General features: G+C 61.4%; 54 protein-coding genes (2 of these 54 only partly in view). 39 read left to right on the top strand and 15 right to left on the bottom strand.

The window, feature by feature from the left end; all coding sequences use genetic code 11:
- On the top strand, positions 1–1,615 hold the 3' portion of the coding sequence (locus F0P96_RS20385; protein ID WP_151080844.1) for a M1 family metallopeptidase. Its footprint begins 755 nt before the window's first position; only the last 1,615 of its 2,370 coding nucleotides appear in the window; its start codon lies off the left edge, out of view; its stop codon occupies positions 1,613–1,615.
- Positions 1,616–1,760: 145 nt separating this feature from the next.
- Positions 1,761–2,507 (top strand): hypothetical protein, encoded by a 747-nt coding sequence (locus F0P96_RS20380; protein ID WP_151080843.1) that lies wholly within the window; start codon positions 1,761–1,763, stop codon positions 2,505–2,507.
- Here F0P96_RS20380 and F0P96_RS20375 read toward each other — a convergent pair.
- On the bottom strand, positions 2,480–2,746 hold the full coding sequence (locus F0P96_RS20375) for a hypothetical protein (protein ID WP_151080842.1): 267 nt from the start codon (positions 2,744–2,746) through the stop codon (positions 2,480–2,482). The two genes, F0P96_RS20380 and F0P96_RS20375, sit on opposite strands and share 28 nt — an antisense overlap.
- 490 nt (positions 2,747–3,236) lie before the next feature.
- Between F0P96_RS20375 and F0P96_RS20370 the strand changes: the two genes are divergently transcribed.
- From F0P96_RS20370 to F0P96_RS20355, 4 genes are all read left to right on the top strand, one after another.
- Positions 3,237–3,611, top strand: coding sequence for a PH domain-containing protein (locus tag F0P96_RS20370; RefSeq protein ID WP_151080841.1), 375 nt, complete (start codon positions 3,237–3,239; stop codon positions 3,609–3,611).
- Between the two features lie 116 nt (positions 3,612–3,727).
- Entirely contained in the window at positions 3,728–4,381 is a 654-nt protein-coding gene (locus F0P96_RS20365) for a beta/alpha barrel domain-containing protein (RefSeq protein ID WP_151080840.1), read from the top strand.
- Positions 4,382–4,608: 227 nt separating this feature from the next.
- A complete protein-coding gene (locus tag F0P96_RS20360) occupies positions 4,609–5,874 on the top strand; it encodes a carboxypeptidase-like regulatory domain-containing protein (protein WP_151080839.1) in 1,266 nt (421 codons plus the stop codon).
- Between the two features lie 193 nt (positions 5,875–6,067).
- Positions 6,068–6,493, top strand: coding sequence for a hypothetical protein (locus tag F0P96_RS20355; RefSeq protein WP_151080838.1), 426 nt, complete (start codon positions 6,068–6,070; stop codon positions 6,491–6,493).
- 78 nt (positions 6,494–6,571) lie between these two features.
- Here the strand turns inward: F0P96_RS20355 and F0P96_RS20350 are convergent, their stop codons facing one another.
- Positions 6,572–7,945, bottom strand: a complete 1,374-nt coding sequence (locus F0P96_RS20350; RefSeq protein ID WP_151080837.1) for an NAD(P)/FAD-dependent oxidoreductase — start codon at positions 7,943–7,945, stop codon at positions 6,572–6,574.
- Between the two features lie 237 nt (positions 7,946–8,182).
- Positions 8,183–8,857, bottom strand: coding sequence for a carboxypeptidase-like regulatory domain-containing protein (locus tag F0P96_RS20345; protein WP_160620142.1), 675 nt, complete (start codon positions 8,855–8,857; stop codon positions 8,183–8,185).
- A gap of 127 nt (positions 8,858–8,984) precedes the next feature.
- On the opposite strand from F0P96_RS20345, the gene F0P96_RS20340 reads away from it, so the two are divergent.
- The 17 genes from F0P96_RS20340 (at position 8,985) to F0P96_RS20260 (ending at position 22,474) form a co-directional block, all read left to right on the top strand.
- A complete protein-coding gene (locus tag F0P96_RS20340) occupies positions 8,985–9,380 on the top strand; it encodes an ArsR/SmtB family transcription factor (protein WP_151080835.1) in 396 nt (131 codons plus the stop codon).
- Positions 9,381–9,504: 124 nt separating this feature from the next.
- Complete coding sequence (locus F0P96_RS20335; protein ID WP_151080834.1) at positions 9,505–9,825, top strand: (2Fe-2S) ferredoxin domain-containing protein; 321 nt, start codon at positions 9,505–9,507, stop codon at positions 9,823–9,825.
- Between the two features lie 62 nt (positions 9,826–9,887).
- Complete coding sequence (locus F0P96_RS20330; protein ID WP_151080833.1) at positions 9,888–10,580, top strand: YjjG family noncanonical pyrimidine nucleotidase; 693 nt, start codon at positions 9,888–9,890, stop codon at positions 10,578–10,580.
- Entirely contained in the window at positions 10,577–11,002 is a 426-nt protein-coding gene (locus F0P96_RS20325; protein WP_160620145.1) for a hypothetical protein, read from the top strand. Before F0P96_RS20330 ends, F0P96_RS20325 begins: the two co-directional genes overlap by 4 nt.
- A 56-nt stretch (positions 11,003–11,058) precedes the next feature.
- Positions 11,059–12,726 carry an L-glutamate gamma-semialdehyde dehydrogenase gene (gene pruA, locus F0P96_RS20320; RefSeq protein WP_151080831.1) on the top strand — a complete coding sequence of 556 codons (1,668 nt, stop codon included), beginning with the start codon at positions 11,059–11,061 and terminating at the stop codon, positions 12,724–12,726.
- A gap of 234 nt (positions 12,727–12,960) precedes the next feature.
- Entirely contained in the window at positions 12,961–13,347 is a 387-nt protein-coding gene (locus tag F0P96_RS20315; protein ID WP_151080830.1) for an NADH-quinone oxidoreductase subunit A, read from the top strand.
- 87 nt (positions 13,348–13,434) lie between these two features.
- Positions 13,435–13,992: an NADH-quinone oxidoreductase subunit B gene (locus F0P96_RS20310; RefSeq protein WP_151080829.1), complete on the top strand. Its 558-nt coding sequence runs from the start codon at positions 13,435–13,437 to the stop codon at positions 13,990–13,992.
- Positions 13,993–14,066: 74 nt separating this feature from the next.
- A complete protein-coding gene (locus F0P96_RS20305) occupies positions 14,067–14,630 on the top strand; it encodes an NADH-quinone oxidoreductase subunit C (RefSeq protein WP_151080828.1) in 564 nt (187 codons plus the stop codon).
- 141 nt (positions 14,631–14,771) lie between these two features.
- On the top strand, positions 14,772–16,043 hold the full coding sequence (gene nuoD, locus F0P96_RS20300; protein WP_151080827.1) for an NADH dehydrogenase (quinone) subunit D: 1,272 nt from the start codon (positions 14,772–14,774) through the stop codon (positions 16,041–16,043).
- Between the two features lie 10 nt (positions 16,044–16,053).
- Positions 16,054–16,620 (top strand): NADH-quinone oxidoreductase subunit NuoE family protein, encoded by a 567-nt coding sequence (locus tag F0P96_RS20295; RefSeq protein ID WP_151080826.1) that lies wholly within the window; start codon positions 16,054–16,056, stop codon positions 16,618–16,620.
- Positions 16,621–16,637: 17 nt separating this feature from the next.
- The gene (gene nuoF / locus F0P96_RS20290) at positions 16,638–17,978 is read left to right on the top strand and encodes an NADH-quinone oxidoreductase subunit NuoF (RefSeq protein ID WP_151080825.1); all 1,341 of its coding nucleotides are present in this window, start codon (positions 16,638–16,640) and stop codon (positions 17,976–17,978) included.
- Between the two features lie 50 nt (positions 17,979–18,028).
- A complete protein-coding gene (locus F0P96_RS20285; protein ID WP_151080824.1) occupies positions 18,029–19,045 on the top strand; it encodes an NADH-quinone oxidoreductase subunit G in 1,017 nt (338 codons plus the stop codon).
- 72 nt (positions 19,046–19,117) lie between these two features.
- Entirely contained in the window at positions 19,118–20,245 is a 1,128-nt protein-coding gene (gene nuoH / locus F0P96_RS20280; protein ID WP_151080823.1) for an NADH-quinone oxidoreductase subunit NuoH, read from the top strand.
- A 12-nt stretch (positions 20,246–20,257) separates the two neighbouring features.
- Positions 20,258–20,830 carry a NuoI/complex I 23 kDa subunit family protein gene (locus F0P96_RS20275; protein WP_151080822.1) on the top strand — a complete coding sequence of 191 codons (573 nt, stop codon included), beginning with the start codon at positions 20,258–20,260 and terminating at the stop codon, positions 20,828–20,830.
- A 133-nt stretch (positions 20,831–20,963) separates the two neighbouring features.
- Positions 20,964–21,476 (top strand): NADH-quinone oxidoreductase subunit J family protein, encoded by a 513-nt coding sequence (locus F0P96_RS20270; RefSeq protein ID WP_201743908.1) that lies wholly within the window; start codon positions 20,964–20,966, stop codon positions 21,474–21,476.
- 1 nt (position 21,477) lies between these two features.
- Entirely contained in the window at positions 21,478–22,008 is a 531-nt protein-coding gene (locus F0P96_RS20265; RefSeq protein ID WP_151080820.1) for a YegJ family protein, read from the top strand.
- A gap of 154 nt (positions 22,009–22,162) precedes the next feature.
- Complete coding sequence (locus F0P96_RS20260) at positions 22,163–22,474, top strand: cupin domain-containing protein (RefSeq protein WP_151080819.1); 312 nt, start codon at positions 22,163–22,165, stop codon at positions 22,472–22,474.
- Positions 22,475–22,533: 59 nt separating this feature from the next.
- Here the strand turns inward: F0P96_RS20260 and F0P96_RS20255 are convergent, their stop codons facing one another.
- The gene (locus F0P96_RS20255) at positions 22,534–22,926 is read right to left on the bottom strand and encodes a hypothetical protein (protein WP_151080818.1); all 393 of its coding nucleotides are present in this window, start codon (positions 22,924–22,926) and stop codon (positions 22,534–22,536) included.
- Between the two features lie 64 nt (positions 22,927–22,990).
- Positions 22,991–23,590 (bottom strand): RNA polymerase sigma factor, encoded by a 600-nt coding sequence (locus F0P96_RS20250; RefSeq protein WP_201743909.1) that lies wholly within the window; start codon positions 23,588–23,590, stop codon positions 22,991–22,993.
- Positions 23,591–24,069: 479 nt separating this feature from the next.
- On the opposite strand from F0P96_RS20250, the gene nuoK reads away from it, so the two are divergent.
- From nuoK to F0P96_RS20225, 5 genes are all read left to right on the top strand, one after another.
- On the top strand, positions 24,070–24,402 hold the full coding sequence (gene nuoK / locus F0P96_RS20245) for an NADH-quinone oxidoreductase subunit NuoK (RefSeq protein ID WP_151080817.1): 333 nt from the start codon (positions 24,070–24,072) through the stop codon (positions 24,400–24,402).
- Positions 24,403–24,583: 181 nt separating this feature from the next.
- Positions 24,584–26,530, top strand: coding sequence for an NADH-quinone oxidoreductase subunit L (gene nuoL / locus F0P96_RS20240; protein ID WP_151080816.1), 1,947 nt, complete (start codon positions 24,584–24,586; stop codon positions 26,528–26,530).
- A 9-nt stretch (positions 26,531–26,539) separates the two neighbouring features.
- Positions 26,540–27,013, top strand: a complete 474-nt coding sequence (locus tag F0P96_RS20235) for a hypothetical protein (RefSeq protein WP_151080815.1) — start codon at positions 26,540–26,542, stop codon at positions 27,011–27,013.
- Positions 27,014–27,099: 86 nt separating this feature from the next.
- Positions 27,100–28,557, top strand: coding sequence for a complex I subunit 4 family protein (locus F0P96_RS20230; RefSeq protein ID WP_151080814.1), 1,458 nt, complete (start codon positions 27,100–27,102; stop codon positions 28,555–28,557).
- Positions 28,558–28,569: 12 nt separating this feature from the next.
- Positions 28,570–29,997, top strand: a complete 1,428-nt coding sequence (locus F0P96_RS20225; protein WP_151080813.1) for an NADH-quinone oxidoreductase subunit N — start codon at positions 28,570–28,572, stop codon at positions 29,995–29,997.
- Positions 29,998–30,087: 90 nt separating this feature from the next.
- On the opposite strand, the gene F0P96_RS20220 is transcribed toward F0P96_RS20225, so the two are convergent.
- The 5 genes from F0P96_RS20220 to F0P96_RS20200 all read right to left on the bottom strand — a co-directional run bounded on the left by F0P96_RS20220 (position 30,088) and on the right by F0P96_RS20200 (position 38,558).
- Positions 30,088–31,725 carry an amidohydrolase gene (locus F0P96_RS20220; protein ID WP_151080812.1) on the bottom strand — a complete coding sequence of 546 codons (1,638 nt, stop codon included), beginning with the start codon at positions 31,723–31,725 and terminating at the stop codon, positions 30,088–30,090.
- Between the two features lie 65 nt (positions 31,726–31,790).
- Complete coding sequence (locus tag F0P96_RS20215) at positions 31,791–33,146, bottom strand: OmpA family protein (protein ID WP_151080811.1); 1,356 nt, start codon at positions 33,144–33,146, stop codon at positions 31,791–31,793.
- 165 nt (positions 33,147–33,311) lie between these two features.
- On the bottom strand, positions 33,312–34,109 hold the full coding sequence (locus tag F0P96_RS20210; protein ID WP_201743910.1) for a 3'-5' exonuclease: 798 nt from the start codon (positions 34,107–34,109) through the stop codon (positions 33,312–33,314).
- A gap of 517 nt (positions 34,110–34,626) precedes the next feature.
- Positions 34,627–35,277 carry a response regulator gene (locus F0P96_RS20205; RefSeq protein WP_151080810.1) on the bottom strand — a complete coding sequence of 217 codons (651 nt, stop codon included), beginning with the start codon at positions 35,275–35,277 and terminating at the stop codon, positions 34,627–34,629.
- A 206-nt stretch (positions 35,278–35,483) separates the two neighbouring features.
- A complete protein-coding gene (locus tag F0P96_RS20200) occupies positions 35,484–38,558 on the bottom strand; it encodes a sensor histidine kinase (protein WP_167291264.1) in 3,075 nt (1,024 codons plus the stop codon).
- A gap of 198 nt (positions 38,559–38,756) precedes the next feature.
- On the opposite strand from F0P96_RS20200, the gene F0P96_RS21105 reads away from it, so the two are divergent.
- Positions 38,757–39,080, top strand: coding sequence for an antitoxin VbhA family protein (locus F0P96_RS21105; protein WP_160620149.1), 324 nt, complete (start codon positions 38,757–38,759; stop codon positions 39,078–39,080).
- An 84-nt stretch (positions 39,081–39,164) separates the two neighbouring features.
- Here the strand turns inward: F0P96_RS21105 and F0P96_RS20195 are convergent, their stop codons facing one another.
- Together F0P96_RS20195 and aspS are read right to left on the bottom strand one after the other, a co-directional pair.
- On the bottom strand, positions 39,165–39,560 hold the full coding sequence (locus F0P96_RS20195; RefSeq protein WP_151080808.1) for a hypothetical protein: 396 nt from the start codon (positions 39,558–39,560) through the stop codon (positions 39,165–39,167).
- A 69-nt stretch (positions 39,561–39,629) separates the two neighbouring features.
- The gene (aspS, locus tag F0P96_RS20190; RefSeq protein WP_151080807.1) at positions 39,630–41,390 is read right to left on the bottom strand and encodes an aspartate--tRNA ligase; all 1,761 of its coding nucleotides are present in this window, start codon (positions 41,388–41,390) and stop codon (positions 39,630–39,632) included.
- 243 nt (positions 41,391–41,633) lie between these two features.
- Here aspS and F0P96_RS20185 point away from each other — a divergent pair, with 243 nt between their 5' ends.
- Together F0P96_RS20185 and F0P96_RS20180 are read left to right on the top strand one after the other, a co-directional pair.
- Complete coding sequence (locus F0P96_RS20185) at positions 41,634–42,098, top strand: hypothetical protein (protein ID WP_151080806.1); 465 nt, start codon at positions 41,634–41,636, stop codon at positions 42,096–42,098.
- Positions 42,099–42,311: 213 nt separating this feature from the next.
- Positions 42,312–42,887, top strand: coding sequence for a hypothetical protein (locus tag F0P96_RS20180; protein WP_151080805.1), 576 nt, complete (start codon positions 42,312–42,314; stop codon positions 42,885–42,887).
- Positions 42,888–43,007: 120 nt separating this feature from the next.
- Here F0P96_RS20180 and F0P96_RS20175 read toward each other — a convergent pair whose 3' ends face one another.
- The gene (locus tag F0P96_RS20175) at positions 43,008–43,778 is read right to left on the bottom strand and encodes a LytR/AlgR family response regulator transcription factor (RefSeq protein ID WP_151080804.1); all 771 of its coding nucleotides are present in this window, start codon (positions 43,776–43,778) and stop codon (positions 43,008–43,010) included.
- 17 nt (positions 43,779–43,795) lie between these two features.
- Positions 43,796–44,989 carry a sensor histidine kinase gene (locus tag F0P96_RS20170; protein ID WP_151080803.1) on the bottom strand — a complete coding sequence of 398 codons (1,194 nt, stop codon included), beginning with the start codon at positions 44,987–44,989 and terminating at the stop codon, positions 43,796–43,798.
- A gap of 277 nt (positions 44,990–45,266) precedes the next feature.
- Between F0P96_RS20170 and F0P96_RS20165 the strand changes: the two genes are divergently transcribed.
- From F0P96_RS20165 to F0P96_RS20130, 8 genes are all read left to right on the top strand, one after another.
- Positions 45,267–47,882: a DUF5686 and carboxypeptidase regulatory-like domain-containing protein gene (locus tag F0P96_RS20165; RefSeq protein WP_151080802.1), complete on the top strand. Its 2,616-nt coding sequence runs from the start codon at positions 45,267–45,269 to the stop codon at positions 47,880–47,882.
- A gap of 128 nt (positions 47,883–48,010) precedes the next feature.
- Positions 48,011–48,913 (top strand): ABC transporter ATP-binding protein, encoded by a 903-nt coding sequence (locus tag F0P96_RS20160; RefSeq protein ID WP_151080801.1) that lies wholly within the window; start codon positions 48,011–48,013, stop codon positions 48,911–48,913.
- Positions 48,914–49,068: 155 nt separating this feature from the next.
- The gene (locus tag F0P96_RS20155; protein WP_151080800.1) at positions 49,069–52,689 is read left to right on the top strand and encodes an ABC transporter permease/M1 family aminopeptidase; all 3,621 of its coding nucleotides are present in this window, start codon (positions 49,069–49,071) and stop codon (positions 52,687–52,689) included.
- Positions 52,690–52,786: 97 nt separating this feature from the next.
- Positions 52,787–53,239: a nucleoside deaminase gene (locus F0P96_RS20150; protein ID WP_235917542.1), complete on the top strand. Its 453-nt coding sequence runs from the start codon at positions 52,787–52,789 to the stop codon at positions 53,237–53,239.
- A 101-nt stretch (positions 53,240–53,340) separates the two neighbouring features.
- Entirely contained in the window at positions 53,341–53,955 is a 615-nt protein-coding gene (locus tag F0P96_RS20145) for a superoxide dismutase (protein WP_151080799.1), read from the top strand.
- Positions 53,956–54,058: 103 nt separating this feature from the next.
- Positions 54,059–54,328, top strand: coding sequence for an ArsR/SmtB family transcription factor (locus tag F0P96_RS20140; RefSeq protein ID WP_151080798.1), 270 nt, complete (start codon positions 54,059–54,061; stop codon positions 54,326–54,328).
- Positions 54,329–54,410: 82 nt separating this feature from the next.
- The gene (locus tag F0P96_RS20135; RefSeq protein WP_151080797.1) at positions 54,411–55,520 is read left to right on the top strand and encodes an alkene reductase; all 1,110 of its coding nucleotides are present in this window, start codon (positions 54,411–54,413) and stop codon (positions 55,518–55,520) included.
- Between the two features lie 166 nt (positions 55,521–55,686).
- On the top strand, positions 55,687–56,508 hold the full coding sequence (locus F0P96_RS20130) for a hypothetical protein (RefSeq protein ID WP_151080796.1): 822 nt from the start codon (positions 55,687–55,689) through the stop codon (positions 56,506–56,508).
- Positions 56,509–56,525: 17 nt separating this feature from the next.
- On the opposite strand, the gene F0P96_RS20125 is transcribed toward F0P96_RS20130, so the two are convergent.
- Positions 56,526–56,736 carry the 3' end of a hypothetical protein gene (locus F0P96_RS20125; RefSeq protein ID WP_151080795.1) on the bottom strand. It continues 431 nt past the right edge of the window, so 211 of the gene's 642 nt are visible here — the last part of the coding sequence; the start codon falls outside the window, past its right edge; it ends in the stop codon at positions 56,526–56,528.

Here is a 56,736-nt window from a genome sequence, read left to right as displayed (position 1 = left end):
CGCCCCCGCCGACCACGTGGTGGGCGCTACCGGCACCCTGCAGAACCCCGACCAGGTGCTGACCGCCACCCAGCGTAAGCGCCTCGAAGAAGCCAAATCGGCCAAGAAGCCGGTGGTGATTGTGACGCAGGCCGAGGCTACGCAGGCCGAGAAGAACCACGCCAAAGCCACCAAAACGTGGGTGTACGCGGCCAAAAACGTGCGGGACTTCGCCTGGGCGTCGTCGCGCAAGTTCATTTGGGATGCCATGGGCACGCAGGTAGAAGGCAAGCCGGTGCTGGCCATGTCGTACTACCCCAAGGAGGCCAACCCGCTGTGGGGGCAGTACTCGACGGAGGCCGTGGCGCACACCATTCGCACCTATTCCAAGTACACCATTCCGTACCAGTACCCGGTGGCCATTTCGGTGCACGGCTCGATTGGCGGCATGGAATACCCCATGCTGTGCTTCAACGGCTACCGGCCCGAGAAAGACGGCACCTACTCGGCCGGCACCAAGTACGGGCTGATTTCGGTGGTGATTCACGAGGTGGGCCACAACTTCTTCCCCATGATCATCAACTCCGACGAGCGGCAGTGGACGTGGATGGACGAGGGCCTGAACACCTTCATGCAGTACCTCACCGAGCAGGAATGGGAGCGTAACTACCCCTCGCGCCGCGGCGAACCGCGCCAGATTGTGGACTACATGCGCGCCGACCGCAACGTGCAGAACCCCATCATGACCAACTCGGAGAGCGTGCTGCAGCTGGGCAACAACGCCTACGGCAAGCCCGCCACGGCCCTCAACATCCTGCGCGAAACCGTGATGGGCCGGCAGCTGTTCGACTTCGCCTTTAAGACCTATGCCCAGCGCTGGGCCTACAAGCACCCCAAGCCGGCCGACTTTTTCCGTACCATGGAAGACGCCTCGGGCGTGGACCTCGACTGGTTCTGGCGCGGCTGGTTCTACGGCACCGACCACACCGACCTCGCCATCGAGGGCGTGCAGTGGTACAAGGTCGACTCGAAGAACCCCGAGGTGGAAAACGCCCGCCGCCGCGAGGAGCTGAACGCCGCCCCGCAGAGCCTCTCGCAGCAGCGCAACCTGCAGGACATTCAGAAGACCCTCATCGACGACAAGCCCGAGCTGAAGGACTTCTACAACGGCTTCGACGCGCTGGCCGTGACCGACGCCGACAAGGCCGCCTACCAGAAATACGTGGCCACGCTCTCGCCCCAGCAGCAGGAAACGCTGAGCAAGGGCCTGAACTTCTACCAGGTGAACCTGAAGAACCTCGGCGGCCTGGTGATGCCCGTGATTGTGCAGATGACCTACGCCGACGGCAGCAAGGAAGTGGTGAACATTCCGGCCGAAATCTGGCGCCGCAACAACGCCGAGGTAACCAAGGTGTTCGTGACCGAGAAGCCGGTAGCCGCCTTCACCCTCGACCCCTTCCTGCAAACGGCCGACACCGACCTTTCCAACAACGCCTTCCCGCGCCAGCTGGCCCCGTCGCGCTTCGAGCTGTTTCAGCAGCAGCAACAGGCCGCGCCCAACCCCATGCAGCAGCGCAACGTGTCGTCGCAGCAGCCCCAGCGCGTGGGCGGCGGTAGCACGGGTGGAGGTAAATAGGCTCTTTCATCTACTTATTGACACCAACAGCCTTCTTGTCCTTACAAGGGGGCTGTTTTGCTTTCAAACACTACATTCGCTCAATAGCATTGCTGTCATTTCCTTCGACGAAGGTCTAATAAATACACACTACACACGCTCAAAAATGAAGAATTTATTCTCCTTCAATTACGATACATTTAATTATTGGCCTATATATGATGCAGTAAAAAAATACTACCCGTTAGGTATAGACGTGAATAGACAAGATGTTCGCATCACCAAAAGAAGTGAGACTTTTGTCGACAACTACCCTGCAAACAAGGATATACAGGAGCTAATACATGAGAATATATTTATTCAAAAAAACCATTCTACCAGATGGGGAAGCTTTCAAAAGGATTTACAGAACCAAACAGCAAAGCGTATAAGAAATACTTCCAATCTGATGTGGCCCTGTTTCAGTGGCAATGTGGTTTTAAGCAACAAGAAGAATGGCAATTGTATCTATAGTTCAGAGCTTCGTTTTGCGGTCAGCCTTCTTGGTCCATTTTACACCATATATGGGGCCGACTCAACAACGCTGGTACTACACTCAGGCATCCCGCATCCTGATGAGCCTACATACCCGGTCCGTTTTCCTTCCATAAATGCCATTACCGCATCACCTTATCAAGAATATGAATCCACATTCCAGATAGTGCAGGATAGTATTCGAAAATGCTTTCCAGGATACAGGTTAGTGCCATTTGTCATTAACACCATGCGTATTGAAGGACTGCACTTAGATCATTTTGAGGAGCAGGATCCAACCATCCACGATGCATTATTTTACAACCTTGAGAACTTCACGTATAGCATGCGAAGAGTTCGAGGAGACAAAAGTTACGGCTGTGATGAATGGCGAATTTGAAACAGTAGTTTTAAACTCATACGCATTCCTACAAAGCATTGAATCGTGCAAATTTCCTTTGATACATCATACTCATCGGGATGCAATGCCCGTTGCAAACGTGCAGAAGCCATTGCATCCCGATGAGTAGGCCGTTGCAAACAAAAAGAAGCCTCTGCATCGGGTTGCACTGGCAGTTGCAACGGCGCAGAAGCCATTGCAACCGGATGCAATGCCTCTTGCACGCGAGCAACGGCCATTGCAATCCGATGCAATGACCGTTGCAAACGCGCAGCCGCCGTTGCAACCGGTTGCAACAGCTGCTGCTGTGGCCCAAAGCACGCGCCGAACGGCCTCGATGGGTATCGTTAGAGGCAGCGGGCCTATCCTTCGCTTTGGACAGTGCAATTTTTCTTTGATACATCCTACTTGTCATGACACGACGGCTTCTGCACGTTTGCAACGGCTGTCTTGTCAAGGCACGATGGCATTTGCTCGCGTGCAGAAGCCGTCGTGTCCAGGCATAAAGGCCGTTGCTCCCGCGCAATGGGCATCGTGTCAAGGCAAGGAGGCCGTTGCAAACGTAAAGAAGCCGTCGTGGCTTAACACGATGCCCGTTGCAAACGCGCACAAGCCGTCGTGCCAAGGCAAGGCGCGGGCAGCGGCGCGTACCGCGCAGCCGTTTTTCGACGTACTTTCCGTTCGGCCTCACAGCCCCACACTGACATCTCGTAACTCGCAACTGACATCATGGGCCTCCTCGACGCATTACTCGGCAACGCTTCGGAAAGCGACATCAACGAAACCCAGCAGGAGCTGCTGCGCATCCTCGCCTCCGACGAGCGGGTGGAGCGCGCCTACGCCATCATCCGCGACCAGATTATCTTCACCAATAAGCGCCTGATTCTGGTGGATAAGCAGGGCGTGACGGGCAAGAAGCGCGAGCTGCTGAGCGTGCCCTACCGCAGCATCGAGCGGTTTTCGATGGAAACTACCGGCCACTTCGACCTCGAATCGGAGCTGCACATTTGGGTGCGCGGCATGGCCGCGCCCATCAGCAAAACCTTCCGCAACGACCAAACCATTCACGACGTGGCCCGCGCCCTGGCCGAATATGCGTTGTGAGTAAATAGCTGAATGGCCGGATGGCTAAATGGCTGGTCATTCTGGCGAATCGGAATAATCAACCAGTTAATCATCCAGCCATTTAACCATTCGGCCGTGCAGCCGTTCCACCGTCTATGGTCCGATTTACTGCCGCGCACGCCCTGGAACAGGCCCGCCGCACCCCGCTGATTCCGGTATTTTACCACGCCGCCGAACCTTACGCCCGTAAGGTGCTGGCGGCCTGCTACGCGGGCGGCGTGCGCCTCTTTGAGTTTACCAACCGCGGCCCCGACGCCTTCGACATCTTTGCCGACCTCCAGCAGTTTGTGGAAGCCGAGTACCCCGACCTGCTGTTGGGTGCGGGCACCATTTTCACGGCCGCCGAAGCCGAGCGGTTCATTGCCGCCGGTGCCGATTTCATCGTGCAGCCCGTCATGCGGGCCGAAGTGGCGGCCGTGTGCCAGCGCCACAACCTGGCTTGGCTACCCGGCGCCCAAACCCTGAACGAAGTATATGACGCCCTGCACCTGGGCGCCACGCTGGTGAAGCTGTTTCCGGGCAGCTACCTGGGGCCGGAGTACCTGCGCATTCTGCGCGGCCCGTTGCCGCTGGCGCCCATCATGGTCACGGGTGGCATTCAGCCTACCCCGGCCGTGCTTACCGAATGGGCCAGCGCCGGCGCCACCTGCGTCGGCATCGACTCGCGCCTGCTCGCCACCGATGAGCCCACCGCGCTAACCGCGCAGGTAGCCGAGCTGCTGCGCATTGTGCAGCAAAAACCGGCATAGCTACGAATAGAAGCCGGTTTTAACCAGTTTCAACGATAGTCGACCTCCGTGGCACACCGCCTTGGTGCACGCGCCGCCGTGGCTTTCCCTCACTTTGAGAGAGGAGGCCGAGAAATGAGGTTCTGAGCGTTCGGGAAATTTTACCGCCCGAAAAGCGTTGAGGCAGCACTACGCCCCGCGTAGTTTCGCCTTCCATTGCTCTACATCTGCCACTAGCCCACCCGCGCGTGCCTCTGCTTACCCACCTTCTTCGCTACCGCGCTGCCGCCCGACTCGGCGCGATGCTGCTTCTGCTGCTGCTTTCGGCCTCCGTGGCCCAGGCGCAGTACCTCATCCGCGGCGTCACCATCGACAAAGACACCAAGGAGCCGATTCCCTTCACCAGCATTGGCGTGAAGGGCACCACGGCCGGTACCACCAGCAATGCAACCGGCGAGTTTACGCTGCGCGTGCCCACGCTGCCGGCCACCCTCATGGTATCGGAGCTGAGCCACCAGCGCGACTCGGTGGTGGTGACGAGCGTGGATGCCCCGGTGCAGATTACGCTGGCCTCGGCCAACATTGTGCTGCCCGAGGTGGAAATCAAGAGCTACGCCGCTACGCTGGTCACGCGGGCCTACTCGCACCTGAAGGCCAACTACAACCGCCCCTTCTACGGCAAGGCCTACTACCGCCAGATTACCCGCCTCGACAACGACCCCACCGAGCTGCAGGAAATGATCTGGAACGTGAAGTCGAGCAACGCCCGCATCGAGGGCACTTCGTTGGCACAGGCACGCTACGCGGCCAAAGACGCCATCATTAATTTCCGGGACTTCTCGTTTTACACCCGCGCCTACGGCCTCTACGACGCCCGCGTGGACAGCCTGAAGTCCTTGGCGCTGCTCTCGCCCAACGCCGCCGACAACTACATTCTGGAGCTGGTAGGCGTGATTCAGCAGGGCGACCGGGACGTGGCCGAAATCAGCTTCGAAACCAGCCCCAAGCTCAAGAGCTACCGCGCCAAAGGCACCGTCTGGATCGACGTGGACAGCTACAAAGTGGCCCGCTTTCACATCACCACGCCCACGTTCACCGGCTCGGCTAACAACCCCACCTATACGCTCAAAAACACGAAGCTGGAGTTCGATATCGTGTTTCAGAACACGCCCGGCCCGGTGTCGCCGCTCGACCACATCAACACCTCCCTCACCTTCGACATCGACCGGCCCGGTGTGAAGCCCAAGCGCATGAACGTGTCGGCCTACACCTTCTTCTTCGACACCGGCGATGCGCCCACGCCCGGCGCGGCCTACCGCAAGCCGGCTTTGCAGGAAAAGGACCTCGACGAAATCCGCAAAACCACTTACGACCCCGAGTTCTGGGCCAACAACCCGGTGGTGAAGCGCACCCCCTTGGAGGACGAGGTAGCCGAGTCGTTCGAGAAGAAAGGGGCCTTTGGGACCATGGTGAAAAAGCCCGCAGTGAAGCCCACGCGCAAACTGCAGCGGTAGCACCCGCCGTAATTTGGCCTTTCGCAAAAGCTCTGCTTTTTTCCGAAAGCAGGGCTTTTGTATGGTAGTAGTACTTCTTTATCAAATTTACGAAGTAGCATCATCGGCGAAAAAAATAGCACCGGCTTGCAACCGATTGGAAGGCGTGCGGCTCCTCTACCCAAATCCGTACTTTTTCCTACCCATTTTCTGCATGAAAACTTCTTTGCTTCTCGCCTCCCTGGCCACCACGGCCGCCCTGGCTACCAGCTGCGACATGACCACCTGTGAAAAGCCGCCGCAGCCTGCCTGCACCACCGGCACCGTGCTCGGCCACACCTGCATGGCCGGCACGCTGGTGCAGTTGCGCGGCGCCAACGTTGGCGGCCAAACCATTCAGTACGACGCCGACGGCACGGGCCTGAAAACCTACCAAAACGTAATTGCCACCTACACCGACCTGGGTACGCTGAGCGAACGGGGCACCACCCTGCACTTTACCTACCGCGCCGGCGGCACCAAGCCGGAGGTCAATTGCCTGGCCGCCGACGCGCCGGCCGACATGAAGCCGTACACGCTCTGCAACATCTCGGCCGCCGCCTGCCCCGGCGACGAAGTCACGACGCAAAGCACGAAATAGCCCAGTGCCTGCTGCCATGAGGGCCGCAAAAAGCCCCGCCGACTCACGTTGGCGGGGCTTTTTCGTTAACTGAGAGGATTATGCAGCCGGTGTCTGAATGGCGGGCGGCGTGGGGTTGTACTGCGGCGTGGAAGCCTGATGCTCGGCGGTTTTCTTGCCTTTGTCGTCCTTCACGTCGCGGCGGCTGAAGGGGCGGATGATGAGGCGCAGGGCTTGGTCAGAGCTGAAGTAGCTAAAGGCCCAGTCGGTGAGGGCCACCACTTTGTTGCGGAAGCCCACGAGCGTCATCAGGTGCACAAACAGCCACGTGAGCCAGCCCAGGAACCCGCGGAAGTGTCCTTTCGGCAAATCGACCACGGCCTTGTTGCGGGCCACAATGGCCATTACGCCCTTGTTGTGGTACTTGAAATCGACGGGCGTTTGGCCTTTGGCCAGCCGGCGGAAGTTTTCGGCCAGGTGGTCGGCCTGCTGAATGGCTACCGGCGCCAGCATGGGCAGGCCCTTGGGCATGTCTTCGGTCACCATGTTGGCCACGTCGCCGATGGCAAACACGTTGGTGAAGCCCTCCACCTGGTTCCAGCGGTTGACGGTAATGCGCTTGTTGCGGGCCACCACCGCGTCGGGCAGGCCGGGCACGGCGGCCCCGTTCACGCCGGCCGCCCAAATCAGGTTTTCGGTCGGGATAAACTCGGTTTCGGAGTAGTAGGCCTTGCAGTCTTCGTAGCGCTTGATGCTGGTGTTGAGCCGGATGTTCACGCCCAGCTCCTTGAGGTACTCAAACGCGTCGCGCTGCGACTGCGGCGACATGGGCCCGAGCAGCTCGGCGCCGGCTTCCACGATGTAAATCTGCATCTGCTGCAAATCCAGCTCGGGGTAGTCTTTCGGCAGCACGTGCTTGCGCATTTCGGCCAGGGAGCCGCTGATTTCGACGCCGGTGGGACCACCGCCCACCACCACAATATTCATTAGGGCCTGCCGCTGCACGGGGTCTTCGGTGAGCAGGGCCTTCTCGAAGTTCTGGAAGATGTAGCTGCGCAGGTTCAACGCATTCGGAATGCTCTTGATCTGCATGGCATTCTTCTCGATGCTCTCGATGCCGAAAAAGTTGGTGAGCGACCCGGTGGCCAGCACCAGGTAATCGTAGTGGATGTCGCCGATGTTGGTGTGCACCGTGTTGGCGGCCGTGTCCACGCGCTGCACGTCGGCCATGCGGTAGAAGAAGTTCTTCTGGCCGGCGAAGATTTTGCGGATGGGGTAGGCAATGCTGTCGGCCTCCAGCGCGCCGGTGGCTACCTGGTAGAGCAGCGGCTGGAAGTTGTGGTAGTTGTTGCGGTCGATGACCACCACCTGCACGGGGTCGTGCTTAAGGGCCTTGGCCAGGCGCAGGCCGGCAAAGCCGCAGCCGATGATGACCAGGCGCGGGTGCGAGGATTTGGGAAGGTTCGTATCCATGGCAAACCAGAGAAAGTGCGGGGGAAGGTAGCCCGCCGCGGCACAATACGGCCGCACTTCAACTTTACCCCAAAACGGCACGGGTGGTTGCGCGCTAGCTCAATGTGCCAGGCCAAAAACAGACCTGTCATCCTGAGCAGCGCGAAGGACCTTCTTACCGCTGAACAATTGTGTTCTGGCGTGAGAAGGTCCTTCGCGCTGCTCAGGATGGCAGCTGTTTTTCCTGGTATTTCTCCCCTAGTCCTTCTTCTTGAAGTCGCCGTTTTTCACCTGCTGAATGAGCTGCAGCCAGCTGAAAGGATTCAGCAGCGGGTTGTTGGAATACGGGTTGGGCGCGGTGCCGTAGCGGCGCTGCTGGTCGAGCTGCTGCATCTGCATGGTTTGGCGGTAGTTGGCCATGCTGGTGACGGGCGCGTTCAGGAAAATGCGCCGCAGAATCTGCTCGTTGAGGTTTTCGGCCGTGCGGGAGCCGCGCTCCTTGGGCAGCTCCAGGGCCAGGAAAGCGCGCTTGAAGTCCTTCTCGGTGAGGTAGGGAAAGATGCGAACCTCGGGCAGCACGGTGGCGTCTTCCTTCAGTTGCACAATCACGGAGTAGCTCTGGCGCGGGTAGTCGGGCGGAATGACCACGTACTGGTTGCGGTAGCCCAGACTGCGAATCACGATGGAGTCGCCGGCCAGCACGGGCAGCGAGAAGTAGCCGTAGGCATTGGTGGCGGTGCCGCGGCCCGCTTTCGGCACAAACACCGCCGCGCCGGGCACGCCCAGCAGCGAGTCGCCGGTGGCCACGATGCCCGTGAACTGCACTACCTGCCGCTGGCCCTGGGCTTGTGTGTGCTGCGGCAAAGCCAGGAAAGCCGCCAGCACGAGCAGCAAGAAGCCAAGCGGGAAACGAAAACGGGCAATCAAGGGCATGTCAGGCGGTTGCAGATAACAAAGATACGGCTCTTTCACAGAGCCAGGGAAAGGTGCCAGACGCCGGCGGCTTACCTTTGAGCAAGGAGCCGCCCGGCGGCTACATAACCCGCAGTTCAGCCAAAAGATGCGTCTCAAACACTTTTCCGTTGCATTCGGGCTCGGTTTATTCAAGGCCCTCGGCGACGAGTCGCGGGTGCGCATCCTGCATTTGCTCTGGCGGAACCAGGAAATGTGCATCTCCGACCTCGAGCAAGTGCTGGATTTCACCCAAACCAAAGTTTCCCGGCAACTGGCGCAACTGAAAAATGCGGGTTTGGTGAATTTTCGGCGCCTCGACAACTGGATGTTCTACTTCATCAAGGACGAGTACGCCGAGCTGTTGCAGCAGCAGCTCGGCTACATGGAGCGCGACGCGCAGCTGGTGAAGGACCAGCAGATTTATAAAACGCTGTGGTCGAACCGCGAGTTGGCCGCGTACAAGCTGCAAAACCGCCACTGGACCGGCACGCCGCAATCTTGACCGAGCTGTCATCCTGAGGCGCAGTCGAAGGACCTTCTCGCAGGCTAACGACTTGCATTGAACAGATACTCCCAGGCTTGATAGGGTCCTTCGCTCTGCTCAGGATGACAGATGAACAAGCACCATGAATTACCAGCACCACTTATTTATTTGCACCAACCAGAAAAGCGAGGTTGGGAAAGACGTGGCCAAGGCCCTGAAGAAAGAGCTGAAAAAGCAGGACCTGAAAAGCCTGCTCATTGGTGGTAAAAAGCGCAAGAACAGGGTGCAGGCCGTGGGGTGCATGGATGTGTGCAAGCACTGCAAAAAAGGTCACGGCGCGGCCGTGGTGGTGTATCCCGAGGCCGTTTGGTACGGCGACGTACAGCCGCGCGACGTGGCCGACATCGTGCATGAGCACTTGGGCCAGGGGCGCCCGGTCAAACGCCTGCTCATCGAAAAATAACCGCCACTTGGTATCCGATTCGCCCCAAGTGTTGTTGCTTGCCTATTGATTCCACTGCTTCCGTGAAATACCGTCACCTCTTCTTCGACCTCGACCACACCCTCTGGGACTTCGAGAAAAACGCCGACGAAACGCTCCGCACGCTCTTCGTTCGCCACGACCTGGCCCGCCACGGCACCTTCACCGTCGACGCGTTTATTGAGCGGTACCGCGAGGTGAACAGCGGCCTCTGGCGCCTCTACCAAAGCAGCAAAATCGACCAGCAGCAACTGCGCAGCACCCGTTTCCCGCGCACCCTGGCCAAGTTCGGCGTGCCCGAGGAAGAAGTACCGGCCAGCATCAGCAAGGACTTCACCGACCTGCTGCCGCAGAAAACGGCCGTGTTTCCCTACACCCACGAGGTGCTCGACTACCTGCGCGGCAAGTACACGTTGCACCTCATCACCAACGGCTTCAAGGATATACAGTTCGTCAAGCTCGCCTCGTCGCAGCTCACCGACTACTTCCAGGAAGTGGTAACGAGCGAGTGCAGCGGCTGCCTGAAGCCCGACCGCCGCATCTTCGAGCACGCCCTGGAGCGCACTGGCGCCACCGCCCAGGAAAGCCTGATGATTGGCGACAACCTCGAATGCGACGTGCTGGGCGCCTACAACGCCGGCATCGACCAGGTGTATTTCAATCCCGATAAGCGCCGGCACAACGCCGAGGTGACGTACGAAATCAGCTGTTTGAGCGAGTTGAAATCGTTTTTATGACGCCTTCACGCGCTTTCGTGGTGCAGTCACTTATCATCGGCCTCGTGTTTGCTAGCTTTTCTACCGCCGAATTGTGGGCCTGGTATCAAGTAAGCCAACAACCGCTGACCGATGCCCAAATCATAGGTAATTATCAAACCTATGATAGAAGAGGGCAACGCTACTTTTTAAAACTACGGACTGCTTCAAACCGGGCAGTCAAGGATGAAGTATCATACAATCTTTACAAAGAAACTTTGGGTAGGAAATCGTTTCGAATCCGTGAGCTTGTTGGGTACGATACAATAGTCCACGAAGGAGAAACAGCTTCTTCCCTCTCAATTTTAGGCGCGCTCATGGGATTCCTCCTGCTGCTTTGCGGAGCAGTGGCGCAAGTTGCTCGCTACCAAAATCCAGAAGCAAAGGCCAACAAAACCATCTGATTCCGACCAGTGGTCTACCTTTGCCCGCTCCAACCCGAACCATCATTTCCCTTGTTATGGCCAACGGCTTTTTCAACGTCCCTGCTCCCAAAAACGAACCGGTAAAAGGCTACGCCCCCGGCTCCCATGAGCGCGCCGAACTCCAGGCGATGCTCAAAACGCTCAAAAAGCAGGAGCGCGACATTCCGATGTACATCGGCGGCAAAGAGGTGCGCACCGGCAATACTCAGCGCATCAGCCCGCCCCACGACCATAGCCATACCCTCGGCCAGTTCCACCTGGGCACCGCCGAGCACGTGCAACAGGCCATCGACGCGGCCCTGGCGGCCCGCCCCCTGTGGGCCGAGTTGCCCTGGCAGGAGCGCGCCGCCATCTTCTTGAAAGCCGCCGAGCTGCTGGCCGGCCCCTACCGCGCCAAGCTGAACGCGGCGACCATGCTGGGCCAGAGCAAGAACGCGTTCCAGGCCGAAATCGACGCGGCCTGCGAGCTGATCGACTTCTTCCGGTTCAACGTGCACTTTATGCAGCAGATCTACCAGCAGCAGCCCGAGTCGGCGCCCGGTATGTGGAACCGCCTGGAGCACCGCCCGCTGGAAGGCTTCCTGTTCGCGCTGACGCCGTTCAACTTTACTTCCATTGCCGCCAACCTGCCCGCCGCCCCGGCCATGATGGGCAACGTGGTGGTGTGGAAGCCCGCCAACACCCAGATCTACTCGGCCCAGGTGCTGATGGAGCTGTTCCAGGAAGCCGGCGTGCCCGACGGCGTCATCAACCTGGTGTTCGTGGACGGCCCCACCGCCGGGGAAGTCATTTTCAAGCACCGCGACTTTGCCGGCATCCACTTCACCGGCTCTACCGGGGTGTTCAACGGCATCTGGAAAACCATCGGGGAGAACGTGTCGAAGTACCGCTCCTACCCCCGCGTGGTGGGCGAAACCGGCGGCAAGGACTTTATCCTGGCCCACCACTCGGCCAACGCCAAAGAGGTAGCCACCGCCATTACCCGCGGCGCCTTCGAGTTCCAGGGCCAGAAGTGCTCGGCCGCCTCGCGCGCCTACATTCCCTCGAACCTGTGGGACGACGTGCGCCAGTACCTCGTGGAAGACCTGAAATCGTTCAAGATGGGCGACGTAGAGGACTTCTCGAACTTCATCAACGCCGTCATCGACGAGAAGTCGTTCGACAAGCTGGCCAAGTACCTCGACAACGCCAAGAACGACGCGGACGTGGAAATCCTGGCCGGCGGTGGCTACGACAAGTCGAAGGGCTACTTCATCGAGCCGACCGTGCTGGTAGCCAAGGACCCGCAGTACGTGACCATGTGCGAGGAGCTGTTCGGCCCGGTGCTGACCCTGCACGTGTACGACTCGCAGCAGTTCGAGAAGACGCTGGAACTGGTGGACGGCACCTCGCCCTACGCCCTCACCGGTGCCATCTTCGCCAAGGACCGCTACGCCGTGGACCTGGCCACCAAGAAGCTGGTGCACGCGGCCGGCAACTTCTACATCAACGACAAACCCACCGGCGCCGTGGTGGGCCAGCAGCCCTTCGGCGGGGCCCGCGCCTCCGGCACCAACGACAAAGCCGGGTCCATCCTGAATCTGCTGCGCTGGGTGTCGCCGCGCACCATCAAGGAAACCTTCGTGCCGCCCGTGGACTACCGCTACCCCTTCCTGGGTGTGGACAACCACGAGGATTTGAACCAGGCGAAGGGCGGCTTCTAAGCTGCGCCGGAACCCCGAGAAACAGCCGCTGCAGGAAACTGGAGCGGCTGTTTTGTGTTTATCAACGGCCGGCCCGGATAGCCGCTATTCTCCGTAGAACTTATCCAAGCCGCCCGCCAAAATCGGCAGCTGCACGCATCAAGCCCGCATTGGCCTTTGATTCGTTGCACCCCCCCGGTTTTCGTCCTACCTTTGCCCCCCAATGCCTTTTTTCAACAGCAACACCCTTTCGCCATGCTGTTAGCTACCACCGCCACCTACCAACCGGCCGATTACCTGCCGATTCTGATTCAACTGGGCCTCGCACTGGCCTTTGTCGCGTTTTCGATGGTGGTGTCGCACCTCGTCGGGCCCAAGCGCCACTCCAAAGTGAAGGATTCGTCCTTCGAGTGCGGCATCGAGTCGGTGGGCAATGCCCGTACCCCGATTTCGGTGAAATACTTCCTCACGGCCATTCTGTTCGTGCTCTTCGACGTGGAAGTCATCTTCATGTACCCCTGGGCCGTCAACTTCCGCGAGCTAGGCACCACCGGCTTCGTGGAGATGCTGCTGTTCATGGGCCTGCTGCTGGCCGGCTTCTACTACATCATCAAGAAGGGCATTCTGAAGTGGCAGAACTAAGCTAGACCCAGGTAAACCTTTGCTTTCCGGCTGGTGTTCGGAAGGGCAAGGTTGCCGCTTAGCTTATTCCTAACCAGACTTTTCACCATGAGTGATAACCGCGTTCCTGAAATCAAAACGGTAGCCGCCCCCGAAGGCCTCGAAGGCGCCGGTTTTTTTGCCACTTCGCTGGATAAAGTGGTGGGCATTGCCCGCGCCAACTCGCTGTGGCCGCTGCCGTTTGCTACCTCCTGCTGCGGCATCGAGTTCATGGCCACCATGGGCGCCCACTACGACATTTCGCGTTTCGGCTCGGAGCGGCCGTCGTTTTCGCCCCGTCAGGCCGACCTGCTGATGGTGATGGGCACTATTGCCAAGAAGATGGCTCCCATTGTGAAGCAGGTGTACGAGCAGATGGCCGAGCCCCGTTGGGTGCTGGCCATGGGCGCCTGCGCCTCCTCGGGCGGTATTTTCGACACCTACTCCGTGCTGCAAGGCATCGACCGCATCATTCCGGTCGACGTGTACGTGCCCGGCTGCCCGCCCCGCCCCGAGCAGGTGCTGGAAGGCCTGATGCGCGTGCAGGAGCTGGCCAAAAACGAGTCCCTCCGCCGCCGCAACACCCCCGAGTACCAGGCCCTGCTGGCGTCTTACAACATCAAGTAAGCTGTTAGCTATTGGCTGTTGGCTATAAGCTAGCACCCAATGGCCAACAGCCAATAGCTAACAGCTCACCCCCAATGGCTGAATCCAACGAATCCCCCGCCGCCCAGGAGCTGGCCGCCGAGCAAGATCCTACCGCAGCTGCCAACGCCCGCGTGCTGGCCCGCCTGCAGGAGCTGTTCGGCGCCGACGCGTTTACCGACGTGGAGGAGCCCTACGGCTTGCTTACGGTCACTACCACCCGCGAGCGGATTCACGACATCATTGACGTGCTGCACGGCGAAGAGCAGCTGCAGATGAACTTCCTGACCACCATGTGCGGCATGCACTGGCCCGAGCAGGAAGGCCGCGAGTTGGGCATGGTGTACCACCTGCACAGTCTCACCCAAAACATCCGGCTACGCCTGAAAATCTTCTTTCCCATTGCCGACCCTGTAGTACCCACCCTCACGGACATCTACGCCACGGCCAACTGGATGGAGCGGGAGGCCTACGACTTCTTCGGCATCATCTTCACCGGCCACCCCAACCTCATTCGCATCCTGAATGTGGAGGACATGGACTACCACCCCATGCGCCGGGAATACCCCCTCGAAGACGGCACCCGCGAAGACAAAACCGATTTGTTCTTCGGCCGATAAACCCATTTGTCATGCTGACGAAGGAACCGCAGGAAGGCGTAAGCCAAGCATCTTATCAAAGCCACTTTCGTCAGAAACAGTAAATCAGCAAAGCATGGACGTGATAAGGTCCTTCGCTTCGCTCAGGATGACAACTTCGACATGGCAACGAACGACACGCTCGACGCTACCCATAAAATCATCGAGGAAGCCCGCGAAACTGAACGTCGGTTGCGCGGCTCCCTGGTACCCCGCACCGAGGACTTCAGCCAGGAGCTGACGACTCTGAACCTGGGCCCTACGCACCCGGCCACGCACGGCATTTTCCAGAACATCCTGCAAATGGATGGCGAGAAAATCATTTCCGGCGTGCCCACCATCGGCTACATTCACCGGGCTTTTGAGAAGATTGCCGAACGCCGGCCCTTCTACCAGATTACGCCGCTGACGGACCGGATGAACTACTGTTCGTCGCCCATCAACAACATGGGCTGGCACATGACGGTGGAGAAGCTGCTCGGCGTGACGGTACCCAAGCGCGCCCAGTACATCCGCGTCATCATGATGGAACTGGCCCGCATTGCCGACCACCTGGTCTGCAACGGCATCCTGGGCGTGGACACCGGCGCGTTTTCGGGTTTCCTGTACCTGTTTGAGGAGCGCGAAAACATTTACGAAATCTACGAGGAGGTCTGCGGCTCGCGCCTGACCACCAACATGGGCCGCGTGGGCGGCATGGAGCGTGATTTGTCGCCGGTAGCCATCGAGAAGCTGCGGGTGTGGCTGAAACGCTTCCCGGCCGTGATGCGCGAGTTCCAGAACCTGTTCGACCGCAACCGCATCTTCATGGACCGCACCATCAACGTGGGTCCGATTTCGGCCGAGCGCGCCCTGAACTACGGCTTCACCGGCCCGAACCTGCGCGCCGCCGGCGTCGACTACGACGTGCGGGTGATGAACCCCTACTCTTCGTACCAGGACTTCGACTTCGAAATTCCGGTGGGCACCAACGGCGACACCTACGACCGGTACCTGGTGCGCAACGAGGAAATCTGGCAGAGCCTGCGCATCATCAACCAGGCCCTGGAAAACCTGCCCGAAGGCCCCTACCACGCCGACGCGCCGCACTACTACCTGCCGCCCAAAACGGAGGTGTACCGCAACATGGAGGCCCTCATCTACCACTTCAAAATCATCATGGGTGAGATTGAAGCGCCCGTGGGCGAAGTGTACCACTCGGTAGAGGGCGGCAACGGCGAGTTGGGCTTCTACCTGGTGTCGGACGGCGGGCGCACGCCCTACCGCCTGCACTTCCGCCGGCCCTGCTTCATCTACTACCAGGCATACCCCGAAATGGTCGTTGGCTCCACGCTGTCCGACGCCATTCTTACTCTGAGCTCCATGAACGTCATTGCCGGCGAGCTGGACGCTTAATCTGCTGCGAATGGAATCGACAACCGCGACCGTAAAGCCGCAATTTTCGCAAGCCGCCCAGGCTGAAATTGCCCGTCTGTTCACGCATTACCCCGCCGAGCGCCGCAAGTCGGCCCTGCTACCGCTGCTGCACATCGCGCAGGCCGAGTTTGGCGGCTGGGTGAGCCCCGAGGTGCAGGACTTGGTAGCCGAAACGATTGGCATCCTGCCCATCGAGGTGTACGAGGTGTCCTCGTTCTACACCATGTTCAACCTCAAGCCGGTGGGCAAGCACGTGCTGGAAATCTGCCGCACGGGCCCTTGCATGCTGCGCGGCTCCGACGAGCTGACCGCCAACCTGGAGCGCATCACCGGCGCCAAAGTCGGCGGCACCTCGCCCGACGGCCTGTTTACGCTGAAGGAAGTGGAGTGCTTGGCCGCCTGCGGCACGGCGCCCATCGTGCAGGTGCGCGAGAAGTACTACGAGCAGCTCGACACCCAAGAAGCCGTGGACGCTATGCTCAATGAGCTGCGCAACCTGGTGCACCGCCCCTTGCTTCCATGGGAAGAAACCGGCCTGCAGCACACCCAACAATAACCTGAGCCAATACCGTCATGGGCCGCAAGCTACTGACCGAACATATTAACGTCCCCGGCATCGACACCTTCGAGGTATACCGCAAACACGGCGGCTACCGCTCGGTGGAGAAGGCCCTGAAGACGATGACGCCCGACGAGGTGGTGGAAGAAGTGAAGAAGTCAGGCCTGCGCGGCCGCGGCGGCGCGGGCTTCCCCACGGGCATGAAGTGGAGCTTTCTGGCCAAGCCGGAGGGTATTCCGCGCCATTTGGTGTGCAACGCCGACGAATCGGAGCCGGGCACCTTCAAGGACCGGGAGCTGATGTCGAAGCTGCCGCACTTGCTGGTGGAAGGCATGATTACGAGCTCGTACGCGCTGGGCGCCAACACCTCCTACATCTACATCCGCGGGGAGCTGCTTTACGTGCTGCGCATCCTGGAAAAAGCCATTGCCGAAGCCTACGCCAACGGTTTCCTCGGCAAGAACATCCTCGGCTCGGGCTACGACCTTGATCTGCACGTGCACCCCGGCGGCGGCGCCTACATCTGCGGCGAGGAAACCGCGCTGCTGGAGTCGCTGGAAGGCAAGCGCGGCAACCCGCGCAACAAGCCCCCATTCCCCGCTGTGCAGGGCCTCTACGCCCGCCCCACGGTGGTCAACAACGTGGAATCCATTGCTGCCGTAGTGCCCATCATCAACGACGGCGGCGAGGAATACGCCAAAATTGGGGTGGGACGCAGCACGGGTACCAAGCTGATTTCGGCTTGCGGCCACGTGAAAAACCCCGGCATCTACGAAATCGAGCTGGGTGTACCCGTTGAGGAGTTTATCTACTCCGACGAGTACTGCGGTGGCATCTGGAAAGGCCGCGACTTGAAGGCTGTGGTAGCCGGCGGCTCGTCGGTGCCGATTCTGCCCAAGGACCTCATTCTGAAAACCGCGGCCGGTGAAAACCGCCTGATGACCTACGAATCATTGTCGGACGGCGGCTTTGTGACCGGTACCATGCTCGGCTCGGGTGGCTTCATTGCCATGGACGAGACGACCTGCATCGTGCGCAACACCTGGAACTTCTCCCGTTTCTACCACCACGAGTCGTGCGGGCAATGCTCGCCCTGCCGCGAGGGTACGGGCTGGCTGGAAAAGGTGCTGCACCGCCTCGAGCACGGCCACGGCCACATGCACGACATCGACCTGCTGGTGAGCGTGGCCAAGCAAATCGAGGGCAACACTATCTGTCCGCTCGGCGAAGCCGCCGCCTGGCCGGTAGCTGCCGCCGTGCGCCACTTCCGCCACGAGTTTGAGTGGCACGTAACCCACGCCAAGCAAGCCGCCCAACCCGGCGCGGTGTACCCGGCGCAAGGCGTGCTGGCGTAACTTTACCTGATTGAACTGACCTTTCGCTCCTCTCATCGGGAGTTCTGAAAATGGCTAAAATAACCTTCGACGGCGTTGAGGTGGAAGTACCGGACGGTACCACCATCCTGAATGCAGCCCGCAAGATTGGCGGCGGCATTGTGCCCCCGGCCATGTGCTACTATACCCCGCTGAAGGGCTCGGGCGGCAAGTGCCGCGCCTGCCTGGTGCGCGTGGCGGCCGGTTCGGCCAAGGACCCACGCCCCATGCCCAAACTGGTGGCCTCGTGCGTGACGCCGGTGCAGGACGGCATGGTGGTGGAAAACACCACTTCGCAGCAGGTACTGGACGTGCGCAAGGGCATTGTGGAAATGCTGCTCATCAACCACCCGCTGGACTGCCCTGTGTGCGACCAAGCCGGCGAGTGTGATTTGCAGAACTTCGCCTTCGAGCACGGCGTGGCCACCACCCGCTACGAAGAGGAGCGCCGCACCTTCGAGAAAATAGACATTGGCCCCTACATCCAGCTGCACATGACGCGCTGCATCCTGTGCTACCGCTGCGTGTACACCGCCGACCAGCTCACCGACAAGCGCGTGCACGGCGTGCTGGGCCGCGGCGACGCCGCCGAAATCGGCACCTACATCGAAAACGTCATCGACAACGAGTTCAGCGGAAACGTCATCGACGTGTGCCCGGTGGGCGCCTTGACCGATAAGACCTTCCGTTTCAAGCAGCGCGTGTGGTTTACCAAGCCCGTGAATGCCCACCGCAACTGCGAGCATGAGAAGTGCTCGGGGCGCGTGGTGCTCTGGTACAAGGGCAAGGACGTGCTGCGCGTAACGGCCCGCAAGGACGAGTACGGCGAGGTGAAGGAGTGGATTTGCAACACCTGCCGCTTCGAGAAAAAAGAAACCGCCGACTGGACCATCGAAGGGCCCGCGCACGTCGACCGCACCTCGGTTATTTCGGCCAACCACTACGAGCTGCCGGTGGTGAACCCCCAAGTCATTGCCGACCTGCCCGAAAGCTCCGTGCGCGACCTGGAAAACAACCCGCCGCTGAAACTCGGCGCCGGCCGCCAGTAACCCGTTAGCTCCGGCTCCGCTTACTTTTACCACGCTTCATCAGCTCATAGCTTACCGCGCAAGCTCGAACGAATGGAAATTCCCCTGTTGGCCTGGCAAGGTCTCGTTATTCTGGCGGTGTTCGGCATTACCCTGCTGATTGCCACGTATTCTACCTACGCCGAGCGCGTGGTGGCGGCCTTCCTGCAAGACCGCGTCGGGCCCGACCGCGCCGGGCCTTTCGGCTTGCTGCAGCCGCTGGCCGACGCCGTGAAGCTCTTCACCAAGGAAGAGTTCTTCCCGAGCGGCGCCAACCGTTGGCTGTTCGTGTTCGGCCCCTGCCTAGCCATGACCACGGCGCTGATGGCGTCGGCCGTTATTCCGTTCGGCAACACGCTCATCTTCGGCGACGGCACCGAAATCCGCCTGCAAGCCATTGAAGTCAACATCGGCATGCTCTACGTGTTCGGCGTGGTGTCGCTGGGTGTATATGGCATCATGATTGGCGGTTGGGCCTCGAACAACAAATTCTCCCTGCTGGGTGCCGTGCGCGCCGCCGCCCAGGCCGTGAGCTACGAGCTGGCCATGGGCATGGCCCTGATTGCCTTGTTGATGGTAACCGGCACGCTCAGCCTGCGCGAAATCACGCTGCAGCAGTACAACGGCCTTTGGAACATCGTGTACCAGCCGCTGGGCTTCATCATCTTCTGTGTGTGCGCCTTCGCCGAAACCAACCGCACGCCCTTCGACTTGCCGGAGTGCGAAACCGAGCTGGTGGGCGGCTACCACACCGAGTACTCGTCGATGAAGATGGGTTTGTACCTGTTTGCGGAGTACATCAACGTATTTGTGGCTTCGGCCGTGATGAGCACGCTCTACTTCGGCGGCTTCAGCTTCCCCGGCGAACATTGGGTATACAACACGCTCACCCAGTCGCAGGGCGAGCTGTTTGCCCACAACGTGGTGACCATCCTGGGCACCGTCACCATCTTCGCGAAGATATTCTTCTTCATTTTCTTCTTCATGTGGGTACGCTGGACGCTGCCGCGCTTCCGCTACGACCAACTGATGCGCCTGGGCTGGACGATGCTCTTCCCCATTGCTATCCTGAACATCCTCGTGACGGGCGCTTGCATCCTGTTCTTCGGCGCGAAAGACCCGAAGATTGAAGCGGCGAAAAAGCCCCAGACGACCGAAACGCGAACCGTAGTTCGCGGCTAACGCCGACCTCTCATGCAACTGACCAATAGATCCAAGCACTTAGAGAAGAAGCCCATGACGCTGGCCGAGCGGGCCTACTTGCCGGCTATTCTCACCGGCATGGGCATCACGCTCAAGCACTTCTTCTCTAAGAAAGCCACCATCCGCTACCCCGAGGAGCTGCGCCCCATGTCGCCCACGTTCCGCGGACTGCACGTGCTCAAGCGCGACGAGGTAGGCCGGGAGCGGTGCACCGCCTGCGGCCTGTGCGCCGTGGCCTGCCCCGCCGAAGCCATTACGATGGTAGCCGGCGAGCGGAAAAAAGGCGAAGAAGGCCTCTACCGCGAGGAGAAGTACGCCGTCAGCTACGAAATCAACATGCTGCGCTGCATCTTCTGCGGCCTGTGCGAGGAGGCGTGCCCCAAAGCCGCCATCTACCTGCAGGCCGACAAGATGGCCCCGCCCCGCTTCGAGCGCGACGAATTCACCTACGGCAAAGACCGGCTGGTGGAGCCCGTCGACCCGAGCGCCCGCAGCAAACGCGGCATCCAGCTCACGCCCGAACAAGCCGAAGCCCTGGCCCGCCGCATGGCCGGCATGGAATAATTGTTAAATGACTTTTGAATTGCTAAATGGCTGAATTGTCGAATTGTTAGCCGTATAACGACGGCAATTTGACCATTCGACAGTTTAACAATTTGGCCATTTAACCATTCAACAATTCGTCAACTCAACTCTAGTGGGTACTTCCCTGTTTTACTTCCTCGCGTTTGTAGCCCTGATTAGCGCCCTCGGCGTGGTGTTTGCCAAAAACCCCATTCACTCGGTGCTCTTCCTGATCCTGACGTTCTTCGCTATTTCGGGGCACTACCTGCTGCTGAACGCGCAGTTCCTGGCGGCCGTGAACATCATCGTGTATGCCGGTGCCATCATGGTGCTGTTCCTGTTCGTGATTATGTTCCTGAACCTGAACACCGACACCGAGCCCCACAAGCCGGCATTGGCCAAAGTAACCGCTGCCGTGGCCGGGGGCCTGCTGCTGCTGGTGCTCATTGCGGCTCTGCGCAACGTCACCCCCGTGGGCGCCGATGCCGCAACGTTTGATTCGCAGATTGGCATGGTAAACCGCCTCGGCTTGGTGCTCTACCAGCAATACCTGCTGCCCTTTGAGCTGGCTTCGGTGCTATTCCTGGTAGCCATGGTGGGCGCCGTGATGCTCGGAAAACGCGAAGAAGGCGAGCGGAACTTCTAGCATGAATAAATTGCCATTGCTACGGCAGCTCCTGAAGAATCAGTATTTGATCTTCGGAGCTGCCGCTTCATTTTTTTTCAGTTGCGAACATTCCGGCAATCAATCAGGATATGGTAAGAATTCTGATATGTACGACGTCTCAGTTGATGACCCAGGAATGGTTACCGCGATGCAGCATAGCCGTAATGCTGTTGATGAATTTGTATCGGCATTGGTGAGCAAGGACACCACATTGGCGTATTTTAGCATCAAAGCTGCTTTTACAGGTGGCAGTATGAAGGAGCATATTTGGATCAAAGCCTTATCCGTTAAAGGCGATACTATTTATGGTGAAATCGACAATGAACCCGAGCACACCAAAGAAGTAATGCTAGGGCAAAGAATAGCTGTTCTAAAAGATTCCGTTAGCGACTGGATGTATACACGGAATGGCAAGCTGGTTGGGGGTTTTACCATTCGAGAATACCGAAAGCGTCTAACCCAAGATGCCAGAATTGAATTCGACCAGTCCACTCACATGAAATTTGAATAACCGCAAGCGGTGTCCGGGAGTCAGGCGCCGCTTGCGTTTTTACTGCGTCTGTGCAAACTGACAAGCATCACCTCGACACTTGATTCTGCTCAGCACTTCGCACGGCTATACGCGCGACTTTCGCTTACTCATTTACTAGCTGAAAGACACGCGCATGAATTCCGTACTCACGCAAAGCGGCAGCTTGCTTGCCGGCCACCATACACCTATTGGGGAACAGAAAGGCTTGGTCCTGTTTAACCGCAACGGGCAGAAAGTCATTTACAAAACCTTCCAATCGGGCGAGGTGATGCCCACTCACCACTCGGCAGAAGAGGTGCTGGTGACCTGCCTGGCCGGCCAGCTCGAACTGGAATTAGGCGGCAGCACCACCTTGTTGGAAGCCGGCGACTACCTAATCATCCCGGCTGCGGCGCCGCACGCTCTCCGCTGCCGGTCCGACGCGAAGCTGTTGATCTTTCGATAACCACTTGGCGGTTATTCCAAACGACAGCGGCGCCCGATTGCTCGGGCGCCGCTGTCGTGTTATTCAGCCGGGTATGGCTGGGCCGATTGAGCTTGCGTCGGCTGCTCGGTCATGCGGGCCCAGGCGGGGCCGCAGCGGCCCATTTTCTGGCGGAATTTCTCCCGCTCTTCGTCCGTCATGCCTTGCATGCGGCTTTCCATTTTGTTGCGCCAGTGTTCCTGAGCTTTGGCCCGCCACGCGCCACCGGCCGGGCCACCCCGGAAACCACCGAAGAGAATTTTGCAGAGCACCAGCAGGCCGAGAGCTTGCACGAAGCTGATAACCTTAAGGCCGAAGAGGGTCGGCATCAGCCAGTTCCAGAGGCTCATGACGACGAAGCCGGCCAGGGCGACGAAAAGGGCCGCGAAGAGCACAAAGCGCAGAATGCGGAGCGGCCAGGAGTTGCGGTTCATATGAAAGGGAGTTGTCAGTTGAGGGGAAGGAGATGGTTCGACAAAATGAGCCTCGAACCGGGCCTTAATCGAGAAACAGGTCGGCGTAGAGGCCCTGCAGCTTGGTGCGCAGCTGCTGCACGGCGTAGTGCTTGCGCGAAATCAGGGTTTTGAGCGGCACGCCGGTTTCTTCCGACATCTGCCGGAATGTTTTGCCGTCGAACTCGTGCCACACGAACACGTCGCGCTGGGCGGGGGGCAACTCATCCAGCGCATCGAGAATGGCCTCCATGATGGTTTCACGGGCCATGGCGGTTTCCGTCGAATCATCAGGAGCGGGCAGCACGTCGGCCAGCAGCAGGGGCTCGTCGGAGTCGGCGGCGGAATGGTAGGCGGCGGCTTCTTCGAGCGAAGCGGCCTTGGGGCGGCGATACCGGTCGATGATTTTGTTGCGGGCCACCCGAAACAGCCACGCGGCCATCTGCTCCACGGGCTTCACCAAGCGGTAGCTCTGCACAAGCTCGAAAAAGACGTCCTGCAGCACGTCTTCGGCGTCTTCCTGATCGGGAATGCGCCTTCGGATAAACGACAGCAGCTTGCCCCGCTGCTGTTGCACCGCTTCCTGCAACCGCTCGTTTTGCTCGGTCATGGCCGCGGCGTTGTGTATGGTCAGTACCTGTTCCATTCTGCGAGGACAGACGCAGGCCGGGGAAAAATACTTTATCGGGAATAGAAAATTTTGGAGGCGAGGGTAGAACGGCAAGCTCCCCTCCTTATTGAAGGAGGGGACGCGGTAGCTTTAGCGGGGGCTGGGGTGGTTCAGTCGTTGTTTACAAAGGCCGTCCTGCAGAGCGCAAGCGAAGCATCTGTGAGATTGAAATTACTCTCCCACTAAACACGCGAGATGCTTCGCTTGCGCTCTGCATGACCGTTCTGCTGCGAGTCGTTCAACGTCAGCAACGACCGAACCACCCCCGCATCGGCAAGCCGATGCGTCCCCTCCTTCAACAAGGAGGGGAGTTTGCCGTTCTGTTCCATCTTCCGTTCTGCACTTACAAGGAGCGGCCTGCACTTTTCCGCGGGAGTTTTCCGAGTTTCGGACTACCTTTGCCCGCTAATTCGCCCCGGCTAAAGGGGCTTTTTTCTGCCGCTACCTCGCCCTGAATGGACCAGACGATACCGGAAGTCATTCGCACCATTCCGCTGCAGTATTACGTGTTCTTCGCCACGGCTTTGTTTGCCATCGGCGTGCTCGGCGTACTCACCCGGCGCAATGCCATCATCATTTTTATGTGCGTGGAGCTGATGCTCAACGCCGTCAACATCCTGCTCGCGGCGTTTTCGGCCTACCGCGCCGACCCCAACGGGCAGGTGTTTGTGTTTTTCATCATGGCCGTGGCCGCGGCGGAAGTTGCCGTCGGCCTGGGCATCATCGTGATGATTTACCGCAACGTGCAGAACACCGACGTCAACCTGCTCGACAGGTTGAAGTGGTAGAACGCAAAACTCCCCTCCTTTTTGATGGAGGGGACGCATCGGCTTGCCGATGCTGGGGTGGTTCGGCGTCAGATACCATATTCTGATGCAGGAACGCTCCACCGATTAACCACCCCGGCCTTTGGCCACCCCTCCTTGAAACTAAGGAAGGAAGCTTAACACCATCAGCACATTACCAAATATGGCTGAACAAGCGCCCCTCGCCGTCTTTGCCGGCTCGCCGCTGCTCTACATTCTCATTCCGCTGCTGCCGTTTCTGGGCTTCCTGATCAACGGTTTGCTCAACCGCCGGCTTTCGGGCACGGTAGCCGGGCTCATTGGCAGTGCCACCGTACTGGGTTCGTTCCTGATTTCGCTGACGCTGTTCCTGCGCTTCCTCGGCAACCCGGTGCCCTACACCGTGCACCTGTTCGAGTGGATCAACGTGGGCTCGTTGCGCATCCCGTTCTCGTACCAGATCGACCAGCTCAGCCTCATCATGCTGCTGCTCGTGACGGGCGTGGGCTTCCTGATTCACGTCTACAGCATCGGCTACATGCACCACGACGCGAACGTGGGCAAGTTCTTCTCCTTCCTGAACTTGTTCGTGTTTTCGATGCTGGTGCTCGTGCTCGGCTCCAACTACGTGATTCTGTTCATCGGCTGGGAAGGCGTGGGGCTCTGCTCCTACCTGCTCATTGGCTTCTGGAACAAGAACCACAACTACAACAACGCCGCCAAGAAAGCCTTCATTATCAACCGCATCGGCGACCTGGGCTTTCTGCTGGGCATCTTCCTGATTTACTTCACCTTCGACACGGTGCAGTACGGCGAAGTATTCCAGAAGGCCTCGCAGCTGCAAGTGGGCGCCGGCGTGGTCACGGCCATTACGCTCCTGCTGTTTGTGGGCGCCATGGGTAAGTCGGCGCAGCTGCCGCTCTACACCTGGCTGCCCGACGCCATGGCCGGCCCCACGCCGGTTTCGGCACTCATTCACGCTGCTACGATGGTGACGGCCGGCATCTACATGGTGCTGCGCTCCAACGTGCTTTACACCCTCGCGCCCGACACGCTGAACGTGGTGGCGTGGATCGGCGCCCTCACGGCGCTGTTTGCCGCCACCATCGGCCTGGCCCAGAACGACATCAAGAAGGTGCTGGCCTATTCCACCGTTTCGCAGCTGGGCTACATGTTCCTAGCGCTGGGCGTGATGGGCTACAGTTCGTCGCTGTTTCACGTGCTCACGCATGCCTTCTTCAAGGCGCTGATGTTCCTGGGCGCTGGTTCGGTGATTCACGCCATGAGTAACGAGCAGGACATCCGCCGCATGGGCGGCCTGCGCAAAGCCCTGCCCATTACCTTCCTCACGTTCCTCATCGGCTGCATTGCCATCAGCGGCATTCCGCCGTTCTCGGGCTTCTTCTCCAAAGACGAAATTCTGGCTCACGCCTACGAGCACAACAAGGTGCTGTGGGGCATTGGTCTGCTCACGGCGTTCCTGACGGCCTTCTACATGTTCCGCCTGCTGTTCCTCACCTTCTTCGGCGAGTTCCGCGGCACCGAGGAGCAGAAGCACCACCTGCACGAGTCGCCGGCATCGATGACGCTGCCGCTCATCATTCTGGCCGTGCTGGCCGCCATCGGCGGTTTCATGAACGCGCCGTTGGTGCTGGGCCGCGGCTACCTCGCCGATTTCCTCGCGCCGCTCTTCACCTACTCGCGACAGATCAACCCTGAGGCGTTCGGCGGCGAAATCGACCACGCCACCGAGTACATGCTCATTGGTTTGTCGGTAGCGGCCGGCGTGCTGGGCATTGTGCTGGCCTACGTGCTCTACGTGGCCAAGCGCACCCGTCCGGTGGAAGAAGAAGCGCAGCGCGGCGCCTTCGAGAAGCTGGTGTACCACAAGTACTACGTCGACGAGCTGTACGACGCCCTGTTCGTGAAGCCCTCCATGTTCCTCTCGCGCACCCTGCACGATTTCGTAGAGAAGCGCGTGGTCGACGGCGCCGTGACCGGCGTGGGCCGCGGCGTGATGGGCAGCTCGCAGTTGCTGCGCAACCTGCAAACCGGCAAGGTAGAAACCTACCTGCTGCTCATGGTACTCGGTATCGTAGTGGTGCTGGCGCTGAATTTCATCCGACTGTAGCCCCGCTGTATGAAACGCCTCTTTTCCTTCTTGCTAATGCTGCTTGGCACTGCTGCAGCAACCGTAGCCCAGAAAGTCGAAGTCAAAGGCGACGCCATTCTGGTGGACGGTGCCAAGTACGCCCTCATCGAACAGGACGGCTGTGGCCTGATGGACGTGGATTGCATGTACTACCTCAAGTCGCTCGATGGTAAACGGCTTTTCGTGGTCAAGCAACAGATTTTCAACGATCCGGCGGAAGTAAAAGCCTCCAGCCCGGAGGGCCGCGTGCTCTACCTGCAGTACTTGTTTACAGGCTCGGGCACCAAGGCCGAAACCTCTTTCCCAACCACGCTGCACCTGCGCGCCATTGACGTAGCCCGCAAAGTGGTAAAAGCCGGTCTGTTCGCCAACGGCACGCTCAACGAGCAGGCCGCCGCCGATTTTGTCACCAACAACGGCAACGCTTTTTCCGAGCGTCGCCAAGCACTCAACGGTCGTTAGGTTACCGAAAAAGAAATGAGGCCGGTTCGGTCTTTCCTGCGCAGCCTGCCGGGCCTGCGTTTCTCGCCTGAAATTCGCGTTTTTACATGCTGACTGCCCTTCTGCTTATCTGGCCCGTGGCCGCCGCCTTGCTGCTGCACTTTGTGCGGGGCTCGGCCGCGCGGGCGCTGGCCTTTGGCGCTTCGCTGGTCGAACTGGCGCTGGCCGTGTACATGTCCGTGGTATTTGTGCCGAGCGCCCAGCCCCAATTCGAGCTCAACCTGCCCTGGCTGGCTTCGGCCGGCATCAACTTCCACATCGGGGTTGACGGGCTGAGCCTCCTGCTGGTGCTGCTCACCACGTTCCTGGTGCCGCTGATTTTGCTGGCCTCGTTCCGCCACGACTACGAGAATCCGTCGGCGTTCTACGCGCTGGTGCTATTCATGCAAACCGGCCTGCTAGGCGTGTTTGTGGCCCTCGACGCCTTCGTGTTCTACTTCTTCTGGGAAGTGGCCCTCATCCCGATCTACTTCCTGGCCGGCGTGTGGGGCGGCGAGCGGCGCGTGCAGGTCACGCTCAAGTTCTTCATCTACACCGTCGTCGGCTCGCTGTTTATGCTGGCCGGCTTCGTGTACCTCTACTACATGACCGGCGCCAACGGCGCTGCACGCTCTTCCGACCTCGAAGCCTTCTACAACCTGCGCCTCTCGGCCGCCGACCAGGCGTGGGTGTTCTGGCTGGTTTTTGCGGCCTTCGCCGTGAAAATGCCCATCTTCCCGCTGCACACCTGGCAGCCCGATACCTACACCGAAGCGCCCACGCCGGCCACCATGCTGCTCTCGGGCATCATGCTGAAAATGGGTATTTACGGCACCATGCGTTGGGTTTTGCCCGTCGTGCCGCTGGGCGTGAGCCAGTGGGGCTGGCTGGTGATGATTCTGTCGGTTATCGGCATCATCTACGGCGCACTCATTGCCATCCGCCAGCGCGACATGAAGCGCCTGATTGCCTTCTCGTCGCTCTCGCACGTGGGGCTGATGGCCGCCGGCGTGTTCTCGCTCACGGCCGTGGGCTTGCAAGGCACCACCATTCAGATGCTGGCCCACGGCGTAAACGTGGTGGGCATGTTCTTCATTGCTGACATCATTCAGCGCCGCACCGGCACCCGCATGATTCCCGAGCTGGGCGGCCTCACGCGCAGCACGCCGCTGCTCTCGGTTTCGTTCCTCGTGATTCTGCTGGGTACCGTGGCGCTGCCGCTCACCAACGGTTTCGTGGGCGAGTTTCTGCTACTGATGGGCGTGTACCAGTACAACGCCTGGCTGGGTGCCGTAGCGGGCCTCACCATCATCTTCGGCGCGGTGTACCTGCTGCGCATGTTCCAGCGCGTGATGCTCGGTCCCGACTCGTCGTTCTCCGACGTTATCAAAGATCTGACCGCCTCGGAGCTAGCCGTGCTCATTCCGATTATCGTGCTGGTGTTCTGGATTGGCTTGTTTCCCGGCACTTTCCTGCACCTTTCCGAGCCGGCCGTGAACAAGCTGCTGGTGCTGATCAACCGCTAAGCCTCCCGCCCCATGCTCTCGATTATTCTGCTTTCTGTTTCCGGGCTGGCCAATCTGTTCCTCGGCTTCAACCGCTCCAACCGCCTGATTCTGCCCTTCGTGCTGCTGGTGCTGGCCGCGGTGCTGGGCGTCACGGTTTCGGGTATTGACACCCACGGCGCGCTGGCGGTGTGGAACCAGTCGCCCTACTTCACCGGCATGCTCACCTTCGACCGTTACGCCCAGGTATTCACCGGCGTGATGGTGCTGACGACCTTGCTGCTGCTGCCCTTCTCGCAGAAATACGTGCGCGACGGCAACGCCAACCTGGCCGAGTACTACAGCATCCTGCTGTTTTCCTTGGTGGGCGGCATTATGATGGTGAGCTACAACAACCTGCTCATTTTCTTCCTCGGTGTCGAGACCCTCAGCATTGCCATGTACGTGCTGGCCGGCTCCGACAAGAGCAACCTGCGCTCCAACGAAGCTGCCCTCAAGTACTTCCTGATGGGCTCCTTCACCACCGGCATCCTGCTCTTCGGCATTGCCCTGCTCTACGGCGCCACCGGCACCTTTGACCTCGCCCAGATGGGCAACGCCGTGCGCGCCATTCCGGCTGCCGATGCCGGCCTGCGACCCATGATGCACATCGGCCTGCTGCTGATGCTGATTGGCGTAGGTTTCAAGATTTCGGCCGCCCCGTTCCACTTCTGGACGCCCGACGTGTACGAGGGCACGCCCACGCTCTTCACCGGCTACATGAGCACGGTGGTGAAAACGGCCGGTGTGGCCGGTTTCTTCAAGCTGCTGTTCGTGGCGTTTGGCGGTGAAACCATTGAGTTCTGGCTGCCCACGCTCACGGCCATGCTGGTTCTCACGCTGTTCATCGGCAACGTGGGCGCCGTGGCCCAAACCAACGCCAAGCGTATGCTGGCCTACTCCAGCATTTCGCACGCCGGTTACCTGCTGCTGGCGCTGGTGGCGCTGCAAAGCGGTCGGCTGTCGGTCAATGCCATCTTCTTCTACTCGCTGGCCTACTCGGTAGCTACCGTCGCGGCCTTCGCCGTGCTCAAGCTCGTGCACGACCAGCGCGAACGGGACGACTACGACGGCCTCAACGGCCTGGCCCGTACCAACCCGCTGCTGGCCTTCGTGATGACCGTAGCCATGCTTTCGTTGGCGGGCATTCCGCTCACCGGTGGCTTCTTCGGCAAGTTCTACCTGTTTTCGGCTGCCGCGCAGGAAGGCCACATCGGCTTGGTGATTTTCGCGGTGGTGATGTCGGCCGTGGGCATTTTCTACTACCTGCGCCCCATCATGGCCATGTACATGAAGCCCGCCGCCGAAGGCAGCGACGCCCCGGTGTTCGTGGGCGGTTTCCAGTCGGCGGTGCTGGTGCTGCTGGTGGCCCTCACAGTGCTGCTAGGCGTATGGCCCGGCGTGGTGGAAGGCATGTTCTAAACCGACTTCTATCAACCGAAAAAGGCAGCCCGCGCAGGGCTGCCTTTTTTGTTGCACCCAACAAAGACAACGCGCCTTCCGTCGCGGGCCCTACCGCTTGCTCACCGGCTTGGCTTCGTACACCACCTTGCCGCCCACCATGGTCAGCTCGCTGACGGTAGCAGGCAAGGCGGGCGTGGGTACCGTGAATACGTCCTGCGACAGCACCGCCAGATCGGCGAGCTTGCCGGGCATGAGCGTGCCTTTTTCCTTCTCCGCAAACTCGGCATAGGCCGAACCAGCCGTGTACGCCTGCACCGCTTGCTCCCGCGTCAGCGCCTCCTTGGGGTCGGCCAGCGTGGTAGCGAACATGATGTTCAGGAACGGATTGACCGGGCCGTCGGAGCCCAACGCGAACGGAATGCCGGCAGCCAGCAACGACCGAAATGGCGCTACAAACCGGGATTTTTCGCCGGGGTTGGTTAGTGCTGGATTGATGTAATGCGAGGGGTTTTGCACTACCACTACGCCCAGCGCCTTCGCTTTCGGCTGCAAATCGGCCGCCACGCCGTCGCCGTGCTCGAAGCGCACGCGCTTGGTGCGCCAGGTGGCATCGTCGGCCAGTTCGCTCATGAGCTTGAGTACCAGGCTGGCGGTACTGTCGCCCGATACGTGCAGCATCAGCGGCTCGGTGCTGGTTAGGGCTTCGCGTAGCATTTTACGCACCGTATCGACAGGGAAGTTCAGTTGCCCGTGCCAGCCCGGCCGGCCTGGATACGCGCGCCGCATGAGGGCGCCGCCTTCCAGCGGCGTGGCATCCAGGATGTATTTGCGGCCCGATACGGTGGTCAGAGGCGTGGGGTGCGGGTCGACGCCCACCCATTCCCGGCGCAGCAGCCCCCGGGTGGTGGTCATGGGCATGGGCATCACGCGCAGGCGCAGCGGCAACTGGGCCGCACGCAGCACCTGCATGGTTTGCGCAGCCGGCAAGCCTCCGGCCATGTTCTGTACGCTGGTAATGCCGTAGCGCAGGGCCTCGGCGCCGTATTGTTGCATCAGGGCCACCCAAACTTCGTTGGGCTGCTGGCCGTCGAATGTGCGTTGCGCGTTCCACTTGGCATACTCGCTCAGCATCCCGCTGACTTTTTGCGAACCGGGCACCCGCTCGAAATGCCCCCCGATGGGGTCGGGCGCCTGGTCGTCGATGCCCATTAGCTGGAGGGCTTTGGAGTTGAGAATCGCGCCGTGGCCCCACGGCGGCGCCAGCATCACCGGGTGGCGCGGCGCCACTTGATCGAGCACTTCCCGGCGCAGGTTGGCGTCAAGCAGTCCGGTTAGGCCAATTTCGCCCCACAGCCACGTGCCCGACGGCAACTGTTTGACCAACACCCGCAACGAGTCGAGGATTTGCCGAGCACTGGGGCCCGGCTCCAACGGCGCATCAAACCGAAACGCGTAGCCCGTGGCGTTGCCGTGGGGCAGGTGGTCGTGGGCATCGTTGAAACCCGGTACCACGGTACGGCCGCGCAGGTTCACGCGGCGCGTGCGCAGCCCCGCCAGCCGGCTGATTTCGGCGCTGCTGCCCACGGCCACGATACGGTCGCCGCGAATGGCCAGGGCCTCGACAAACGGGCGCGCGTCGTCGGCGGTAAACACTTTGCCCCCGGTCAAAACCAGGTCGGGGGCGGGATTTTGAGCCAGGGCGGGCCACGCCAGCAGCACCGCGGCAACCATCAGCATCCTGCGCATAGGGTCTTGCTTGAAAAGCCGTAGCGGCCGTGTTCACCCGAGCCGGCCGCCGTGGTGAAAGTGCGTTATTTCTGCGTCACCCGCACGCTGATGCGCCGATTTAATGCCCGGCCCACCGGGGTTTCGTTGCTGGCCACCCCGTGTTTCTGGCCGTAGCCCTTGGCCTCAATGCGCTCGGCGCTGATGCCCATGTCGACCAATGCGCCCATGGCTGCAATGGCGCGCTGCTCGCTCAGGCGCAGGTTGTCTTTGAAGTATCCCGTTGAGTCGGTGTAGCCGCCAATTTTGATGCGCGACGCGGGGAAGCTTTTCAGAATGCTGGCCACGTTGCGGAGCTGCGCCATCGACTCGTCGGTGAGCGTGGCCTTCCGGGCGTCAAAATACACGCGGTCGAAATTGATCCAGCCTTTGGTGCGGTTTACCGGGTCCACTTGCTCGTTGGCATCGGCCAAGAAGTGGTAGAGGCGGTTTTCGGTGGAGTTGGCGCCGACCGTGAGGGTCGAGCCGTCTACCAGCGTGAGACGCACCGGCCGGCCGGTATCGTAGATGTAGTTGCCGCTTTCGGCGTCGTAGCGGCCAGTGGCCGCTGCCTCTGTTGCGGCCCCAGTGCCATCCGCAGCCGCGGCGGGTACGCTTCGGCTGGCAGCCGGAGCCGTGGGCAATGCTGCGAGACTGGCGCGGGTGGTCAGGTCCGGCTGCGCCACGCGCCCCCGGTTTTGCCCCAGCAGAAACCCGATGATAACGGCGCACACGACCACGGCAGCCGGCCACGCCCAGCGCTGCGGCCCGCCCCACACCGGCCCGCCCGATTCTGCCTCCGCCGACCGCCAGAAAGCGGCTTTGCTGGTTGAAGGTGGTAACGCCTCTGGGGTCGGCGGGGCCACGGCCCGGTTGCGGGCAGTGGCTTCGGCCGCGGCATCTTCCAGCAGCAAGCCCGACACGCTGCTGCGCTGCGTTTGCAGCCAGCGGCTCAGCCCCTCCGAGTCGAGGTGTTCTTCGGTCACGTGCCGGTCAAGCACGCCCAGCATGACCGGCGCCACTATGCCCAGCAAATCCTCAACGGCAGTGGGCTTGATGCCGCTGGTGCTGGCCACGGTTTCCACGCGGTTGCTGTAGGTATCGGCCAACAGCGACTTCATTAGTTCGCGCCCGTGCCGGGCGGCGCCTTTGCCCACGGCCGCCGAAGCCGCTACCGATTCGTTGGGCTGCTCATCGTGGTGGGCGTGGTGCGCCATAGTCCACACCACTTCCGAGCCCCCGATCTGTTCCGTCAGCTTGATAAGGCTGCTGAGCACCAGCGGTACCACCTTGGGCAGGGCTTTGCGTACGCCGGTTTCGCTTTCTCCAACCGCTGCGCTGGCTTGGCTGACGGCCGGAGCCGTGAAACAAGCCGATACTTCCTCCAACACGTTCTGCGTCATAGCCGTAGGGTTTGCACGTTTGACAATACACTATAATACAAATTATTATAAACATATATCAATTATTAGCCATTCGTAGTATTTCCAAAAGCTCCTGATTTCACCAGCGAACAAGAAAAAAGCGGCCTGCAAAAGCCGCTCTTCGTGTTTCCAGATTGTCGGACACTATTCCACCCGCATCACCACCATTTCCGGTTGGTCGGCATACACCACGGCGCTGTCGGTAAACGGTTCGTCGCCGCGGAATTTTTGCAGCAGGCGGGCCGTGGTGATGATGTCTTTCTGGCAATAGGTCACGATACGCGGCAAGTCGCGGTCTTCGTAGTACACCCGGGCCACGTCGGCGCCGGTGATGTCGTCTTTGGGCGTGGGAATCTTGAATACCGCGGCCAAGAGGTTGAGCGACGTGGGGGCCTTTCGGTCGCCGAATTTCCACAGCTCCATGGTGTCGATGTGGTTAATTTCCCAGGGCTTTTTACCAGCAAGGTCGAGTTGCGGCGGTAGCTGAATCCCGTTGATGAGCATCCGGCGCGAGAGGTACGGAAAGTCGAACTCCTTGCCGTTGTGGGCGCACAGGATGTAGGCCGGCTTGCGGTGCAACAGGGAGGCGAAGTCGCGTAGCAGTGCCTTTTCGTCGTCGCTGGCAAAGCTTTTCACGCGAAAGCGCCAATTCTCCTCTTGCTTATCGAACAGGAAACAGCCCACGGAAATGCACACCACGCGCCCAAACTCGGCGTAGATACCAGCCTGCTGAAACAGGGCGGTATCCTGCAGGTGCTCGGGCATTTTCTCGATGTCGTGCAGGTTCAGGTTCCAGCCTTTCTCGCGGCGCAGGCTCTCGCACTTGTGCTGCCAGAGCAGCCGCAGCATGTCGTCCATGTTGTCATGGCCGTCGGCGCAGGGCACGGTTTCGATGTCGAGCACGAAAACGTCGGTCAGCTTCAGGTTGCGGAGCAGTTGCATAGAGCACGGCTAAAGGGGAGCGTAACGAAGATAGCCCGCCGCCACGCGCCGCGGCAAGCCACTCCCGATTATTTTACGGGTGCCGGGCCTGATCGGGCACAAAAAAACGCACGCCTCCGTGCAATACGGGAAGCGTGCGTGACATACGTCTCACTGAGTCGCGAGGCCTGCGAAAGAACGCCTGCGGAGGTGGCAGGCGTATCGGCCCCGAGCGGCGAAGACCGAATCAGGCTATTGCGGGCTGGCCCGTGAGCCACAATCCCAACAACGAAATCAGCAGTTGCCGACGGGGCTTGGTTGACATGGCATGCGGTGCGAAAAGTGGACGTATCAGCCGCGGTCTACCTCGACGGGGCTCATCTAAATATCGATAATAACCCTGCGCTCATCAATCACATGATGATGTGATGCCCCATCGGAAGTAAAAGCGCCCGAATGGAAAACGCCCATCCGCCGCCCCACCCGAAAACAAGTTCGGGTGGGGCGGCGGATGGGCGCTCGAAACGAGTGCTCCGGCCTAGGTAAGTCCCTGGCGCAGGGCTTTGCTCACGGCTTCGGTCATGGAGCGCACGTGCAGCTTTTCGTAGATCTTTTTGATGTGCGAACGAACCGTATCGAGCGAGATGCCGCGGTCGTGGGCAATCATTTTGTAGCTGTAGCCTTCCACCAAGAGGCCCAGAATTTCCTGCTCGCGGGCACTCAGGTTGGCCGGCGAATCTTCCTGCTGGCGCGGGGCCACGGGTTTCGGGAACAGGCGCAGCACCTGGCGGGCAATGGCGGGCGTCATGGGGGCGCCGCCGGCCTTCACCTCGTTGATGGCGTCGAGCAGCTTGGCCGGCGGGGTTTTCTTGAGCAGATAGCCGTCGGCGCCGGCGCACACGGCCTGAAACACCCGGTCGTTGTCCTCAAACACGGTCAGCATCACCACGCTCGTGCTGGGGTTTTTGGCTTTGATGCGCTTCAACCCCTCGATGCCGTTGATGCCCGGCATGTCGATGTCCATCAGCACCACGTCGGGCTTGAGGCGCGGAATGTCGGTATCCACCTGCTGGCAATTGCCCAGCGCCCCGGCTAGTTCCAGACCCGGCGTGCCGCCCAGCAGCTGGCTCAGGCTGATGCGCAGGTCGGGGTTGTCTTCGTAAATCAGCACGCGGGTGGGCGTTTCCATGGCAAACAGTGAATCGGTGGTGAGGAGAAAAGAACGGAATGCGCTACCCGCGGCGGCGTATCAACCAGCTTGGCAACCTTGGGAACGGGTTTCGACCTGCGTTTCCCAAACTGCCAAGGCTTGACCTTGGCTTTCAGCTTGTAACGCTACGAAGGTACGCCGTTGGGGCCGCTGGCTTGCTCGCATAATGATGTGATAAGGCCAACTTAACGCCGCAGCGGCACCCGCACCTGCATTTTGGTGCCCTTGCCGGGCGCGGTATCAATATCGAGCGTGGCCCGGATGGCAGCGGCGCGGCTGCGCATGTTGGTCATGCCGTTGCCGCCGCCCTGGGCCGGGGCCGTCACGTCGAAACCCACGCCGTCGTCTTCCACGCGCAGCACCAAGTGGCGGTTTTCGTAATCGAGCCGGATGATGGCCATTTCGGCTTTCGAGTACTTGGCCAGGTTGTTTACGGCTTCTTTAAAGAGCAGGAAAAACTCGCGGCGGGCCCGCATGGGCAGGCGCTGCTCCAGCACTTCGGGCGCCACCTTAAAGAGGAAATCGATGCCGCGGGCCTCCAGCACATCGGAAGCGAAGGAGCGCATGCGCGCGGTTACGGCCTCCATGCTGTCGTGGGCGGGGTTGATGGCCCACACGATGTCGTCCATCGAATCGAGCATGCGGCGCGAGGAGTCGCCAATCTGCTCCATCAGGATGCCGGCCTGCTCCTGGTTGTTGCGCTGCTGGTGGTTGCGGGCCAGTTGGCTCAGAATGGAAATGGAGCTGAGCGTGGAGCCCATGTCGTCGTGCAGGTCGCGGGCAATGTTGTGGCGCACGCGCTCCAGCGCCAGCAGCTGGCTGACGCGGATGCGGTAGGCGGCAAACAGCAGCCCAAACACCACCCAGCTGGCCAGAATGCGAAACCACCACGTTTGGTACCACGGCGGCCCCACTATCACCGACAAGGAGGCGCCGGTGGGGTTCCACACGCCGTCGTTGTTGGCGGCGCGCACCCGGAAAGTGTAGCTGCCGGGGTTCAGGTTGGTGTAGGTTGCCTGATGCTGATTGCCGGCCTCAATCCACTTGTCGTCGTTGCCTTCGAGCTTGTAGAGGAAGCGGTTTTTGTCGGGCAAACGGTAGTTGAGGGCCGCAAACTCAATGGAAATGAAGTTGTCGCGCGGGCCCAGACGTAGCATGCGGCGCTCGGTAATGCTGGTATCGAGGCGCACGGGGCGGTTGAACTTGCGGAAGCCGGTGAATACCACCACCGGCGGCGCGGGGTTGTAGCGCACGGCCATGGGCTGGAAAGCCACTGCCCCGTTGCCGCCGCCGAAGAGCAGGGTGCCGTCGCGGCGGCGGCAAAAGGCCCCGGCGTTGAACTCGTCCTGGGGCAGTCCGTCGCGGGTGTCGTAAGTACGGAACCGCAGGGTGCGACGGTTGAAACGGGCTACGCCTTTGTTGGTGGCTAGCCACAGGTCGCCCTGGTCGTCGGCCAGCATGCCGTAAATCACGTCGTTGGGCAGGCCCTGCGGTTCCCGAAACGTGCGGAACCGGCCGGTTTTGGCGTCGAGCAGGCAACTCAGGCCGCCGCCTTCGGTAGCCAGCCACAAGCGGCCCTGGCTGTCCTCCAGCATGGTGCGCACGAAGTTACTGCTCAGGCTGCTGCGGTCGGCGGCGTCGGCGCGGTAGATGCGCGAGCGGCCGGTGCGCGGATCGAAGCGGCACAGGCCGCCGCCGCCCACGCCCACCCACATTTGCCCGCGCGAGTCCTGGTATACGCACCGCACGTAGTTGCTGCTCAGGCTTTGCGGGTCGCGGGGGTTGTTGCGGTACACGGCGCAGCGGCCGGTTACGGGGTCGAGCAGGTTCAGGCCGCCTTCGGTGCCTACCCACAGGCGCTCCTGCTGGTCCTGGAACACGCAGCGCACGTTGTCGTCGGAGAGGCTGGTGGGGTCGGCGGGGTTGTGGCGAAAGCGCCGGAAGCGGCCGGTGGCTGGGTCGAGGTACGCCAGGCCCCGGCTGCGGGTACCCACCCACAGGCGCCCTTGTCGGTCGGGCAGCACCACCCGGATAAAGTCTTCGGGCAGGCTGGTGGGGTCGGTGGGGTTGTGGCGGTACTTGACGCGCTGGCCGGTTACGGGGTCGAGGCGAATCAGGCCCTGGCTTTCGGTCCCCAGCCAGAGGCGGCGGCCGGCGTCTTCGGCCAGCGCCCACACCGGCCCTGTTTCCTGCTGCGACACGGGCTGGGAAAACGCGTTGGGGCGGGGCTCGAAACTGGCGGCGCCCTGCTCGGTACCTGCCCACAGCAGCCCCAACCGGTCTTCGTAGAGGGTAATGACGTTGCTGCTGGGCAAGGTGCGCGCCACGCCGGGCCGGTGCTGCCACACGCTGAAGGTTTGAGTGGCCGCATCGAGGCGGCACAGGCCCTCGGTGGTGCCGGCCCACAGGCGCTCCTGACCGTCAATCAGCAGGGTGCGCACGGCGTCGGTGGGGAGCGTGCCGGGCTGCCCGGCCACGTGGTGGTAGGTGCGCACGGGGCCGCCGCGCGCGTCGGTAAAGCACAGGCCGTTGTTTTCGATGGCAACCCACAGGCCACCCTGGGGCGCTGCCGCCAGCGCCGTAACGGGCCCCACAGGCCGCCAGCCCGGCATAGGAATCAGCCTTCCGCTGCGTTCATCTACGTAGCTGATGCGGCCTTCGCCGGTGCCCACCCAAATGCGGCCATCGGCGGCCTGCACGATGCTGCGGATGGAATTGCGGCGCACGTTGCCGGCGTCGGCGTGGGTGAAGAGGCGGAAGCGGCCGGTTTTCTGGTCGAGCAGGTGCACGCCGGTTTCGGCGCCGGCCCACACCCGGCCGCGCCGGTCGCAAAACACGGCCCAGATAAAATTGTCGGTGAGGCCCATCGAGTCGCTGGCCTGGTAGGTCACAAACCGCTCGGTGAGGGGCAGGTACCGGCACAAGCCGCCGCCGGTGCCCACCCACACGTTGCCCTGGCCATCGGCCGTGAGCGAGAGAATGTAATTGGAGCCCAAGGAACCCGCCTGCTGGGGGTCGTTGCGGAACACCCGGAACCCCGAGCCGTCGTAGCGGTTGAGGCCGTCGCGGGTGGCCAGCCACAGGAAGCCGCGGTGGTCCTGCACGGCGCCGGTTACGCTGTTTTCCGACAAGCCCTGGGCAGTGGTCAGCGGGTGAAAAGTCAGGTTGTCGGCGCGCGCTGCCACGGCCGCCAGCCAACCAACCAGCAACAGGCACAAAGCAGCCGGCCAGGGCCGCGTTACATACTCAAAACACCGCATCGGCTGCAAGAAAGCGTACAGCGAGCAGCTTATCAACTTCTGTCGTGAGCCAACTGCCCCGGGTTGATTGCCGCCCGCCCAGGGACGGTGCTCGGCTTCGGAGCCGCTTGCAACGCAGGCCCCGACAGCAACGAACATAGAATTTTTTGCCTGATTGCCGCGTTTCGGATTTGGATTGGTCGTTTGCCAGCCCGCAACATGGCTGCTGCGTTCCGACCGCCGTATACAGGACCTGATAACCAATTGTGTACTCCGATGGACCCTAAATATTTTGAGCCGATTCCGGAGGGCTTGCCTGAAGCGGATGCCGCTGCGCGCCTCAAGCGCCTGCGGCATGCCGAATGGGGCATTGCCGTCTCGCGGTTGGGGGGCACCCTCCCCGACCCCAAACTGATTGCCGAACTCCAACGGTACATCAATGGCGAATTGACTATAGCAGAAGTGGCCGGAATAGTAGAACCACCCGCTTCGGCCGCCATTCAAGCCATTGTCACGCGGGAGCGACTTAGCAAAGCCGCCTAAAAGTAAAAGCCCCGGCCACTTGGCCGGGGCTTTTTTGTGAGCCGATGTCAATAATCTTTAGAACTGACACAGAACATAAGTTGATCATATGCTCAAGTATTGATTATAAGGCGCTTCACCTTCATAATAAACTGCTTCTAGGTCGCCAAATATCAAGACGAATCCTTCCTCACTACTCACTAACGGTATTATTTCTTCCATTGTCGTTAAAGTTTTTCCGTCGAGCAGCGGATTTACGCTAATGCAGTAAGCACCAATGCCGCCTCGGATCGATTTTGCTGCTGCCAAAATCATGTCTAAGCAGACTTGATAGTTGCCTTTCAACTCCTGCAAGAGACTTATATCCAAGTCTTGTCCGTGGTATAACATGCCCAGAAACTTACCTCTGTGTTTGTCACTCTCCACGAAGCCCAAATAGCGCTGACGTTTCTCTTTTACTACGTACCGGTTGATAAATGCTTTTTCTAAATCGAGTCGCATAACACGAAAGTAAAAGCAAAAGCGGCGCCCGAGGCTTCGGGCGCCGCTTTCTACCTGCTTCTTAACCAGCTACAGCTTCTCCTCCACCGTCGTCTCAATGCTCAATTCCTTGAGCTGCGCGCCCGAAATCGGCGAAGGCGAGTCAATCATAACGTCGCGGCCGGAGTTGTTTTTGGGGAAGGCAATGAAGTCACGGATGCTGTCGGCGCCGCCGAACATGGAGCAGAGGCGGTCGAAGCCGAGGGCAATGCCGCCGTGGGGCGGGGCACCGTATTCGAAGGCGTCGAGCAGGAAGCCGAACTGCGCCTGCGCCTCTTCGTCGGAGAAGCCGAGCAGCTTGAACATGCGGGCCTGCACGGCGCGGTCGTGGATGCGGATGGAGCCGCCGCCGATTTCGACCCCGTTGATGACAAGGTCGTAGGCATTGGCGCGCACCTGGCCGGGCGCGGTGTCGAGCAGGGCTACGTCTTCGGGCTTGGGCGAGGTGAAGGGGTGGTGCATGGCGTAGTAGCGCCCGTCCTCTTCGTTGAACTCCAGCAGCGGGAAATCGAGCACCCACAACGGGCGGAAATCCTCCTTGTTGCGCAGGCCGAGGCGCTGGCCCATTTCCAGGCGCAGCTCGTTCAGGGCCTTGCGGGTTTTATCGGCGGGGCCGGCCAGAATCAGCAGCAAGTCGTTGGGCGCGGCGTTGAAAGCGGCTTTCCAGGTCTGCAGCACTTCTTGCGAGTAGAACTTATCGACCGATGATTTCACCGTGCCGTCGGGCTCGACGCGGGCGTACACCAGGCCCGTAGCGCCTACCTGCGGGCGGCGCACGAAATCGGTCAGCTCGTCGAGCTGCTTGCGGGTAAAGCCCGACTGCCCGGCCGCGTTGATGCCCACGACCAGCTCGGCGTTTTCGAACACCGGGAAGCCCTGGCCTTTGGCCACGTCGTTGAGCTCCACAAACTGCATGGCAAAGCGCGTGTCGGGCTTGTCGGAGCCGTAGAGGCGCATGGCGTCGGCGTAGGTCATGCGCGGGAATTCGCCGATTTCCAGACCCTTCACCTCGCGGAACAGGTGGCGCGTCATGCCCTCGAAGATGTTGAGGATATCTTCCTGCTCCACAAACGACAGCTCGCAGTCGATTTGGGTGAATTCGGGCTGACGGTCGGCGCGCAGGTCTTCGTCGCGGAAGCACTTCACGATCTGGAAGTACTTGTCGAAGCCCGACACCATGAGCAGCTGTTTGAAGGTTTGCGGCGACTGGGGCAGGGCGTAAAACTGGCCGGGGTTCATGCGCGAAGGCACCACAAAGTCGCGGGCACCTTCGGGCGTGCTTTTGATGAGCACCGGCGTTTCTACTTCGATGAACTGCTGCTCGTCGAGGTAGCGGCGCACCTGCTGGGCCAGCTTGGAGCGCAGCTCCAGGTTGCGGCGCACGGCGTTGCGGCGCAAATCGAGGTAGCGGTACTTCATGCGCAGGTCGTCGCCGCCGTCGGTTTCGTCTTCGATGAGGAAGGGCGGCAGCTTGGCCGGGTTGAGCACCTGCAGGCTCTCGACGCGGATTTCTACTTCGCCGGTGGGCATGTTCGGGTTCTTGGAGTAGCGCTCGGCCACGCGGCCACTCACTTGCAGCACAAACTCGCGGCCGAGGTTGCGGGCGGCTTCGCGCAGCGCTTCGGTTTCCACGCCTTCTTCGAGGGCCAGCTGCGTAATGCCATACCGGTCGCGCAGGTCAATCCAGCTGATGCCGCCTTTGTCGCGGGTGCGCTGCACCCAGCCGCAGAGCGTGACGGTTTGGCCGATGTGGTCGGGGCGAAGTTCGCCGCAGGTGTGGGTACGGAGCATGCCGGTATAGCTGTAGGCCCGGGCAGAGGTGCCGAGCGGGTGCGGGCCGCACGGGCGGCCGTTCAAAATCGGTTTGGGAGCCGGCAAAGATAGGCACGCGGGCCGCCCAACTGACACGCCGGCGCTTCGTACTGCAAATTGGCCCGGAATGTGCAAAGGGCCGCTCAGCGCCCCTCGGGGCTTTCCTTTCCCTTTCAACCGACTACCCGCGCCACACGGCGCGGCCTACTCCTACCCCACCCCATGAAACGCTCCGCTCTGCTGCTCGCCGCCACCGCTCTGCTTACCGTATCGGCCGCGCAGGCCCAGACCAAAGTCAAAACCAAGGCCAAGTCGGAAACGACGGGTACCCAGATCAAGACCAAAACCGAGGCCGAGCCGGTGGTGCTCGACGGCACTATCAAGCGGGTGGAAACCCTCTCGGGCATTGATATTTTCCCCAAGCCGAACTCAAACTCGGTGTTGCTGAGCTTTACCCAGCAGTTTACCAAGCCCGGCACGCTCACCATGACCAACTACAAAAAGGCCGTGGTGTACTCGCAGGAGCTCGACCCGGCCACCCACACCGGCGCCCCCGTGGACTTGGGTCACATTCCGGCCGGTACGTACTTGGTGGAGGCCAAAATCGACAACTACCTGTACTGGAAGAAGGTGAACATCAAGTACCCCTCGGTACCGGTAACGAGCAAGAAAAAGCGCCGCGGCTAAGGTGCACTTGCCATCGTACAGGCCTTCATGCAGAGCGTGAGCGAAGCATCTCGCGTGTGTGTCTGAATAGTAATATTTCTATCCAGGGTCAACATGCGAGATGCTTTGCCTTTGGCTCTGCATGACGTTCTTTTTTCTCGCTGAACGCCCGCCGTTCACACGCTCGAAATTTTCCCGCTCGGCGCGGCGTTACTTTGCCGCCCGACATCAGCCATGAAAAACTTTCCCTTGCCCCGTTTCTTCCGCCCGGCGCTGTGGCTCCTGCCGCTGCTGGCGCTGCTGGCTTTTGCCGGCCCCAAGCTCAAGAAAACCCAGATTGCTAAAAACCTCACCGTGGGCGTGCCCGAAGACTTTCAGGCCCTGCCCGACGACGGCATTGCGGCCAAGTACCCGGCGCCGCGCAAGCCGCTGGCGGTGTTCAGCAACCCAGCGGGCCGCGTCGATTTCAGCGTGGCCAGCAAGCAAACCACCTTCTCGAACCGCGACTACGCGCTGCTGCTCAAGCTCTATGAATCGAAGCTGAAGAGCACCTACTCCAAGGTCGATATCCTCACCCACGACATCCAGACCATCAACAAGCGCGACTTTATTGTGCTGGAATTCGTGTCGTCGTTGGCCGACAACCGCCGCGGCCGCGAAATGCTGGCGCCCCTGAAGCGCTACGAATTGATGCATTACTGCATTGAGGGCGACCAGCTGTACGTGTTTCACTTCATCAGCCCGGTGGAGGAGCAGGCCAAGTACCAGCCGGTAGCCCAGGCAGTGATGCAGAGCATTCAGCTGAAGTAGCCTCCTGCGCTTCGCTCAAACCTAAACGGGGCCACGACTTACCGAAGTCGTGGCCCCGTTTTGTTGCCAGAAAGCACTGGTCGAGTACCTCAAGTGCCAACGGCAGTACCGGGCTCGTAGCTACAGCAGGTTATGGGTCCGAATCAGCTCCATAAACGCGTCGCGGTAGGCGTCGCCGACGGGCAAGGGCCGGCCGGCTACCTGCACCCGGCTCCGCTCCACGTGCTCGATGCGGCCCAGCGCCACCAAAAACGACTTGTGGATGCGGGCGAAGCGGTGCGGGGGCAGCACTTCTTCGACCCGCCGAAACGACTGCAGCGTGAGGATTTTGCCGCCGTCGACGGTGTAAATCATCAGGTATTCCTTCATGCCTTCCACGTAGAGAATATCGTCGAAGGCGACGCGCTGCAGCCGGTGCTCGTTTTTAACGAACATGGCATCGGGTGCGGCCGGCTGCGGGGCCGAATCGGCGGAGACCGGGGCAGGTGGGGGCAGCGGGGAGGCGGCCAGGCTTTGGTGCACGCGCGTAACGGCCTGCACAAACCGCTGAAACGCAATGGGCTTGAGCAGATAATCAGCCACACCCAGTTCGTAGCCTTGCAGGGCGTATTGGTCGTAGGCGGTGGTGAGGATGATGCGCGGGCGGTGGCCGGCGGGCAGAATCTGGGCCAACTGCATGCCCGTGAGGCCGGGCATTTCAATGTCGAGCAGCACCAGGTCGACCGGGGTGGTTTGCAGAAAGGCCAGGGCCGACAGCGCCTCGTGAAACGTGCCCACCAGGTTCAGAAACGGCAGCTGGCCGCAGTAGCGCGTGAGTACGGCCGTGGCCAGCGGCTCGTCGTCGACGATGACGCAGGTGAGGACGCGGGCGGCGGCTGGGGAGTCTAGCATGAGCAACGGGAAGGAAACTACGCAGCGGCCGGCGCCAGCAGGGTGAGCGTAACGTGGTAATCGGTTTCCGACTCCTGGATGTGCAGCTGGTGGCGCTGTGGGTAGAGCAGCTGCAACCGGCGGCGCAGGTTTGCCAGGCCCACGCCGCCCGCACCAGCGGGTGCAGGCCGCGCAGGCCGGCGCAATCCGTTGCGCACCGAGAAGGTGAGCTGGTCTTCGTGCAGCGTCAGGGCCATATCCACCACGTGGGGCCGCGCCGCCAGGTCGCCGTGCTTGAACACGTTTTCGACCAGCGGCAGCAGCAACATGGGCGCAATGGGGTATTGGGCGGGCAGGGTATCGGGCACGGCAAACCGCAGGCTGTCGGCCCCGCTGCCGGGCAGGCGCAGGCGCTGCAAGCTCAGGAAACTCTGCAAATGCGACACTTCCTTGGCGAGCGGCACGGTGTCGGCGGCCGATTCGTAGAGCATGTAGCGCATCAGCTCGGCCAGCTGCAGCACCGCCACGGCCGCCGGTGCCTCCACCGACTCTTCGCTGGTGAGCGAGTAGATGTTGTTGAGCGTGTTGAAGAGGAAATGCGGGTTGATTTGGGCTTTGAGCAAGCTCAGCTCGGCGGCCAGGTGCTGCTTTTCCAGGGCCTCGCGGCGGCGGTCTTCTTCTGCCCGGCGGCGCTGCTCGTGCTGGTAATCGTGGCTGAGGCGCAGGTAGAAGCTCAGCAGCAGCACCAGCAGCGACGTAATGGCCACGCTGCCGCCGGCTTTGCTCAGGGTTTGCCCGTAATGATAGCCCGCACGGAAAATCGTTGAGGTGTCCAGCTGCTGCTGTACCGCGGCGGGCAGGCTCGTGGTTGTGAGCTGGGTGAGGCCCAGCACGCTGATGCAGGCCGTGCGCACGATGAACGTGGTGCCCAAGGCCAGCAACAGTACGCCCACAAACCGCACCGTGCCCGTGCGGGCCACATAGCGCGGAATGATTACGCGCCAGTTCAGGTAAAACAGCGCCGCGTACGGGCCGCAGGTCAAGGCAATGTCGGCCACGACCACCGGCCAGCCCACCGGCCAGAGGCGCCGCGCCCCCAGCCAGTACAGCGCGTTGCTGAGCAGCATCAGGCCCCAGAGCAGCGCGTGCACCCACAGCGGTATGGCCTGCGACGCCACCGGACGCGGCCACCACGAGCGGGGCAGGGCCGAAGTAAGAAAAGAGTAGCGCATGCGGTAGCCTATTGCCCGGCTGAAAGAGCAGCCAGCCGATAAAAGTAAAGCCGCCGTCTACCAACGCCGCAATTATTTCAACAACCCGCCTCGTGCGCCCCTCCAACGACCATCTGACCGCCGCTACCGGCCGGGGGCGGGCGCCAGGGGCCTGCCAAACGGCTCAACCGGGCGTTGCGGGCCGCCGCCGCCGGGTTGGTTGAAAATCCCCGCAGGGCCACAACAGCCGGAATAGGTTTGTAGCACTTCACCTTCACCAGCCCCTTATTCCCGCTCTATGCTGCACGCTACCCACCGTTTCCTGTTCCTTGTCTTCCTGTTTCTGCTGGTGGGTGCTGCTGCCCGAGCCGGTGTGGTGCGCGGCCGCCTCACCGACGGGCAGGGCGGGCCGCTGAGCTTTGCCAACGTGGCCGTGAAAAATGCGGCCCAGAGCACCGCCGCCAACGAAGCCGGCCAGTACCAGCTGAAGCTGCCTGCCGGGCTGCATACGCTGGTGTTTCAGTACGTGGGCTTCCGCACCCGCTTCGAGACGGTGCGCGTGGCCGGCGGCGACACCGCTACGGTGCTCGACGTGGCGCTGCAGGCCGAAAACTACCAGTTGGGGGAAGTGGTAGTGCGTGGCTCCGACCGCGACCCGGCCTACGCCCTGGTGCAGCACGCCATCAACTGGCGGCCGTACCACCAGCGCGAAGTAGCTGCCTACCAAGCCCGCACCTACCTCAAAAGCGTGTTTGGCCTGAACGAAATGCCGGCCAAAGTGCTGGGCATCACCGTCGACCTCAACGAAAAAGGCACCGACCCCAAGGTGCTTTACCTGGAAGAAACCATAACCGAGTTGCGCTACCAGCACCCCTCGCCTGTCCAGGAACGCATGATTTCGACGCGGGTGAGCGGCCGCCGGCAGGATTTTGGCGGCAGCCGCGCCGCCAATCAGTTCAACTTCTACCAGAACCTGCAGCGGGTGCTGGTAACCACCCAAAGCCTGGTGTCGCCCATTGCCGACGGCGCCATGCAGTACTACCGCTACGAGCTGGTGGGCACCAGCCAGCAGGCGGGCCTCACGCTGCACAAGATTCGGGTGACGCCGCGCCACGCCCAAACGCCGGCCTACACGGGCTTCATCTACCTCGTCGACGGCACCTGGCGCCTGCACTCGGTGGCGCTGGAAGTAGGCAAGCCCCTGCTCAAGGACAGCTACGAAAGCCTGCTGGTGGAACAGCAGATGATGCCCGCGCCGGGCGCACCCGCCGTGTGGGTGCTCCAGTCGCAGAAACTGCACATGGGCTTTTCGTTTATGGGCTTCAAGGGCCAGGGCACCACCCAAACGGTGTTTCTGAACTACCGCAACGTGGCCGCTACCTACGCTGCCCGGCCCGCCGAAAAAGCGGTGGCCGTGGCCCGCCCCGGCCGCGAAACCCTGGAAGAAGCCCGCCAGCAGCGCCCCGAGCTGAGCACCCTGACCGAACAGCCGGTAGCCCTGCTCCCCGCCGACTCCGCGGCGCCCCTGCGCCGGGGCGAGGTGCTGCGCATCGAGGCCGGGGCCAACGAGCGGAGCGCCGCGTACTGGGACGAGCTGCGCCCCGTGCCCCTCACCGCCGAGGAACAGCGCGACTACCGCTCCCGCGACAGTATCGAAACCCGCCACAGCACCCGCGCCTACCTCGATTCGGTGGACCACGCGCACAACCAGTTTGGCCTGGGCAAGCTGCTGCTGGGCCACGATTTCCGCAACAGCTTCCGCCACCGCAGCTTTCGGACCGAGCCACTCTACCAAGGCCTGCAATACAATACCGTGGAAGGCGTGGTGCTGCAGGCGGCCGGCACCTTCCAGCAACGCTACCCCGACGGCCGCACCGTCAGCCTCACGCCCAGCCTGCGCTACGGCGCGGCGGCCCGCCTGCTAAGCCCGCGCTTGGAAGGCAGCTACCTCTACCGCCCGCAGCACCGCACGGCGCTAAGCTTCGGCGCGGGCCGCACCATTGCCGACTTCAACGACCGCACCCAGCTCACGCCGCTGCACAACTCGCTCTACACGCTGCTCGACGGCCGCAACTACGCCAAGCTCTACCAGCAGGACGCCCTGTGGCTGGACCTCGCTACCGACCTCACGCCCGGCCTGCGCCTGGAAACCACCCTGCGCTACGCCGACCGGCAGCCGCTGACGAACCACACCACCGCCACCCTGCGCGACGTGCCCAACCGCGCCTTTACGCCCAACCAGCCCCTTGCTGCCGAGCTGAACCCCACGGCCGCTACCGGCCGCAGCCAGGCCCTCACCTTGGCCGCCGACGTGAACTGGCAGCCCGGGCAGCGCTACATCACCCGCCCCGACCGCGTTGTGCTGCTCGCCTCGCGCTACCCCGCGTTTCGGCTGGGACTGCAGCAGGGCCTGGGCGGGGTGCTGGGCTCCGATGTGCGGTTCACGCGGCTGGAAATCGGCCTTAGCCATACCCAGAGCCTGGGCGTGCTGGGACGGGGGCAGCTGTCGGCCACGGCGGGCACGTTTGTGGGCACGTCCCGGCTGCAGTTCATGGACTACCGCCACTTTGCCGGCAACCGCGCCGTGCTGGCCTCCGATTTCGGGCAGTTCCAGCTTCTCGACTACTACCGCTTCAGCACCCGCAAGCACTTTGCCGAAGGCCACTACCAGCACTTTTTTCAGGGCTTGCTGCTGAACAAGGTGCCCGGCCTGCGCCGCCTGAAGCTGCAGGAAATAGCGTCGGTGCACTACCTCTACACGCCCACCCTGGGAGCCTACGCCGAGCTGGGCGCCGGCTTGCAGCGCGACTTTCTCATTGGCTCGGTGCGCGCCGACGTGGTGACTACCGCCCTGCCCGGCTTCCATCAGGGCCGTTCCACCGGCGTGCGGCTGCGCATCGGCCGCCGTTTCTAGCCCAGATTGGGGCAGCGGCTTTCCGAAGCTAAATCCAACGAGCCAAGCAACTGCCTTGGCGGAACTGCTATCTTATCCCCGATTTCTGCAACCCTTCTTCCACGCCACCACCTCACTTGCTTCTTCCTATGAACCTGGTCATCGAACACCTTTCCAAAACTTACCCCAACGGCACCAAAGCCCTGAGCGACGTGAACCTGCGCATCGAGCCGGGCATGTTTGGGCTGCTGGGCCCCAACGGCGCCGGCAAATCGAGCCTGATGCGCACGATTTCGACCCTGCAGGAAGCCGACCAGGGCAGCATCCGCCTCGGCGACCTGGACGTGCTGGCCAACCCCGACCGGGTGCGGCAGGTGCTGGGCTACTTGCCGCAGGAGTTTGGCGTGTACCCCAAGGTTACGGCTGCCGAGCTGCTCGACCACTTCGCGGTGCTCAAGGGCATCAGCAACAAGAGCGAGCGGAAGCAGGTGGTGGACGGGCTGCTGCAGCAAACCAACCTCTACAACGTGCGCAACAAGAACCTGGGAGGCTACTCCGGCGGCATGAAGCAGCGCTTCGGCATTGCGCAGGCCCTGCTAGGCAACCCGCGCCTGATCATCGTCGACGAGCCCACCGCCGGCCTCGACCCGACCGAGCGCAACCGCTTTCACAACCTGCTGAGCGAGATTGGCGAGGACCGGATTGTGATTCTGAGCACGCACATCGTGTCCGACGTGTCGGATTTGTGCCGGCAGTTTGCCATCATCAACAAAGGCCAGGTGCTGTATACCGGCGACCCGCTGCTGGCCATTGAGGAAATACGCGGGCAAATCTGGCGGCGCACCATCGGCAAGCACGAGCTGGACAGCTACCAGCAGCAGTTCGCCGTCATTTCGTCGCGCCTGTTTGCCGGCCAAACCATCATTCACGTGCACAGCCTCGCCCAGCCCGGCAACGGTTTCGAGAGCGTGGACCCCACGCTGGAAGACGTGTATTTCGCCCGCATTCACGCGGCCGAGCAGGTGGCCACGCCTCAGGTGGTAAACGGCTAAATCAGAAACCAGAACGTCATGCCGGGGCGCCAGCCGAAGCATCGCGCGTGCTGATTTCGGATAGATCTTTTCGTTCTACGAGGAGCTTACTACCGGAATAAACCCGCGAGATGTCACGTCTTCGCTCGACATGACGGCCAACGAGACTGTCGACTATGTTCCTAGAAATACTCCTTTTTGAGCTGCGCTACCGGCTGAAACGGCCGGCGACGTACATCTACTTCTTTTTGCTGGCCCTCATGGCCTTCCTGTTCATGCTGGCCGTGGGCGGCGCCTTCGGGGCCAACATTACCATCGGCGGGGGCGGGGGCAAAGTGCTGGCCAACTCGCCCTACCAGGTCAACATGATCCTGACGGTGCTGAGCTTGTTTGGGGTGCTCATCACCTCGTCGATGATGGGCACGCCGGTGTACCGCGACTTTGAGCACCGCACCCACTCGCTCTATTACACGGCCCCCATCAGCAAGGCCGGCTACCTCGGCGGCCGCTTTCTGGGCTCGTTTCTGATGACGGTGCTCGTGTTTCTGGGCGGGGCCCTGGGCGCGTGGCTGGCTACCTACTGGCCCACCATGATGGCCGACAAGCTGGGCCCCAACACGCTGGCGGCCTATTTGCAGCCCTACCTGCTCGTCGTCATTCCCAACCTGTTTCTGACGGGCGCCATCTTCTTCACCGGCGCCACCTTGTCGCGCTCGGCGCTGGCCATTTACCTGGGCGGCGTGCTGTTTCTGGTGCTCTACACCATCAGCGGCAGCCTGCAGCAAGACCTCGACAACGACACCCTGAGCAACCTGCTCGACCCGCTGGGCGGCACCGCCATGAACCTGACCCAGCGCTACTGGACGGCCGCCGAAAAGAACACCCTGCTGCTGCCCTGGAGCACCTGGATTGTGCAAAACCGCCTGCTGTGGGTGGGCATTGGCGTGCTCACGCTGGCTGCCTGCTACGTATTCTTCCGCTTCAGCTTCGCCAACAAGGCCGATTCGGGTCCGCGCCCCAAAGGCGCCCTGGGTGTGGCCGACGCGCCCAAGCTGCAGACGCTGCCGGTGGTAACGCCGCGCTTCACGGCGGGCCTGGCTTGGCAGCAGCTCAGCCGGCTGGTGCGACTGGAGTTTTTCAGCACCGTGCGCAGCGTGTACTTCATCGGTATTGTGGGCGCGGGCGTGCTGTTCCTGCTGATTTCGGGCATGCAGGTGGGCCAGATGTACGGCACCAACACATTCCCCACCACGCCGGTGGTGGTGCAGCTGCTGGCCGGCACGTTTGCTTTGTTTCAACTCATCATCATCACGTTCTACTCGGGCGAGCTGGTGTGGCGCGAGCGGGACAGCAAAGTCAACCAGATTTACGACGCCATGCCCATGCCTTCGTGGGTGCCCTTCGTGGCCAAGCTGCTGGCCCTGATGGGCATTCAGGTGGTGCTGCTGGCCGTGGTGATGGTGTGCGGGCTGCTGCTGCAAACTTTCAAGGGCTATTTCAACTACGAGCTGGACGTGTACGTGAAGGAGCTGTTCGGCTTCCGCCTCATCGGCATGTTGCTGATGTGCGTGCTGGCCATGCTCATTCAGGTGCTCTGCAACAACAAGTACATCGGCCATTTCATCATGGTCATCTACTACGTGTTCAACATCTTCAAAGGCACGCTGGGCCTGGAGCACAACCTGTACTCCTTCAACGGCGCGCCGGGCACGCCCTACTCGGCCATGAACGGCTACGGACATTTCGTGTGGCCGTTCTTCGCCTTCAAGCTCTACTGGGGCGCGTTTGCGGTGCTGTTGGCGCTGGCTTCGTCGCTGCTGTGGCCGCGCGGCACCGAAACCCGCTTTTCCTGGCGCTGGCAGCAGGCCCGCTTCGGCTTTTCGCCGGGGCTGCGCGTGGTGGCGGGCGTGGCGCTGCTGGCTTTCGTGGGCCTGGGCGGCTATATTTTCTACAACACCAACGTGCTGAATACCTACCGCACCTCCGACGAGAGCGAGAAGCTGACGGCCGACTTTGAGAAGAAGTACAAGCGCTTTGAGAAGGCGCCGCAGCCGCGCATCACGGCGGCTAATGTGAACGTGGACATCTTCCCCGAGCAGCGCGACGTGCGGTTCCACGGCTTCTACTGGCTCGTCAACCGCACCCGCCAGCCCATCGACTCGGTACATCTGATGGGCCAGACCGACGCCGAGGTGAAGCAGCTGACCCTGGGCCGCCCGGCCAAAGAGGTGCTGCACGACGAAATCGGCGACGCCGACTACCGCATTCTGCGCCTCCAGCAGCCCTTGCAGCCCGGCGACTCGGTGCAGCTGAACTTCGACCTGCGCTACACCAACCCCGGCTTCCCCAACCGCGGCTCCAGCACGGCCGTCGTCTACAACGGCACGTTCATGAACTCCGAAATGCTGCCGCACATCGGCTACCAGCCCAACTGGGAGCTCGACGACGACGACACGCGTAAAGAGCAAGGCCTGAAGCCCAAACCGCGCATGGCCTCGGTGCGCGACTCGGCGGCGCGCATGAACACCTACATCAGCAACGACGCCGACTGGATTCGCTTTGAAACCACCGTCAGCACCTCGCCCGACCAGATAGCCATTGCGCCGGGCTACCTGCAAAAGGAATGGACGAAGGATGGCCGCCGCTACTTCCACTACAAGATGGACGCGCCCATTCTCAACTTCTACTCCTTCCTCTCGGCCCGCTACGCCGTGCACAAGGCCCAGTGGAAAGGCGTGCCCATCGAGATTTACTACCAGCCCGGCCACGAGTACAACCTCCAGCGCATGGTGCGCGGCGTGCAGCTCGGTCTCGACTACTACACCGCCCACTTCGGCCCCTACCAGCACCGGCAGGTGCGCATCCTGGAGTTTCCGGGCTACTCGTCGTTTGCGCAGTCGTTCCCCAACACCATTCCGTTCTCCGAAAGCATCGGCTTCGTGGCCGACGTGGACTCGACCGACCCCAAGGACATCGACTACCCGCTCTACGTGACGGCCCACGAGGTGGCCCACCAGTGGTTTGCCCACCAAATCATTGGCGGCAACGTGCAGGGCAGCACGCTCATGGCCGAAACCCTGAGCCAGTACGGGGCCCTGATGGTGATGAAGCACCTCTACGGCGCCGACAAAATGAAGAAGTTCCTGCGCTTCGAGCTCGACGACTACCTGCAGGGCCGCTCGTTTGAGCAGAAGAAGGAGGTGCCGCTGTACCTGGTCGAAAACCAGCCCTACATCCACTACCGCAAGGGTTCCTTGGTAATGTACGCCCTGCAGGACTACATCGGCGAAGCCGCCGTGAACAGCGCCATCAAGGAATACCGCGACAAAGTGGCCTACCAGCGCGCCCCCTTCACCAACTCCATCGAGTTCCTGAGCTACATCCGCAAGCACACGCCCGACTCCTTGCAGTACCTGGTCACGGACCTGTTTGAGAAGATTACCCTCTACGAAAACAAGGTCGATTCGGCCTCCTACCGCAAGCTGCCCAACGGCCAGTACCGCGTCATGCTCACTGTCGATACCAAGAAGCTCTACGCCGACTCCCTGGGCAACGAAACGCCCGATTTGAAGTCGCGCGACCTGATTGACGTGGGCGTGCTGGGCCGCAAAAAGGTGAACGGCAAGTGGCAGGATGTGCCCCTGCTGGTGGAAAAGCGCCGCCTGAAGCCCGGCCGCAACCGCCTCGAATTCACCGTGCCCACCAAGCCCGAGCGCGCCGGCATTGACCCCTTCAACAAGCTCGTCGACCGCAACCCCGACGACAACGTGAAGATACCGGAGGAGAAAAAGGCGTAATTCGTAATTCATCTTCCCAACCAGAAAAGCCCTGCCCTTATCCGGTGGGGCTTTTTTGTGCGAATCTGCCCCACTTCTCCGCTACCTTCGCCCGCCCATGTCCACCCCTCCTGCCCACGACCAGCGCCTGATGCGCCACGCCCTGCGCGAAGCCGAACTGGCCTACCAGCTCGGCGAAATTCCCATCGGGGCCGTCGTAGCCTTCACCGCCACCGGCCAGGTAATCGGGCGCGGACACAACCAAACCGAGCAGTTGCGCGACGTGACGGCCCACGCCGAAATGCTGGCCCTGACGGCCGCCGCCAACCACCTCGGCAACAAATACCTGCACGACTGCACCCTCTACGTGACCGTGGAGCCCTGCGTGATGTGCGCCGGCGCTGCCGCCTGGGCACAAGTGCCGCGCGTGGTGTTCGGTGCCCCCGAAGAGAAGTTCGGTTACCGCCGCCACGGCCAGCTGCTGCACCCGCGCTGCGAGCTGGTAACGGGCGTGCTGGCCGACGAGTGCGCCGCCCTCATGCAGCGCTTCTTTGCCGAGCGGCGGAAATAGCTACTTTTGGCCGCCTCCGCCCGGCGGCGCAACCCGCGGCCCCCTTCGGCGGTTATACCCTGACCTTTCTTTTCGTTCCAACCCCCAAAACCCATAGCACTATGGCCTTCGAACTGCCCAAGCTGCCTTACGCCTACGACGCGCTCGAACCCCACATCGACGCCAAGACGATGGAGATTCACCACACCAAGCACCACCAGGCCTACGTGACGAATCTGAACAACGCCATTGCCGGCACCGACATGGAAAACCAGTCGCTGGAGGAAATCCTGCACAACATTGCCAAGGCCCCGGCGGCCGTGCGCAACAACGGCGGCGGCCACTGGAACCACTCGCTGTTCTGGCAGGTGATGGGCCCCAACGGCGGCGGCCAGCCCTCGGGCGCCGTGGCCGAAGCCATCAACAAGTCCTTCGGCAGCTACGACAAGTTCAAGGAAGAATTCACCAAAGCCGCCACCACGCGCTTCGGCTCGGGCTGGGCGTGGCTCTGCAAGCAGGCCGACGGCTCGGTGAAAATCTGCTCGACGCCCAACCAGGACAACCCCTTGATGCCCGACGCCGGCTGTACGGGCATTCCCGTCCTCGGCCTCGACGTGTGGGAGCACGCCTACTACCTCAACTACCAAAACCGCCGCCCCGACTACATTCAGGCGTTCTACAACGTGATTAACTGGGACGAGGTGAACCGCCGCTTCCAGGAAGCCACGCCCATGTAATACCGCTTGGCCGGAGTTACGACACCGGCGGCAAACTTTTTCCGCAGCCAGTCTTGTTCCCAAGGCTGGCTGCGGTTTGTTTACTGCCTAACTTGCTTGCCGCATGGATGCTGCCCTCGTCACCAAAACCACCAACGCCCTGGCCGACAAATACCGGCTCGGCATTGTGCTGGCCCTCAGCCAGCGCGAGCCGCTGGCGTTTGCCGAAGTGCAGCAGCTCACCGGCCTCTCGCAGCCTTGCACCTCGCACCACCTAAAAGTGCTGGCCGACAGCGGGCTGGTGGAAACCCAAAAACAGGGCCGCTGCGTGCTGGTGCGCCTCAACCGCGAAGCCCTGCGCGGGCTGTCGGCGTTTCTGGGGGAGCTGGGCTAAAAAAATTCCGGCAATCAATCCAAACTTTTGAATGCTTAGATGCTTTATAGGGCCTACCGTTCGCCCTTAAGCACTACCATTCATGTCCCAGAAACTCTTTTCGCCGGCCCAGCTGGGCCCCTACACGCTCCAGAACCACGTGGTAATGGCCCCGATGACGCGCAGCCGCGCCCTCGGCAACGTGGCCAATTCGCTGATTGCCGAGTACTACGCCCAGCGCGCCTCGGCCGGTCTCATCATCTCCGAAGGCGTGTCGCCCTCGCCCAACGGCCTCGGCTACGCCCGCATTCCGGGTTTGTTTACCCAGGAGCAGGTAGAAGGCTGGCGCCTGACCACGCAGGCCGTGCACACCAAAGGCGGCCACATTTTCGTGCAGCTGATGCATACCGGCCGCATTGGCCACGCACTCAACCTGCCCGAGGGCGCCGAAGTCGTGGCCCCCTCGGCCGTGCAGGCCGCCGGCACCATGTGGACCGACCAGCAGCAGATGCAGGACCACCCCCAGCCCCGCGCCCTGCGCCCCGACGAGCTGCCCGGCTTGCTGCAGGAGTTTGTGCACAGCGCCAAACTGGCCATCGAAGCCGGTTTCGACGGCGTGGAGCTGCACGGCGCCAACGGCTACCTGCTGGAGCAGTTCCTGAATCCCGTATCGAACCAGCGCACCGACGAGTACGGCGGCTCGGTGGAAAACCGCGCCCGGTTTGTGCTGGAAGTAGCCAAGGCCGTAGCCGAAGCCATCGGGCCCGAGCGCACCGGCATCCGGCTCTCGCCCTGGGGTATGGCCTCCGACATGCCGCACTACCCCGAAATCGACGCGACTTACGAGTACCTCGCCACCGAGCTGCAGCGCCTGAACCTGGTGTACCTCCACCTCGTTGACCACAGCGCAATGGGCGCGCCGGCCGTGCCCGAGGCTACGGTAGCGGCCGTGCGGCAGCGCTTCACCAACACCCTCATTTTGAGCGGCGGCTACGATGCCGCCCGCGCCGAAGAAGCCCTGCAAAGCGGCCGCGCCGACCTCGTGGCCTTTGGCCGGCCGTTTATTGCCAACCCCGACCTGGTGGAGCGCCTGCGCACCGGCGCCGAGCTCAGCCCGCTTGACCCGGCTACGCTCTACGCTCCCGGTCCCGAGGGCTTCCACCAAGGCTTTACCGACTACCCCGCCCTGGCAGAAGTGGAAGCGGTGCGCTAACTGCGTTGGCCGCTTTCATTGGGCTCCGCTTGCTCGGGCTTGCGCGTGTAGCAGCCCAGCAGCACTACCTCCGGCTTTGTGGCCGGAGGTATTTTTTTGCACCCCGGCGGCGGTTGGCTACTTTTAACGTTCGGCCACCGTGGGCCGCTGCTTATAGCTTGTCCTTATGCATGGTGGGGTAGTACGCCGACTCCTGGGATTCTCTTTCCTGATTTTTAGCCTGAACGCCGCGGCTCAGGACGCGCCCGCTGACGACACGCCGGCTGCGGGCCCGGCTCCCCTGGGACTTACCCTGCGTTTCAACCCACTGGGGCTGATAAACAAGGTGCGCGGGCAAGCGGAGGTGGGGCTGGGGCGGCAGTTTGGGCTGGGTCTGGTCGGCTCCTATTACTACCTCGGCGACGTAACCGGTCCCAAACTGGAGCCTTACTTGCGCTTCTATACTTCGCCGAAGCGTTTCGGCCACGGTTTCTACGTGCAGGGCAAAGTGAGCTTCGGCCGCTTCACCTCCACGTTCAACTACGACCGCACCGCCACCGTGTACCGCCCCGATGGGTTTCTGGAAAGCATTACCGCCGAATACGAGCTGCCCATCACGCGCCGCTTCGATGCCGTGGGCGGCGGAGCGGGCGTAGGCTACCAGTTTCGGGCCGGCCGCGCCCACCGCGTGGTTATTGATGTGTACGCGGGCCTGCAGTACACGCCCCTGCCGCGCACCGTGGGCTCGTATTCCGAAACCGTGCGCGAGCCGTCGGGCCGCCGCACCGTTACCGAGTGGGACGCCTTCGACGCCGATGTGCAGTGGTACCTGATTGGGCCGGGCTCCGTGTTCAACGGCATGGCTTCCATCGGCTACACCCTCGGCGGCGGCAACCACCTAGCGGCGCACCGGGAATGGAAGCGCCGCCCCGCGCCCGCCGAACCCGACGCCGCGGGAATTCGCAAAGCCTCGCTCACGCGCCCCGCTTCGGCTACGCCGCGTTGGTAGCCCGGCTCCCTCGGCTACTAGCTGGCTCCGCGCCGATGCCCGCGCCGCAGCAGGTACCCCGGCACGATGTAGCTCACCGTTACGGTGGCGGCTATCAGCAGCAGCAGCTGGCTGTAGCTGGCCCACCACCCCAATAGGGCAAACGCCCAAGCTCCTAGCCCGCCGTAGACGAGTGGCCGGAACCGCAGGGCGCCGCCCGAGGCAAACGTGCCCAGCCCGTAGAGCGTC

This window comes from Hymenobacter busanensis, assembly GCF_008727865.1.
Lineage (GTDB): Bacteria > Bacteroidota > Bacteroidia > Cytophagales > Hymenobacteraceae > Solirubrum > Solirubrum busanense.
This window is presented reverse-complemented; position numbering and strand designations above follow the sequence as displayed.

What these genes read in the sequence shown, in the direction of transcription:
- F0P96_RS20380 (WP_151080843.1), top strand. Translation starts at nt 1,761, where the DNA reads ATGAAGAATTTATTCTCCTTCAATTACGATACATTTAATTATTGGCCT.
- F0P96_RS20375 (WP_151080842.1), bottom strand. Translation starts at nt 2,746, where the DNA reads ATGGCCGTTGCTCGCGTGCAAGAGGCATTGCATCCGGTTGCAATGGCT.
- F0P96_RS20370 (WP_151080841.1), top strand. Translation starts at nt 3,237, where the DNA reads ATGGGCCTCCTCGACGCATTACTCGGCAACGCTTCGGAAAGCGACATC.
- F0P96_RS20365 (WP_151080840.1), top strand. Translation starts at nt 3,728, where the DNA reads ATGGTCCGATTTACTGCCGCGCACGCCCTGGAACAGGCCCGCCGCACC.
- F0P96_RS20355 (WP_151080838.1), top strand. Translation starts at nt 6,068, where the DNA reads ATGAAAACTTCTTTGCTTCTCGCCTCCCTGGCCACCACGGCCGCCCTG.
- F0P96_RS20350 (WP_151080837.1), bottom strand. Translation starts at nt 7,945, where the DNA reads ATGGATACGAACCTTCCCAAATCCTCGCACCCGCGCCTGGTCATCATC.
- F0P96_RS20345 (WP_160620142.1), bottom strand. Translation starts at nt 8,857, where the DNA reads ATGCCCTTGATTGCCCGTTTTCGTTTCCCGCTTGGCTTCTTGCTGCTC.
- F0P96_RS20340 (WP_151080835.1), top strand. Translation starts at nt 8,985, where the DNA reads ATGCGTCTCAAACACTTTTCCGTTGCATTCGGGCTCGGTTTATTCAAG.
- F0P96_RS20335 (WP_151080834.1), top strand. Translation starts at nt 9,505, where the DNA reads ATGAATTACCAGCACCACTTATTTATTTGCACCAACCAGAAAAGCGAG.
- F0P96_RS20325 (WP_160620145.1), top strand. Translation starts at nt 10,577, where the DNA reads ATGACGCCTTCACGCGCTTTCGTGGTGCAGTCACTTATCATCGGCCTC.
- pruA (WP_151080831.1), top strand. Translation starts at nt 11,059, where the DNA reads ATGGCCAACGGCTTTTTCAACGTCCCTGCTCCCAAAAACGAACCGGTA.
- F0P96_RS20315 (WP_151080830.1), top strand. Translation starts at nt 12,961, where the DNA reads ATGCTGTTAGCTACCACCGCCACCTACCAACCGGCCGATTACCTGCCG.
- F0P96_RS20310 (WP_151080829.1), top strand. Translation starts at nt 13,435, where the DNA reads ATGAGTGATAACCGCGTTCCTGAAATCAAAACGGTAGCCGCCCCCGAA.
- F0P96_RS20305 (WP_151080828.1), top strand. Translation starts at nt 14,067, where the DNA reads ATGGCTGAATCCAACGAATCCCCCGCCGCCCAGGAGCTGGCCGCCGAG.
- nuoD (WP_151080827.1), top strand. Translation starts at nt 14,772, where the DNA reads ATGGCAACGAACGACACGCTCGACGCTACCCATAAAATCATCGAGGAA.
- F0P96_RS20295 (WP_151080826.1), top strand. Translation starts at nt 16,054, where the DNA reads ATGGAATCGACAACCGCGACCGTAAAGCCGCAATTTTCGCAAGCCGCC.
- nuoF (WP_151080825.1), top strand. Translation starts at nt 16,638, where the DNA reads ATGGGCCGCAAGCTACTGACCGAACATATTAACGTCCCCGGCATCGAC.
- F0P96_RS20285 (WP_151080824.1), top strand. Translation starts at nt 18,029, where the DNA reads ATGGCTAAAATAACCTTCGACGGCGTTGAGGTGGAAGTACCGGACGGT.
- nuoH (WP_151080823.1), top strand. Translation starts at nt 19,118, where the DNA reads ATGGAAATTCCCCTGTTGGCCTGGCAAGGTCTCGTTATTCTGGCGGTG.
- F0P96_RS20275 (WP_151080822.1), top strand. Translation starts at nt 20,258, where the DNA reads ATGCAACTGACCAATAGATCCAAGCACTTAGAGAAGAAGCCCATGACG.
- F0P96_RS20265 (WP_151080820.1), top strand. Translation starts at nt 21,478, where the DNA reads ATGAATAAATTGCCATTGCTACGGCAGCTCCTGAAGAATCAGTATTTG.
- F0P96_RS20260 (WP_151080819.1), top strand. Translation starts at nt 22,163, where the DNA reads ATGAATTCCGTACTCACGCAAAGCGGCAGCTTGCTTGCCGGCCACCAT.
- F0P96_RS20255 (WP_151080818.1), bottom strand. Translation starts at nt 22,926, where the DNA reads ATGAACCGCAACTCCTGGCCGCTCCGCATTCTGCGCTTTGTGCTCTTC.
- F0P96_RS20250 (WP_201743909.1), bottom strand. Translation starts at nt 23,590, where the DNA reads ATGGAACAGGTACTGACCATACACAACGCCGCGGCCATGACCGAGCAA.
- nuoK (WP_151080817.1), top strand. Translation starts at nt 24,070, where the DNA reads ATGGACCAGACGATACCGGAAGTCATTCGCACCATTCCGCTGCAGTAT.
- nuoL (WP_151080816.1), top strand. Translation starts at nt 24,584, where the DNA reads ATGGCTGAACAAGCGCCCCTCGCCGTCTTTGCCGGCTCGCCGCTGCTC.
- F0P96_RS20235 (WP_151080815.1), top strand. Translation starts at nt 26,540, where the DNA reads ATGAAACGCCTCTTTTCCTTCTTGCTAATGCTGCTTGGCACTGCTGCA.
- F0P96_RS20230 (WP_151080814.1), top strand. Translation starts at nt 27,100, where the DNA reads ATGCTGACTGCCCTTCTGCTTATCTGGCCCGTGGCCGCCGCCTTGCTG.
- F0P96_RS20225 (WP_151080813.1), top strand. Translation starts at nt 28,570, where the DNA reads ATGCTCTCGATTATTCTGCTTTCTGTTTCCGGGCTGGCCAATCTGTTC.
- F0P96_RS20220 (WP_151080812.1), bottom strand. Translation starts at nt 31,725, where the DNA reads ATGCGCAGGATGCTGATGGTTGCCGCGGTGCTGCTGGCGTGGCCCGCC.
- F0P96_RS20215 (WP_151080811.1), bottom strand. Translation starts at nt 33,146, where the DNA reads ATGACGCAGAACGTGTTGGAGGAAGTATCGGCTTGTTTCACGGCTCCG.
- F0P96_RS20210 (WP_201743910.1), bottom strand. Translation starts at nt 34,109, where the DNA reads ATGCAACTGCTCCGCAACCTGAAGCTGACCGACGTTTTCGTGCTCGAC.
- F0P96_RS20205 (WP_151080810.1), bottom strand. Translation starts at nt 35,277, where the DNA reads ATGGAAACGCCCACCCGCGTGCTGATTTACGAAGACAACCCCGACCTG.
- F0P96_RS20200 (WP_167291264.1), bottom strand. Translation starts at nt 38,558, where the DNA reads ATGCGGTGTTTTGAGTATGTAACGCGGCCCTGGCCGGCTGCTTTGTGC.
- F0P96_RS21105 (WP_160620149.1), top strand. Translation starts at nt 38,757, where the DNA reads ATGGCTGCTGCGTTCCGACCGCCGTATACAGGACCTGATAACCAATTG.
- F0P96_RS20195 (WP_151080808.1), bottom strand. Translation starts at nt 39,560, where the DNA reads ATGCGACTCGATTTAGAAAAAGCATTTATCAACCGGTACGTAGTAAAA.
- aspS (WP_151080807.1), bottom strand. Translation starts at nt 41,390, where the DNA reads ATGCTCCGTACCCACACCTGCGGCGAACTTCGCCCCGACCACATCGGC.
- F0P96_RS20185 (WP_151080806.1), top strand. Translation starts at nt 41,634, where the DNA reads ATGAAACGCTCCGCTCTGCTGCTCGCCGCCACCGCTCTGCTTACCGTA.
- F0P96_RS20180 (WP_151080805.1), top strand. Translation starts at nt 42,312, where the DNA reads ATGAAAAACTTTCCCTTGCCCCGTTTCTTCCGCCCGGCGCTGTGGCTC.
- F0P96_RS20175 (WP_151080804.1), bottom strand. Translation starts at nt 43,778, where the DNA reads ATGCTAGACTCCCCAGCCGCCGCCCGCGTCCTCACCTGCGTCATCGTC.
- F0P96_RS20170 (WP_151080803.1), bottom strand. Translation starts at nt 44,989, where the DNA reads ATGCGCTACTCTTTTCTTACTTCGGCCCTGCCCCGCTCGTGGTGGCCG.
- F0P96_RS20165 (WP_151080802.1), top strand. Translation starts at nt 45,267, where the DNA reads ATGCTGCACGCTACCCACCGTTTCCTGTTCCTTGTCTTCCTGTTTCTG.
- F0P96_RS20160 (WP_151080801.1), top strand. Translation starts at nt 48,011, where the DNA reads ATGAACCTGGTCATCGAACACCTTTCCAAAACTTACCCCAACGGCACC.
- F0P96_RS20155 (WP_151080800.1), top strand. Translation starts at nt 49,069, where the DNA reads ATGTTCCTAGAAATACTCCTTTTTGAGCTGCGCTACCGGCTGAAACGG.
- F0P96_RS20150 (WP_235917542.1), top strand. Translation starts at nt 52,787, where the DNA reads ATGTCCACCCCTCCTGCCCACGACCAGCGCCTGATGCGCCACGCCCTG.
- F0P96_RS20145 (WP_151080799.1), top strand. Translation starts at nt 53,341, where the DNA reads ATGGCCTTCGAACTGCCCAAGCTGCCTTACGCCTACGACGCGCTCGAA.
- F0P96_RS20140 (WP_151080798.1), top strand. Translation starts at nt 54,059, where the DNA reads ATGGATGCTGCCCTCGTCACCAAAACCACCAACGCCCTGGCCGACAAA.
- F0P96_RS20135 (WP_151080797.1), top strand. Translation starts at nt 54,411, where the DNA reads ATGTCCCAGAAACTCTTTTCGCCGGCCCAGCTGGGCCCCTACACGCTC.
- F0P96_RS20130 (WP_151080796.1), top strand. Translation starts at nt 55,687, where the DNA reads ATGCATGGTGGGGTAGTACGCCGACTCCTGGGATTCTCTTTCCTGATT.